Here is a 54,085-nt window from a genome sequence, read left to right as displayed (position 1 = left end):
GGTGTACGGGTTCGAGTTCGCGGACGGCACCGGCCACGCCGTCGTCCGGACCCGGCGCGGCGAGGTGGAGCGGGCACGCGCCGCGCTCGCCTGCGTCGACGCGATGAACGGCTACCCGCTCGGCGTCCGAGTGCGGGGCGTCTCGGGCACGGTGCGAGCCTGTGAGGAAAAGTATATACGAAGCCCGGAGGTACCGTCAGAGGAGAGAAACGTGGCCTTCGCGGACGCCGACCGCCGCGCCGTCGTTCGGTCTCCCCGCGTCGACGCGCGCGTCGGTGACGGCTACCTCGGGGGCACGGAACTCGACATATAACGATGCAGGGTCAATCGCAGCAGCAGGCCTACGACCGGGGAATCACCATCTTCTCCCCGGACGGTCGCCTCTATCAGGTCGAGTACGCACGCGAAGCCGTGAAGCGCGGCTCCGCCAGCATCGGCGTTCGAACGGCAGAGGGGGTGGTGCTCGTCGTCGACAAGCGCTCGCGCTCGCCGCTGATGGAGGCTTCGTCGGTCGAAAAGCTCCACAAAGCCGACGACCACGTCGGCATCGCCAGCGCCGGCCACGTCGCCGACGCCCGCCAGCTCATCGACTTCGCCCGCCGGCAGGCGCAGGTGAACCAGCTCCGGTACGGCGAACCGGTGGGCGTCGAGACGCTGACGAAGAACATCACCGACCACATCCAGCAGTACACGCAGGTCGGCGGCGCCCGCCCGTTCGGCGTCGCCCTCCTCGTGGGTGGCGTCGAGGACGGCGAGCCCCGCCTGTTCGAGACGGACCCCTCGGGGACCCCGTACGAGTGGCAGGCGCTCGCGGTCGGCGCGGACCGCGGCGAAATCGACGACTACCTCGAGGCCAACTACGACCCCGAGGCGAGCCTCGACGACGGCGTCGGCCTCGCGCTGGAGGCGCTCGCGTCGGTCAACGACGGCGAACTCTCGCCGGAGGGGGTCGGCGTCGCCGTCGTCCCGGTCGAGACCGCCGAGTACGAGGACCTCTCGGACGACGACGTCGCGGAGCGGCTCGCGGAGCGGGACCTGCTCGCCGAGGAGAGCGAGGAGTAACCCGCGTCCCGCCGCGAGTCGGGGACGCAAACACCTTTTAGGGTGGCTGTCGCGTAGCCGACCACATGATTTCACTCGACGAGGCGGTGACGGCCCGACTTGAGTCGCACGGCGAGCGGTTCGAGGTGCTCGTCGACCCCGACGCCGCGCTCGCGATCAAGCGCGGCGAGTTCGACGGCGACCTGGAGGAGGTCATCGCCGCCGAGGACGTGTTCGAGGACGCCGCCAGCGGCGACCGACCGCCCGAGTCCGCCCTCGAGGAAGTGTTTGACACGACCGACCCGCTCGAAATCATCCCCCAGGTCATCGAGCGCGGGGAGATACAGATAACCGCCGAACAGCGCCGCGAGATGCAGGAGCAGAAGCGCAAGCGGCTGGTCAACACCATCGCGCGCAACGCCATCAACCCCCAGCAGAACGACACTCCCCACCCGCCCGACCGCATCGAGCGCGCCCTCGAGGAGGCCGGCTTCACGGTCGACCCGATGGAACCGGTCGAGAGCCAAGTCGACGACGCCCTAGAGGCGCTCCGGCCGGTCATCCCCATCCGGTTCGAGGAGATGACCATCGCCGTCCAACTGCCGGCCGACTACGCCGGCTCCGGGCAGGCGAAGGTCCGCGAGTTCGGCGACCTCGAGCGCGAGGAGTGGCAGTCCGACGGCTCGTGGGTCGGCGTCGTCACCTTCCCCGCCGGCATGCAGAACGACTTCTACGACCTCGTGAACGAGGTGTCCTCGGGCGAGGCCGAGACCCGCGTCGTCAAGGACAAGGACGACATATCGACCCGCTGAAGCGTGGTCGAGGTCGTGACGGCCGTCGCGGCCGTGCTCGTGGCCGTCGCGCTCGGGAGCTACCTCTACGGATGGTCGTCGGCCGACAGGGATGCACGCGTCGGTGACGGCCTGTTTCTCGCCGGCGTCGTCGCCCTGCTGTTCGCGGACGAACTCCTGGCGGGTGTCGCAGTCGACGCGGCGCTGGTGGTCGGGGCGGTGCTGGTCGTCGCCGGACTCGGCGTCAAGGTCGTGCGGCCGTTCACGCCCGAAGGCGGGTGACTATCCCCGCTTGAAGCCGAGCAGGAAGCCGCCGGTGAACCCCGCGGAGACCGACAGCGTCGAGAGGATGGTCTGGAGCCACGAGGGGGGCGCGCCGGTGGCGGCGTCCTGGCTCGCGCCCACGATGCCGGCCGACAGCGCCTCCCAGTCGACGGTGATGATGCCGCGCGATTCGAGGAACTTGAACACCGCGAGTTCGATGCCGACGAGGATGGCGATTACCTTGGCGACCTTCTTCGCCGCGAAGCCGATGATGCCGCCGATGACCGCGCCGGAGCCGAACTCGAGACCCAGTTCCTGGAGGTTGAGTTCGAACGCCATGCGGGAGTACGCGCCCACCGCCGACAAGACTCTTGTGGCGGCGACCGGCCGCAGCCTGTCACCGACTCGCGTGGCGGCCCGGGGCTTAAATACTCGCTTCACGTACTCCCCCGTGAGTGACGGCGAACCCACAGGGTGGCACGGTGGTCGTTGCGAAGCGGGGCGACGCCGACCCGATAGAGACGGCGGAGATCCGCGAACTCGCAGGGGCTGCCGGCTACCACGTCGCGGCGGAGGTCACCCAGACCCGCACGGAGGACCCGGCGTACCATCTCGGGGAGGGGAAGGTAGGCGAACTCGCCGCCCGCGTCCGCGAGACGGACGCGACGGCGGTCGTGTTCGACAACCAACTCGGCCCCTACCAGACGTTCAACATCGGGAACGAACTGCCCGAGGGCGTCGAGGTCATCGACCGGTTCCGTCTCATCCTCGAGATATTCGGCCAGCGCGCCCAGACGAAGAAGGCGCAACTCCAGGTCGAACTCGCGGAGCTACGGTACGAACTGCCCCGCGCGGAGGCGAAGACCTCGCTCGCGAAACGCGACGAGCGCCCCGGGTTCATGGGGCTCGGCGAGTACGACGAGTCCCGCGAGCAGGACATCAAAAAGCAGATATCGAACATCCGGGACGAACTCGAGGCCATCGAGGACACCGAGGCCCACCGCCGGGCACAGCGCCGGGAGTCGGGGTTCGACCTCGTGGCACTGGCCGGCTACACGAACGCCGGGAAGTCGACGCTCCTCCGGCGGCTGGCGGCGGACCTCGACATCGACGAGAACGAGGACCGCCACCCGGACCTCGACACCACCGCCGAGAGCGAGGACCGCCTGTTCACGACGCTCGGGACGACGACCCGCCGCACGGAACTGGAGAAGCGGGACGTGCTCGTGACCGACACCGTCGGGTTCATCTCGGACCTCCCCCACTGGCTCGTCGAGTCGTTCAAGTCGACGCTGTCGGAGGTGTACCGCGCGGACCTCGTGCTTCTGGTCGTGGACGTCTCGGACCCCGTCGAGGAAATCCGGGAAAAACTGGTTACCTCCCACGACACGCTGTACGAGCGCAACGAGGCGCCCATCGTCACCGTGTTGAACAAGATAGACGAGGTGACCGACGAGGAACTCGTCGAGAAGCGGGAGGCCCTGTCGGCGCTCGCGCCCGCCCCGGTGGCGGTCAGCGCGAAGGAGGGGTTAGGGCTGGACCGCCTGCGCTCCCGCATCGACTCGGAGCTTCCCGACTACGAGCACGAACGGCTCGTCCTCCCGATGGCCGACGAGACGATGAGCCTCGTCTCGTGGCTCCACGACCACGCGTTCGTCGAGGACGTCGACTACGGCGACCAGGTCGTAGTCGAGTTCGAGGCCCGGCCCGCCGTCGTCGAGCAGTCGCGCGCGAAGGCGTCGGAGCTCCCGACCCCCGCCGAGTAGTCAAGCCGGGCCGAACGCGTACAGACCGTCCTGTGCGTACGCGTAGACGCCGCCATCGCCCACTGCTGGCTGTGCGGCCAGCCCCGACATGACCATGTCGCCCTCGACGGTCGTCTCGGGGAGCGTCCGGGTCCATCGCTCGCTTCCGTCCGCCCGGGACAGGGCGACGAACGAACGCGGATACCCCTCTTTCTGGAGGTAGACGGCGTCGCTCCCGACGGCGGGGACGCCGCCGTAGCCGTGTTCCAGTCCCTCGCCGACCGACCACTGCTCGCGCCCGTCGGCCGTGTCGACGGCGTACGCCGTCCCGCGGTCGACGAGGTAGGCGGTGTCGGCGCCCGCGGCGAGGCCGACGACGTTCGCCGTCTCTCCCTCGCGGTGCCAGCGTTCGGTGCCGTCCGCGACAGCGTAGGCGTACACGCCCTGGTCGTCGGGCGCGACGTAGACGGTGTCGCCGGCGACGATGGGGCCGTGCCCGAGACCGTTGCCGTCGATGTCGACCGACCACGTTACGCGGCCGTCCGAGAGCGCGCGGGCGGTGAGGACGCTCCGCTCCTGGAACGTCGAGGAGAGCGCGAACGCGGTGTCGCCGGCGGCCGCCAGGTCGGCCTGCTGTTCCGGCGAGGGGCGCTTCCAGCGGCGGGTACCGTCCTCCACGTCGTAGGCACGCACGTCGGGCTTGCGCGACCCCTCGCGGACGTACTCCGAGGCGACGAGCGCCGTGCCGTCGATGGCCGTCGAGACGGCCGCCTCCCGCTCACCGAGGTCGCGGCGCCACACCTCGGTGCCGTCCTCGATGCGGTAGGCGGCGACGAACCCCCCGCCGGCCGCGAGGACGTGCGCGCCCGCGACGGTCGGCCACCCGCTTCGGTAGTCGAGCGGTCGCGTCCACTGCAGACGGCCGGTGCTGGCGTCTCGGCAGAACAGCGCCTTCTCGCCGTCGAGCGGCTGTGAGGTACCCGTCGGGGGGGTCTGGGTCAGCGTCGGCGTGCCGGACTCGTCGACGGACGCGAGGCCGAAGTGGAGCAGTCGCCCGTCGGCGAACACCGGCGGGCCGCTCCGCACGCGGCGCAGGTGCCAGTACGCCTCGCCGTCGGTGGGGACGCCCGACGACGAGGTGACGCCCCCGTGACCGGGACCGCCGCCCTCCTGCGGCCACGCGCCACCGATGTCGAGTGGCGTGGGGTCGCGGGGCGTCTGTGTCGGACGGGCGTCGTCGTCCGGCGTCGGGACGTCGGTGTCGCTGGGCGAGTCCGACGGCGTCGGCGAGGAGCCGCGGTTCGTACAGCCGGCCAGCGCGGCGAGGGTGCCGGCGCTGGCGGCCAGGAATCGGCGTCTGGAGGGCATAGGACGCCCACCAATCCGGTCGCCACCGGTAAATGCTTTCAGTCCAGATTCCGCTTCTCCTTCGTGTCGACGCGCACGTCCGAGATGCGCGTGTCGGGGTACTGTCCGTCGGCGTCCTTCTCGACGGCCTTCACCATGTCCCAGACGACGTTCAGGCCGGTGGTGACGCCCTCCAGCGCCTCCATCTCACAGCCGGTCTTGCCGGTCGTCTCGACGGCCACCGTCGCCTCGACGCGGTCCTCGCCCACCGCGAACTCGGTGTCGACGTTCGTGATGGGTATCTGGTGGCACATCGGAATCGTCTCCCAGGTGTGTTTGACCGCCTGTATCGCTCCGACGCGCGCCACAGCCAGCACGTCGCCTTTCCCTACCTCGTCGTCCCGGATGGCGTCGACCGTCGAGGGCTGGAGGTGGATACTGCCCGACGCGACGGCCCGACGCTTCGTGTCCGGTTTCTCCCCCACGTCGACCATCTGGGCGTCGCCCGACTCGTCGACGTGAGTGAGGTCCGCCGCGTCGTCCGCGCTCTCGGCGTCGTCGGGGGCGTCGCCCGTCATTCGTCCCTCCGGAGCGCCGCGGGCAGTTCGTCGACGAGGTCCGTCGCCACCAGCCCGTACCCCTGTCGGTCGACCACGCGGTCGCCGGCGGTGCCGTTCGCGTAGGCGGCGACGGCGGCCGCCTCGACCGGGTCGAGCACGCACGCGAGCGCGCCCGCCGCCCCCGCGAGCACGTCGCCCGTCCCGCCGACGGTCATCCCGGGGTTGCCGGTTCGGTTGACCCGGGTGGTGTCGCCGTCAGATACCACGTCGTAGGCGCCCTTCACGAGCAGGGTGTGGCCGAGGTCGGCGGCGAACGTCTCGACGAGGTCCCGGCGCTCGCGCCAGTCGTCGCTCGTCTCGCCGCCCATCTTGCGGAGTTCGCCCTGATGGGGCGTACAGAGGAGCGTGGCGTCCGTCTCCACGTCGGGGACGACCTGGAGCGCGTCGGCGTCGACGACGGCGGTGCCGTCGTACGCGAACAGGAACTGCTCGACCGCATCGAGCGTCGCGTCGTCGCTCCCGAGCCCCGGCCCGAACACGCAGACGTCGTGGTCGGCCGCCAGCGCAGAGATGCGGTCGACCACGTCGGGTACGAGGCGGTCGGCGTCGAACGGGCGGAGGATGAGGTTCTCGCTGTATCCCTGTATCTCGCGGGCGACCGATTCGGGGCACGCGACCCGAACGAGGTCCGCGCCCGCCCGGAGCGCGGCCTGGGCGGCCAGCGCGGGCGCACCGGTGTAGGGACCGCCGCCGACGACCAGCACCTCGCCGTGGTCGCCCTTGTGACTCTGCGAATCGCGGCCGAGACGCTGGAGGTCGCCCCGCTCGACGAACAGTTCCGCCGTGTCGGGGATGCCGATGTCCGCGACGGTCACCTCGCAGTCGAGGGGCGCGAGCCCCGGCTTCTCGTCGTGGAAGGTGACCACGTGGTCGGCGTCGACGGCGACCCCCTCGCTGTCACCGGTGTCGGCGTCGACGCCCGAGGGAACGTCGACCGCGACGACCGGCGCGTCGGCGTCGTTGATGCGCTCGGCGACCGTCGCTTCGGGTTCGCGGAGCGCGCCGGTCACGCCGGTGCCGAGCATCGCGTCGACGACGAGGTCCGGGTCGTCGAGCCCGAAGTCGCGTGAGTCGCCCACCTCGCGGGCGTCGTACTCCGCTTGCGCGAGCGCGTCCCAGTTCTCCCGAGCGATGTCGGTCGAAATCGTCTCGCGGCGGCCCAGCAGGTGGACGGTCGCCTCGCGGTCGTCGAGGAAGCGGGCGGCGACGAACGCGTCGCCGCCGTTGTTGCCACGGCCACAGACCAGCGCCACGCTGTCGTCCGCGTCGGTGTGCTCGCGGACGACGCGCGCGACGGCGTTGCCGCTCGACTCCATCAACTGCTTGCGGGGGACGCCCAGCGCCTCGGCGTTGGCGTCGACGACGGCCATCTCCCGTGCGGATATCATGTCCGAGGGTTCGACCGGGGGCGGATTAAAGCCTCAGCACGCGGGTCACTCCGCGGCCGCGTCGTCGGCCGCCTCGCGCTGACGGTCGGCGACGGTGTAGGCGTCGTAGATGGCGTACAGCCACACCGCCGGGAACAGCACGATGCCGACGAGGAACACCATCGAGAACGCGGCGAGGATGCTGGCGACGATCACGACCAGTCCCTTCTCCAGTTCGCGGTTGTAAATCTGGCCGAGACCGGGGAACAGCGCCGACAGCAGGGCGGCGACGAACGGGTTGCCGCCCTCGAACAGTTCCTCGACCGTCTCGTCGATGGAGGATTTAGGCGGGTCGCGCTGGCGGACGCCACACTCCGGGCATATCTCGGCCTCCTCGCTGATGACCGCGCCGCAGTTGCGACAGAACACCTCGTCGGGGCCGCGCTCGTCGGAGGGTGAGGACTCGTCCGAAGTGGAGGGCTCGTCGGGGGACTCGCTCATAGTAAGACGGCCACGGCCACGCGGCTAAACCTTCCGGCCCGAAACCGGTATGTCCGTGGCCCGACAGCCTCCGAGGGTGCAGGAGTTCCCCGCGACGCCCGCCGTCGATGACGCCCCCGAGGTGATCGAGTCGGGTCACCTCTGGCTCCAGGAGTGGGTCGTCGGCGCCCCACTCCGATTCCGACTCGGGGACGCTGGGCTCGTCTTCGGCGACGGCGCGAGGACGTTCGACCCCTGGGAGGAGCCGGTCGGCTACCGGTTCGCCGCGAGGGCGGTACGGGAGACGTTCGACCGCGAGGCGTTCCGGGCGGCCGTGGACGCGCCCGGCGACTACACGTTCCTCGGCGTCGCCACCCGCTTCGAGGGCGTCGCCTACGACTGGGACCGCCTGCCCGCGTTCCTCGGCGTCGATGTCCACGCGCCGGACCGGGGGTTCCGGACGCCCGACGTGGCCGAACAGGCGTTCGAGCGACTGGGGTTGGCGCCGGTCAACGCCGTCAGCAAGGAGCTACCGGCGCGAGACTTCCGACCCGAGCGGTACGAGATGCCCGCGTCGGCGTACCGGAACGGCCCCGTCGCGGGTCTGCTCGTGCGGAACAAAAACGGCGGCCGGGCGCTCGTGGTGACCCCGGCGGTGGGCGCTGACCCGCCAACCGTCGACCCGGAGACGCTCGTCGAGGAAGCGGTTACACCCGAGCGCATCGACCGAGTGGCCGCGACGCTCGGCGACGGGACGACGGTCGACCGGGTGCTCGACCGACTGGTCGAGCGGCTCGTCCGCGAGCGGTACGCGGCCCTTCCGGAACCGGTCGACGCTGACGCCATCCGGTCGGCCGCGGCCGAGTCCGTCGCGCGGCGGCTCAGTACCTGACCTCGAACCCCGACGCGCCCTGGGGCTCGCCGTACTCGACGGCCACCTCCTCGACGTTCGCCCGCGGACTCCCCTCGTGACACCACTCGACCATCGACTCGACGGCGTCGCGCGGCCCCTCGAAGACTGCCTCGACGCGGCCGTCGTCGAGGTTCCGCACCCAGCCGTCGACGCCCCGCTCTCTGGCGGTGTCGCGGGTGTTCGCGCGGTAGTAGACCCCCTGGACGCGGCCGGAGACGTACACGTGTGCGCGCAGTGGGTCGCTCATGCTTGTCACGGCCGGCGTACGACGCGAACGAAGAAAAACCCGGGGCGCTACGCGAGTTCGTCGAACAAGTCGCGGACGCGCCGGCGCACCGCCTCGCGAATGCGGGCCACCTCCTCGGGTGACTTGCCGTCGGGGTCCTCGAGCGCCCAGTCGCGCACGTCCACGTCCGCATCGAGCGAGAGCGTCGAACAGCCCATCGTCGCAACCACGTCACAGGACTCCAGTTCCGCGGTCGACACCTCGCGGGGCGTCCGGTCCGAGAGGTCGAATCCCTCGTCGGCCATCGCCCGCACCACCTCCTCGTGGACTGACTCGGCGGGGTGAGTGCCGCCGGTCAGTATCTCCCAGTCGAGGCCGCGCGCGTCGCGTTCCCGTTCGGCGAACGCCGTCGCCATCTGCGAGCGGCCGGCGTTCTGGACGCAGACGAAGCCGAGTTTCATTCCGGCCCCCGCGTGCCGTCGAGCGCGACCAGAAGCGCCGTCGCGCGGTCGGTCGTCCGGTAGTACTTCCAGCGCCCCTCCTTGCGCGCGGTGACGAGGCCGGCCTCCCGGAGCGTCCGGAGCGCGTGGCTGACCGCGCTGTCGCTCACGTCGGTGACGGCGTCGAGTTCACAGACACAGAGCTCCTCGCCCGCGGCGTGCAACAGGCGGACGATGCCGTAGCGCGTGTCGTTGGCCAGCGCCGACAGCGCGTCGACGTCGGCCTCCTCGGTGCGCGTTCCCGCGTCGACGGCGACTTCCTCCAGTCGCCGTTCGCACTCCTCGACGGTGGTGCCACAGCAACTGGCTTCCTCGGTGACCAGTCGCTCCATCCGGTCGGTGGCCTTGACCATACCAACGATTGAAAGACTGTTCAGATAAATCTACCGTCAGGGCGTCGGGACCCACGCCGCGGTCGGGAACACGCCGGCCATCGCCAGCACCGCGACCACGAACGAGGTGACGACGATGCTGGCGGCCGGCGGGTCGAGGTGCGTGTCCGCGTGGGCGTACAGCGCCCGCTGGGCGAGTTCGCCGACGAGCGACCCGAGGAGGCCGAACCCGGCGCCGAGCGCCAGGGCGACCCACAGCGGCATCGCCGCCGCGATGGTCGCGGGCGTGAGCGACGCCAGCGGCCCCGGCACGACGGCGAGCACCGCCGTGCTCGCGGGGAGGGTGACGTGGTGGGTCACCGGGACGCGCTCGACGCCCGCGTTCAAGAACACGAGGACGGCGACGCTCAGCCCGAACGCGAGGAACGCGCTCCCGGTCCGGTAGGCGACGAACCCGCCGAGGACGCCCGCCACGAGACCGATGGCGGCCACGTCGGGCCACCGCGTCTGGTACGGGAGCCACGGCTCGACGCCCCGCTCGCCACCGTCGGTCCGGGCAGGGTTCATGTCGAACAGCGAACCGCGGGCGCCGACCACGTCGAAGCCGAACACGACGCGGTGGACGAGCGCGGAGGCGACGACGCCCGCGGCGACGGGGTCCCACGGGAGCGCGAGCGCCCCCGACGCCGTGGCGAACAGGTGGCCGAACGCGCCGAACGCACCGCCGACGGCCAGCACGTCCGGGCGCGTCCCGAGCCCCGTCGTGACTCGCTTCGCGGGACTGTACGAGAACCCCTCGACGGGCATCTCGCCGCGGGCGGCGAGATACGCGGCCGCGGCCGCCCCGCCGCCGAACGCGACGTGCGGCCCGAACACCACGCCGAACGCCAGCGAGTCGACCAGACCGACGTTGCCGATCGGGGCCGCGTCAGGAGCGAGGTTCTGCTGGGCGAGTCGGTACACCTCCCCGACGACGACGACGAACCCGGCGAACGTGAACGACGGCAACGCGCCGAGGGCCGCGCCGAACGCGCCGCCAGCGAACGCGGCGACGACCAGCGCCAGGGCATCGACGGCAGTCACGGAGCCACCTCGTGCATACTTTTGATTGAGAGAACTCTCAGATAAGTGCGTCGAAGCGGCGGGTGAGCGTCACTCGCCGCCGCGGCGGAGGTAGAGGAACACGTACGTCTGTGCGTAGCCGGCGTACTCGCCGCCGAACCGCTCGCGGATGGCCCGCGACGTCTCGGCGTAGGAGCCCCGGTCACACTCCGGGTAGTAGTCGGCGATAGCGGTGCGAATCCAGGTGTCGAGCGGCACCGCCTCGAGGAAGCCGAGCGAGAACAGACAGACGCAGTCGGCCACCTTGTCGCCGACGCCGACGAACTGCGTGAGATGCTCGCGGGCATCCTCGTACGCCATCTCGCGTGCGGCCTCCGGCGTCGTCTCCCCGGTGGCGACCATCTCGGCGGTCCGCTGGACGTACGGGGCCCGATACCCCAGCGAGAGGTCACGCAGGTCGGCTTCCGTCGCCTTGGCCAACTGCTCGGGCGTCGGGAACGCGTGGTAGGTGCGGCCGTCGAACGAGACGGGCGTCCCGTACTCGCGGGCCAGGCGGGTCTGCATCCCATGGATGCGCTCGACGCGCATCTGGGCCGAGCAGATGAACGAAATCAGACAGGGGAAGGGTGGGTCGCGGACGAGACGCATCCCGTGGTAGGCGTCGTACGCGCGCTCGACCATCGGGAGGTCGGGCGTCGCCGCACGGATGGCGTCGAGGTCGTCGTCAAGCCGGAGAAGCCCCGTGAGGAGGTCGGGTGCATCAGACGTGGAGGCGTGCCACTCGACGGCGGCGTCCGTCTGGCGGGCACGGAGCACCTCCGGGTCGTTCGAGGGCGTGAACGACGCGGGCAGGACCGTCTCGTACCACGCGCCGCCACCCCGCACGTCGTCGTCCTCGAACATGCGACCGTCCGCACGCTCCCAGAGGTACGTCTGGCCGGACTCTATGGTAGCCTGCAGGTCGAACCCGCCCGAAAGGTCCGCAAGCGGAATCTGCCCCTGGTGCATATCCGCCGGTCGGCGGCGGCGGGCTTCCGGCTTTCGACTCACCGTGTGGTGGGCGAACCATTATCATACTGGCTATCCAACTACTTGACATGGATTGTCGAGTCGTCGTCGAGGCCGCGGTCCCCGTCTACGACGTGGGAACCGCCGACGAGGCGGTGCGAATCGCCATCTCGAAGACGGGCGAGATGCTCAACCCCGACCTGAACTACGTCGAGATAAACATGGGGGAGCGGGCGTGTCCGCACTGCGGCGACGAACTCGAGCCCGCGTTCATCGCGGCCGACGAGGGGCTGGTCGCGCTGGAACTGGAGATGGACGTGTTCAACGTCGAACGGGAGGAGCACGCCTCCCGCATCGCGCGCAAGGAGATCGGCCAGCGACTCCACAACATCCCGCTGGAGGTAGTGACCGTCGAGGCGACCGAGGACGACGAGGCGGACGGCGCGGACGAGGAGGGCGACGGGGACGACGACGAGGACGGGGGGTCGGACGAAGGGTCGGACGAGGGGTTACCGGAGTTCGAGGACCTGCTCGACGACGAGTAACCGGCACCGGGGCGCGCCCGCACACGGGGCGGCGCGGCCGCTGGGACGGTTGCTATCCGGCGAGAACGCGCGTCGGGGCGTTCAGTCGGCGGCCGCGGAGACCGGCTCCTTGGCCTCCTCGGTCATCTCGTCGGTGATCCCGTCAGCGAGCGCAAAAACAGCGGCCTTGTGGTCGGTTTTCGATTTGTGGATGGATGTCGGTCGTACCCCGAGATCGGTGTACTCCTGGTGTTCGACGTCCGCACCTGCGAGCTCTTCGTAGTGGTTTCGTACCTCAGCAAGCAGGCCGTGGAGATGGATGAGCTCCTGCTTCTTCATGGTCAACACCGGCTTACCACCGGAGGGTTATATTATTATCCTGAGTCTCGTTAACATGCATCCCCGAGAAACGGCGTATGAGGGCCGATGGCACGCTTTTCGAGCCGGCCGGTGTTGCCGCATCTCGTCCCGAACGGCTTTTCCGGCCGCCGCCCCCAGGTTCGGGTATGAGCTACGACGAGCATCTCGACCGGGCGATGGAGGAGACGCCCGACGCGAAGGGAAGCGCCTCGCGGTTCTCGGTTCCGGACCCGGACGTGCGCACCGAGGGGAACGCGACGGTGTTCGAGAACTTCCAGGCGACGGTCGACCGGTTCGGCCGGGCGCCTACCCACGTCATGAAGTTCCTGCAGAACGAACTCGGCACGTCCGCGAACATCGACGACGCAGGGCGCCTGCGGCTCACCGGGTCGTTCAGAGAGAGCCGCATCGACGACGCGCTGGACGCGTACGCCGAGGCGTACGTGCTCTGCCCGGAGTGTGGCCTCCCGGACACGCAACTGGAGACGGTCGACGGCGTCGAACAGCGACGCTGTGAGGCCTGCGGCGCCCGCTCGCCGGTCGGCGAGTAGCGGCACCGAACCGTCGCCACCCACGGAGGGGCACGGCCCGAAGTGGTGCTACAGCGACTTCATGTTCTGGAGGTCGTGTTCCGTCCGGGCGAACTCGGAGAGACGGCGGCTCGCGTGGCAGTTCGGACAGTGGAAGGTGCGGGCCGGGTCCGGAAGGTTGCTCGGCGACTCCTCCCAGTGTTTGCCACATTCGGGACACAACAGTCGGACGTACGTCTCCTCCATGCCGCTGGAATGTAGGGGCAGGTATGAAAAGCTTTGTCACGGGTCGGCCGACGGGGACCGGAAAACCCCACGCGAGCGACGGGTCAGGCGGTGACGACGCCCTCCGCCTCCAGCAGTTCCTTGTACCGGTTGCGGATGGTGACCTCGGAGATGTTGGCGACCTCGCTCACGTCGCTCTGGGTGACCTTCTCGTTGCACAGCAACGCGGCGGCGTACACCGCGGCCGCGGCCAGTCCGACGGGGCTCTTGCCCGACAGCTGACCGTCCTCGCGGGCGGCCTCGATGAGCTTGCGGGCGCGGCCCTCGGCCTCGTCCGAGAGGTCGAGGTCGCTGGCGAACCGCGGGATGTAGCTCTCGGGGTCCGCAGGCGCGACCTCGAGGTTCAGTTCGCGGACGATGTAGCGGTACGTCCGGGTCAGTTCCATCTTGTCGATGCGCGAGACGTTGCGCACCTCGTCGAGCGAGCGGGGAACGCCCGCCTGTCGCGCGGCGGCGTACAGCGACGCCGTCGCCACGCCCTCGATGGAGCGGCCCGGTAGGAGGTCCTCGTTGAGAGCGCGCCGGTAGATGACCGACGCGGTCTCGCGGACGTTCTCCGGGAGCCCGAGCGCGCTCGCCATGCGGTCGATTTCGCCGAGCGCCTGCTTCAGATTGCGCTCCTTCGAGTCACGCGTGCGGAACCGCTCGTTCCAGGTCCGGAGCCGCTGCATCTTCTGGCGCTGACGGCTCGACAGCGACTTGCCGTAGGCGTCCTTGTCCTGCCAGCCGATGTTCGTCGAGAGCCCCTTGTCGTGCATCATCTTGGTCGTGGGGGCGCCGACGCGGGATTTGCTGTCGCGCTCGCTGGCGTCGAACGCGCGCCACTCGGGGCCGCGGTCGATGCTGTCCTCCTCGACGACGAGACCACAGTCCGCACAGACTGTCTCGCCGTGCTCGGTGTCCGTCTCGAGGCGGCCGCCACACTCGGGGCAGACGACCTCGTCGGTCGACTCCTCGGTCTCGCGGCGCTTCGACGCCTCCGATGCCTCTTCGGTGTAGGTTCGTATCTCGGTGTCGCTCATGGTGGGGAGTGGGATGCAACGGGCTACCGGTGGTGAGAACCGAAAGAACGCCGGTAGCTCGCTTGCTACCCCTACGTAAGTCCGTAAACCTTATAAATCTTTCGCAGGCTCGAGGCGCGAGGCGGCCGATTTCGGATGTTTGAGAGACCATACCACGGACGTGCATACCTCTGCACGGCCGCTGTCGATTAATGAAAGATAATAAAGGTTGTGTGCCGTGCCGGGCGCGCCGGCCGCGGCGTGTCGCGTCAGTCGCGCCGCAGTGCGAGCAGTGCCGCGGCGACCAGCGCCAGCATGGCGACCACGAGGCCGAACCCGGGCTGGCTGGTTCCGGTCGGCGACCCCTCGGCCATCTGACCGTCGTCCGTCTCGGAGGCCATGCTCAGCGTGACCTCGGCGTCGTCGAGCACGATGTCACCGCCCGACGTGGTGTACGGACCGTCATCGGTGCCCTCGCTGGAGACGAAGTCGTACTCCTCGTTGCCGTTCGTGTCGAGATGCGGCATCGCGATGAACGTGCCCGACTCCTCGACAGGCTCGTCCAGCGTGACCTCGACGTCCGAGTGCTCGCCGGCCTCGAGATACGCGCTCGTGCCGCGCACGGACTCGAACGTGTCGCCGTCGAGCAGACTCGCGTCGTGGATGGTCACGAATCCGCCCTTCGAGACGCTGACACTCTGGACCGTCAGCGAGGAGCCGGCCGTCGCCTGCGACTCCAGAGTCACCGACGCCTGCCCGGGGACGGTGACCGTCGCGGGCTCGAACACGATGTTGCCGCCGGCCGTGTACGGGCCGTCGGCCGCGCCTTCGCTCGTCACGAAGTCGTACTGCTGGTTGTCGTTCGTGTCGTAGTGGGGCATCGCGAACATCGCCCCGTCGGTGGTGGGCACGCTGTCGAGCGTCACCGTGACGTTCTCGTGGGTGCCCGGACCGAGGTACTCGCTGGTGCCCAGCACCGACGCGAGCGCCTCGCCGTCAGCCAGCGAGGGACCGTGGATGGTGACGAACCCACCGTCCTGCAGGGTGACGGAGTCGACCGTGACCGTGTTGCCGTCGACGCTCTGGTTGGTGAACGTCACCTGCGAGAGGACGCTGACCGACGCGCCCTCGAACACGATGTTGCCGTTCGCGGTGAAGGGAGCGTCCGTGCTCCCGCCGCTCGTCACGAAGTCGTACTCGGCGTCGCCGTCGGTGTCCTTGTGCGGCATCGCGTACACCGTCTGTGACGTGACGAGCGGGTCGTCGAGCGGGACGGTCACGCCCTCGTGGAGCCCCGCCTCGAGATACGTCGACCCCCGCACGGAGTCGAACGTCGCGCCCGCCGTCAGCGACGCGTCGTGGATGGTGACGAACCCGTCCTGGGAGAGGTCGGCTGTCGCCACGGTGACGGAGTTACCCGCCGAACCCTGGCCGTGGACGTGGACGCCGGCGCTCACCGTCACCTGTCCGGGGTCGAGCACGATGTTGCCGTTCCCGTCCGTGTAGGGACCGTCGTCCTGTCCCTCGGAGGTGACGAAGTCGTACGCGCGGTCGTCGTCGGTGTCCTTGTGCGGCATCGCGATGACCGTGTCGCTCTCGTTGAGCGGCTCGTCCAGCGTGATGGGGACGTGTTCGTGGTTGCCGGCCGTCAGGTACGCGGACGTGCCGCGCACGGACGCGAACGTGTCGCCGTCGAGCAGACTCGAGTCGTGGGCCGTCACGAACCCGCCGGACGGGAGGTACACCTCCTCGACGTAGACGAGGTGACCGCCGGACGACTGGTTGGCCATCGTCACGGACGCCGCGTTGTCGCCGGTGACCGCGACCGGCGAGGGCATCAGCACGATGTTGCCACCTGCGTCGGTGAACACGCCGTCGTCCGCACCGTCGGAGGTGACGAAGTCGTACTCACCGTCGTCGTCGGTGTCCTTGTGCGGCATCGCGATGAGCGTGTCGTTGCTCTCGAGCGGCTCGTCGAGCCGGAAGCTAACGTCCTCGTGGACGCCGGCCGACAGCTGTCCGGAGACGCCACGCACGGACGCGAACGTGTCGCCGTCGAGCAGACTCGAGTCGTGGATGGCGAGGAACCCGTTCTCGGACAGTTCGACCCGCTCGACCGTTATCGAGGAGCCGTTCGTCCGCGACTGGTCGTACGTCACCGACGCGGAGACGGTGACCGTCGCAGTGTCGATGACGATGTTCCCCATCGAGGTGTACGGGCCGTCGGCCTCGCCGTTCGAGGCGACGAACGAGTACGTGTGGTCCCCGTTCGTGTCCTTGTGGGGCATCGCCACGAGCGTCGAGGTGTTGTCGACCGGTTCGTCGAGCGTCACCGTGACGTTCTCGTGGGTGCCGGCCGACAGATAGCCGGAAGTACCCGAGACCGAGGAGAACGTTTTCGCGCCGCCCTCGGTGACCGCGGCGGTGTGGATAGTGACGAACCCGCCGTCGGGCACCGTCACCGACGCGACGGTAACCGTCGTCCCGCCGCTCGTCTGGTTGTTCAGCGTTACGCTCGGACCCTCGGCCTGGACCGTTCCGGCGGTCTGTGCCTGTGTGCCGTCGGTGGGGACGGCCGCTGCCGCACCGGCCGCCCCGAGGGCGACCAGCACGAGGGTCATGAAGATTGCACCTATGCTTCGATGCATGCTCTGTTGGAAGTCCGTTCTCCTAAAGGGGATTTGCCGAACTGGGTCCCCCCTCTTACCCCCCTCTCACCCAAATTCCGTTCGGGTGGGCGGCGACGCGGCGACGGCGCGGTGGCTATCGGTAGAGCGAACGGGGAGAACGGACCGGGCGTCAGTCCCAGGTCGTCCAGGTGAGGAACGCGAGGCCGCCGAACTCCAGCACCCGAAGCGACATCATCGCGCCCTGTGCGACGGGCGGAACCTGCTCGGGGTTCGTTATCCACGCGGTGAGCGTGGGGTCGACGAGGAAGAAGTAGGCGGCCATCAGGTTCTCGCCGAGCAGGAACGCGGCGAACAGCAGCAGACCCAGCGAGTGTTTCGACTTCAACTGTGCGTAGTTGCGGCCCCACACGTATGCGAGCCCCGTCAACAGGACGAGGTTCAGCACGATGAACACGCGAACGAGCGTCACGAGCAGGGCCATCTATCTACTCCCTCTCCCCCACGAACGGTTATACGCTTTCCCAAATTCAGCCATAGTCGGTGTTCGTACCATGCTCAGACCTGTTCAATTATCTCCTCGACCGTCTCCCAGTGGACCCGTGCCTCGTCGGTCGGCAGGTAGATGGCGCCGTAGTCGTCACCGCTGTCGCGGACGATGTTGTTCTCCTCGAGAACGTCCAGATGGTGACGGACGGTCTTGTAATCGAGGTCGAGGTCCTCCGCGAGCTGGTTCGCGTTTCGCGGGCGCTCGTCGAGCGCCTTCAGGATGCGCACGCGGTTCGTCCCGCCACGCGTCCCGGTCAACACGTACCAGAGGGACGCCTCCATCGGGTCGACTGTCTCCCGCCTCTCATGTAAGCACACCGACTCCGTCAGATGGCGGCCGTCGGCCCTCCACGGGTTCGAGCGTATCGCTCAGACGGTGAACAGGTGTCCCTCCTCGGGGACGTCGAACAGGCCCAGTCGAGCGCCCGCATCGAGCCAGGCGTGCCCGTAGGAGAACGCCGCCAGCGCGTTCACGAGGTCCTCGTTCTCGCGGAAGTGGCGGCCGTCCTCGAGATACGAGCGAGCCATCTCCTCGCACTCGGCGGCGCCGTCGTGCAACGGCGTCCCCTCGGGCGGGACGACCGTCGCCGCGTCGAGTGCCTCCGCGAGCAGTCGCTCGTAGCGGTCGGTCTTCTCGGCGAGGTCGGCGGGCATGGGCCGTCTTCGTCGCCCAGTTTTATGTGCGTTCCTCCCCGCCGGCCGACCGTGCCGTCGAAACTGACCGGGCCGGGCACGGTCCACGAAATCGGCCGCTTCGACGGAGGCGTCGGCTGGCTCGCCCACCCCGAGGAGACGATGCGGCGGGCGTCCCACGCGCTGGCGACGGAGGGGGGCGTGTTCGTCGTCGACCCCGTCGACGCCGACGGCCTCGACGACCTGCTGGCGGAGTTCGGAGAGGTGGCCGGCGTCGTCGTCCTGCTCGAGTATCACACGCGCCACGCCGAACGCATCGCCGCCCGCCACGACGTGCCGGTGTATCTGCCGGCCGGCCTCACGGGGGTCGACCTCGGCGTCCCTGTTCGGCGGTTCTCCGGGGCGCTCCCGGCCACGACGTACGACCTCCTGCCCGTGACTGTCAATCCCCTCTGGAAGGAGTGGGCGCTGTTCGACGGCGAGACGCTGGTCGTCGCAGAGGCCGTGGGTGCGACCGACTACTTCCTCGCGCCGGGCGAGACGGACCTGGGCGTCTCGTATCTCCGGCGGCCGTTCCCACCGGAGGCACTCGCGGGCCTGGACCCCGAGCGCGTGCTGGTGGGCCACGGCGCGGGCGTCCACGAGGACGCCGCCGGGGCGCTGGCGACGGCGCTCGATTCGGCGGACGACGACCTGCTCGACTTCTATCGGGCGAACGGTCGGACGATGCTCCGGAACCTCCGTGCGGCGGTTACCACCTGAGACGTGGTACCACCCCGGAGATGCACGCGTCGCGCATCGGGCGCAAGGTAATTACGCCACCGACGGGTATCCCGAGACATGACGGACGACGCCGAACACCGCCGGCTCATCGTGGCCGGGTCGGGCATCGCCGGGCTGACAGCGGCCATCTACGCGGCCCGCTCGAACAACGACCCCCTCGTGCTGGAAGGGGTCGAACCCGGCGGTCAACTCACGCTGACGACGGACGTGGCGAACTACCCGGGATTCCCGGACGGCATCTCCGGGCCGGACCTCGTGAACGACATGAAGGAGCAGGCGACGCAGTTCGGCGCCGAAATCGACCACGGCGTCGTCGTCGACCTGGAGCGGAAAGGCGACGGCCGGTTCCGCGTCGAACTGCGCGACGGCACCGTCTACACGGCCGACGCGTTCATCGCCGCTTCCGGCGCGTCCGCCCGGACGCTCGGCATCCCCGGCGAGGACGAACTGATGGGCTACGGCGTCTCGACGTGTGCGACCTGTGACGGGGCGTTCTTCCGGGGCGAGGAGATGCTGGTCGTCGGCGGTGGCGACGCCGCCATGGAAGAGGCGAACTTCCTGACCAAGTTCGCCTCGAAGGTGTACGTCGTCCACCGACGAGAGGAGTTCCGCGCGGAGGACTACTGGATCGACCGCACGATGGAGAAGGTCGAGGAGGGCGAAATCGAACTGCTCCGCAACACCGAACTCCTCGAAATCGAAGGGACGCCCGACGAGGGCGTGCGGACGGTGACGCTCGCGGAGAACCCCGAGGGGTATCCCTCGGAGAAACTCGACGACCCGGCGACCGAACAGTACGAGATGGACGTCGGCGCGGTGTTCATCGCCATCGGCCACACCCCGAACACGGACTACCTCGAGGGGATGGGCGTCGAGATGACCGACGACGGCTACCTCGTCACCGAGGCCGGCCGCGGGGCCGGTCAGACGAAGACCGGCGTACCCGGCCTGTTCGGCGCGGGCGACGTGGTCGACTTCCACTACCAGCAGGCCGTCACCGCCGCCGGTATGGGGTCGAAGGCCGCCATCGACGCCGACGAGTACCTCGAGGACCTGGAGCGCGACCAGCAGGCAGAGGCCGAAGCCGCCGCGGACGACTGACAGGGTCGGCGTCGTGACAATCGACGACGACCGACGACCTGACGACACGGGGACACGGAACCCACAGACATATCCCCCGCGCTCTCCTCCTGCGGCGTATGCCCGAAACGGTCGAACTCCACATCGACGGCGAGGACGGCGAAGACACGGTCACGCTCCCGACAGAACTGGTCGAGATGCTCCGCGAGGGCGAGGAGTCGGCCGCCGAAGTGGTCGGCGACCTGGCGATGTTCGGCTGTGCCCAGCGCATCCACGCCGCAGTCCACCACTCCGAAGGCGACACCGACGACCTCGAGTCCGTCGAGCAGTTGACGATGGACCTGTTCGAGAAGCGGTTCGGCGCGAGTTACGCCGAACTGACCGGCCACCAGCACTGAGCGACCCCGGCGTATCCTTTTGTACCATCCCGCGAGCAACCGCCCCGTGACCTGACTGTCAGCGCGGGGCGAACACGGCGGGAGTGCGGCGCACCGCCCCGCGGCTAGTCGTCACGTACGGCCACGCGGCACCCTGCGGTCGCTCGGCCACGCTCGCGCCGCCTGTCAGCCCTCGACACTCCACGTCAGCACCACGCCGTCGTCCAGTTCCTCGACCCCACGAAGCGAGAGTGCCGGGAACTCGTCGACGAACCCCTCCCCGTCCGCGAGCGTCGGCGCGTCCCGGCCGCCGACCACCATCCCGCCGACGAACGTCGTGAGTTCGTCGACCAGTCCGGCGTCGAACAGCGAGAAGATGAGTTCGCCGCCACCCTCGACCATCAACTCGGAGACACCGCGCTCATCGAGGCGCTCGAAGGCGGCCGCGAGGTCGACGCGCTCGTCCCCTGCCCGGACGACCTTGGCGCCAGCGTCGCGGAGCGCGTCGACGCGGTCGGCGGACGCGGCGTCGCTGACCAGCAGGTACGTCGTCGCCGCGCCCGCGAGGATGTCCGCGTCGAGCGGGGTCCGTGCCCGGGAGTCCGCGACCACCCGCGCGGGGTGACCCTCCTTGCCGACCGACGCGCGGTGCGTCTCGTCGTGTGACAACAGCGATGGGTCGTCGGCAAGCACCGTCCCGACGCCGACGACCACTGCGTCGGATTCGGCGCGCATCCGATAGACGCGCGCGAAGTCCTCCTCGCCCGAGATGGTTAGTCGTTCGCGCCGGCGCGTCGACAGTTTGCCGTCCGCGGAGACGGCGGCGTTCGCCCGGACGTGCATACCGGCGGGTGCGGCGCGGCCCGCTTACCCCTTCCGGTGGTGTTCTCCAGAAGCCGGAACGCATGAACGATACGTTCAAGCGTTCACGAACCGTAGTACGAGTAGTGAACAGTGCATGCCAGCAATCCAAGCGACCGGCCTGACGAAGTACTACGGCGACGTGCGAGGCGTCGAGGACCTCACGTTCAGCGTCGAGGAGGGTGAGGCGTTCGGCTATCTCGGCCCCAACGGCGCAGGCAAGACGACCACTATCCGAACCCTGCTCGGGTTCATCGCGCCGACCGACGGCACCGCGTCGGTGCTCGGTGCCGACGTGCGCGACGCCGCGGCGCTCCGAGCGGCCCGAAAACGCATCGGCTACCTTCCCGCCGAGCCGGGGCTCGACGAGTCCGCGACCGGCCGGGAGCTCATCCGCCTGCACGCCGGCCTGAAGGGCGACCGGCGAAGCGACGACCTCGCGGCGCTGTTCGACGCGCCGCTCGACCGCGCAGTCGGTGACTACTCGCGGGGGAACCGGCAGAAACTCGCCATCGTCCTCGCGTTCATGCACGAACCGGACCTCGTGTTGATGGACGAGCCCACGTCGGGGCTGGACCCGCTGATGCAGGAGCGGTTCTACGACTTCCTCGACGCCGAGCGTGAGCGGGGCGTGACGCTGTTCATCTCCTCGCACATCCTCGGGGAGGTGCGCCGCGTCTGCGAACGCGTCGGCATCGTCAGGGACGGCCGGTTCGTCACCGTCGAGTCGGTTTCGGACCTGCTGGACCGCGCTGGCAAGCACGTCAGCCTCCGCGTGAAGGGCGAGGTCGACCCCGACGACTTCGCCTTCGAGGGCGTCCACGACCTCTCGGTCGACACGACGACGACCTTCACGCTCACGGGCGGCTACGACGACCTGGTCGACGCGCTCGACGGCTACCACGTCGTCGACCTCGAAATCGAGGAGGCGCCGCTCGAAGAGGTGTTCATGCGGTTCTACGGCGAGGACGACACTGGCCGGGTCGAGGAGGTGGTCGCGTGAGTACCGCCCGCCGGTTCGCGCTCGCCGGCTACGAGTCGAAGGGGCGGCTCAAGGGGTCGCTGGCGCTGTCGGTCGGCATCAGCCTCCTCGGCCTGATGATGGTCGCGTTCTTCCCGTCGGTGAAGGCGTCGGGGGCGGACCTGCAGGCGTACGTCGACAGCCTCCCGCCCGCCTTCCAGCAGGCGTTCGGCATCGAGGCGTTCACGACGATGGGCGGGTTCCTCGCCGCCGAGTTGTACGTGTTCGGCTGGGTGCTGTTGCTGGGTCTCTACTTCGCGTACCGCGCGGGCGGGCTCATCGCCCGCGACATCGAGCGGGGGCGGATGGACACCTTGCTTGCGACGCCGCTGTCCCGCACCGACGTCGTGCTCCAGACGTTCGCCAGCCTGCTCGTGCCCGTCGTCGTCGTCAACACCGTCGCGTTCCTCGCCGTCTACGGCGGCATCCTCGCGGTCGGCGAGACCATCGACGTGGCGAACCTGGCCATGGTCCACCTGCTGTCGGTGCCGTATCTGCTCGCCTGTGCGGCTATCGGGCTACTGCTGTCGGTCGTGTTCCAGCGCGCGGACCTCGCGGAGCGGGGTGGTCTCGGCGCGGTGTTCGCGCTGTTCCTCGTGGAGACGGTCGCCGCCTCCACCGAGTTCGACGAACTCGCGCTCCTGTCGCCGACCCACTACTACGACCCGACCGCGGTGCTCGTCCACTCGGAGTACGACATCGTGGGGGCGGGCATCCTGCTGCTGGCGACGGCCGCGCTGGTCGCGGCGAGCGTACTCTGGTTCCGCCGGGCCGACGTGCGATGACGTTCAGCGACGCCGAACGGGAGCGCATCGAGCGCGACCTTCTCGCGGCCGGGCGCGAGCGGTTCACCAGATACGGGCTCTCGAAGACGACCGTCGCGGAGTTGACCGACGACGCCGGCATCGCCACCGGGACGTTCTACCGGTTCTTCGACTCGAAGGAGGCGCTGTACGTCGCCGTCCTCGAACGCGAGGGCGAACGTGTCGCCGCGGAGGTGCTCCCGCCGCTGTCGTGGGACGACCCCGAGGCCGGCCTCCGGGCGTTCCTCGGCCGGGTCTGCGACGAGATAGAGACGAACCCGCTGACGCGGCAACTGCTCGTCGGCGACGAGTACGACCGGCTTCGGGACGCGGTGGACGACTCGAACCTGACGGAGGCTCGACAGGCGGACCTCGCCCTCGTTCGCCCGTTCGTCGAGCGCTGGCAGGCGGCGGGACGGCTCCCGGACGCGGACCCCGACGTAGTGGCAGGCGCGGTCCGCGCGGCGACGTTCGTCACGCTCCACCGCGAGGAGGTGGGCGACGACTACCCCGCCGTCCGGGACCTGTTGCTCGACGCGGTCGCACGCGGACTGGTTCGCTGACGCCGGGCGACAAACCCTTTTACCGGGCGGGGCGAACGCCTCCCCGATGAGTCTGGAAGCAGAAGCCGAGGAGCTCGCCTCCGACCTCGGTGTTGATAAAGAGGAGGTCATGGACGACCTGGAGAAGCTCGTCAGCTACTCCGTCCCGATGGACGAAGCGAAGCAGTCCCTGCGCCGGAAGTACGGCGACGGCGCCTCCTCGGGCGGCGGTAGCGAACCGACCTCGAAGGATGTCGCGGACGTGACGCCCGACGACTCGAACGTCACCGTCACGGCCCGCGTGCTCACCGTCGGCCAGCGGTCCATCCGCTACCAGGGCGAGGACCAGGTCATCTTCGAGGGCGAACTCGCCGACGAGAGCGGCCACATCTCGTACACGGCGTGGCAGGATTTCGACCTCTCGCCGGGCGACACCGTCACGGCCGGCAACGCCGGCGTCCGGGAGTGGGAAGGAAACCCCGAACTCAACCTCGGGGAGTCGACGACCCTCGTGTTCGAGGACGAGACGCTCGACGTCCCGTATGACGTGGGCGGCGACCGGGAGTTGCAGACGCTCGCACCCGGCGACCGCGGCCGAAACGTCGTCGTCCGCGTGCTCGAGTGCGAACGCAAGACCATCGACGGTCGCGACGGCGAGACTGAAATCCTGTCGGGCGTGCTCGGCGACGAGTCCGGCCGCCTTCCGTTTACGGACTGGGACCCGCACGACGAAATCGAGGAGGGAGCCTCCGTCCGCATCGAGGACGTGTACGTCCGGGAGTTCCGCGGCGTCCCCTCGGTGAACGTCTCCGAGTTCTCGTCGGTCATCGCGCTGGGCGAAGCCGTCGAGGTCGCCGACGGTGCTCCCGAGATGACCGTCCGCGAGGCGGTCACCTCCGGCGGCGCGTTCGACGTGGCTGTCGTCGGCAACCTCATCGAGGTGCGCGACGGGAGCGGTCTCATCGAGCGATGTCCGGAGTGCGGTCGCGTCGTCCAGAACGGCCAGTGTCGCTCACACGGCGACGTCGACGGCGAGGACGACCTGCGGGTGAAGGCCATCCTCGACGACGGCACCGACACCGTCACAGTCGTCCTCGACGACGAGTTGACCGCGGAGGTGTACGGCGGCGACCTGAGCGACGCGCTCGACCACGCCCGCGACGAGATGGACAAGGGCGTCGTCGCCGACGAGATAGCCGAGAAGATAGTCGGCCGCGAGTACCGCGTCCGCGGGCAGTTGTCCGTCGACGAGTACGGCGCGAACCTCGACGCCAGCGAGTTCGACGCGACCGACGACGACCCCGCCGAGCGTGCGCGTGACCTGCTGGCGGAGGTGCGCGCATGAGCGCCGACGGGCCGGGTCGCCGCGAGGTGGCCCACCGGCTGTTCGCCGCGGAGTTCGACGACGCCGACTTCTCCTTCTCGGAGAGCGACGAGGAGCGGGCGCCCAACTACGTCGTCACGCCGACCGGCGCGCGCGTCAACCGCCTGTTCGTCGTCGGGGTCCTCACCGAGGTCGAACAGGTGAACGAGGAGATGCTCCGGGGTCGCGTCGTCGACCCGACCGGCGCGTTCGTCGTGTACGCCGGCCAGTACCAGCCGGACGCGCTGGCGTTTCTCGAACGGGCCGACCCGCCCGCGTTCATCGCGGTGACGGGGAAGGCCCGCACCTTCCAGCCGGACGACTCCGACCGGGTGTTCACGAGCATCCGCCCGGAGTCCATCAGCGAGGTGGACGCCGGGACGCGCGACCGCTGGGTCGTCCAGGCCGCCGAGCGCACGCTCGAACGGGTGGGAACGATGGCCGCCGCAATCGAGTCGGGGCTGGCGGGCGACGCCCTGCGCGAGGCGCTGGAAGCCGACGGCGTCGACCCCGCGCTCGCGCAGGGCATCCCGCTCGCGCTCGACCACTACGGGACGACGCCCGACTACCTCCGGGGCGTCCGTGACCTCTCGGAGCAGGCTCTCGAGACGGTCGCCGGCGACCGCGACGAGGTCGAAACGCTCGACATCGAACCGAGCGACGGCGACGGCGACGCCGGGGCGCTGGCGGACCGCGACCTCGACGCGCCGGCGGACGTGGAACGGGAGACCGACGAGACGGACGCCGGTGTCGACAGCGGCGAGACGACGGCCGACGCCGGAACGGACGAGTTCGACGCGGAGGAGGCCGAACCGGCAGGGACTGCCGACGAGACGGAGCCGTCGGCGGCCGACGACGGAGCGACGGGCGAGCCGGCTGACGAGCCCGTCGAACCGGGCGGGACGCCCGCGACCGCAGACGCCGCCGACTCGGTCGACGCGGAGCCGGAGACCGTGCCGAAACCGGACGACGACACGGAGCTGGGTGGCGAGGACGACGGCGTCGAAGACGAGATACCGTCCACGGAACTCGACGACGGGGACGACATCGGCGAGTTCGAGCCGGACGAGGAGTTCGACCCCGACGACGAGGTGCTGAGCGAGGAGGAGCGCGCCGAAGCGGAGGAACTCGGCGGGTTCTCGACCGGCAACGAGGTCGAAGAGCCCGACGAGGCGGACGCACCCGAGCCGGAGCCCGAACCGGCAGAGGACGCGGGTGAAGAACCCGAACGAGAGGACGCGTCCGACGAGGAACCCGAGCCGGAACCCGAACCCGAGCCGGCAGACGAAGACGCGGGCGACGTCGACCTCGACGAGGCGGTGATGGACGCGATGGAGGACCTGGACGACGGCGACGGCGCCGAACACGACGCCATCGTGGAGGCGGTCGTCGACCGGACCGGCGCGGAGCCCGAGGCCGTCGAGGAGGCCATCCAGGACGCGCTGATGAGCGGGCAGTGCTACGAGCCCGACGACGACGTGTTCAAGCCCATCTGATGGTCCAGCCGCTCCCGGGCGAGCCGGCCGCGACCGTCGATTACGGCACGGAGCGGGCGCTCGTCGCCGCCGACTACCACGCCGGCCTCGAGGTCGCGCTCCGGCGTGACGGCGTCGAACTCCGCTCGGCGGCCGACGAGCGCCGGGAGCGACTCGTTCGGCTCGTCGACCGCGAGCGGCCCGACCGGGTGGTCCTGCTCGGGGACGTGGCGAACGCCATCGGCGAGCCGGGTGACGAGGAGCGCGCGGAGCTCGACGCGCTGTTCGAGGCACTGACCGAGCGGGCACCGGTCACCGTCGCCAAGGGGAACCACGACGGCGCGCTCGGGGAGGTGGTCGCGGCGCTCGGCTACGAGGACGTGACCGTCTCCGACGGCCCGGGCGTCCGCATCGGGAGCGTCGGGTTCGCGCACGGCCACACCTGGCCCGCCCGGGACTGCATCGAAGCGTCGACGCTGTGTGTCGCCCACGAGCATCCGCAGGTCCGCCTGGAAGACGAGGTGGGCGGCGGCCGCGCCGAGCGGGTGTGGCTCAGGGGACAACTGAACCCCGGAGCGTTCGCCGACCGGTTCGACGACCTGGATGTGGACTGCGGCCTCGTCGTGTTCCCGGCGTTCAACGACCGCGTGGGCGGCACCTGGGTCAACGAGTCCGACGGGTTCCTCTCGCCGTTCCTGCCCGCGGGACTGAGCGGGGGCGAGGCGTACCTGCTCGACGGGACGCGACTCGGCGACTACCGCCGCGTTTAGAGGCCGAGCACCGCCGCGGCGAGTTCGAGCAGGAACGCGAACAGGACGATGGCGAACAGCAGATTCGGCTCCTCGGGGCCGCCGGCCCGCTCGGGGCGAGCGAGGCCGAACAGGCCGGCGGCGGCGAGGACGACCGCTCCGGCGACGGCGGCGAGTTCACCCAGGCCACGGCCACCCGCCAGCACCACGGGGAGATACCGGATGCCGAACAGGAGGCCGATGCCGACGAACAGCGCCCAGTAGATGCGGCGGTAGTCCATACGTCCCCTCCGGGAGCGGGCGAGAAATGGGTTGTGCCGACCGTCACCGAGCGGCTTAATCGCCCGGGGACCGAAGCGGGGCCGTGACCGACACGCAGGGGATGGACGCGTTCGCGCACCTCTCGGAACCGGTGCGCGAGGCGCTCTCCGAGCGGGGGTTCGACCGGCCCACGGAGCCACAGCGCCGGGCCATCCCGCCGCTCGCCGGCGGCGAGCACGCGCTCGTCGTCGCGCCCACGGGCACGGGAAAGACGGAGACGGCGATGTTGCCGGTGTTCTCCGCTATCGCGGAACGGGCGCCGACCCACGGCGTGCAGGCGCTGTACGTGACGCCGCTCCGGGCGCTCAATCGTGACATGCGCGAGCGACTGGAGTGGTGGGGCGAGACGCTCGGCGTCGAGGTGGACGTGCGCCACGGCGACACCACCGACTACCAGCGCCAACAACAGGCTGACGACCCGCCGGACGTGCTCGTGACGACGCCCGAGACGCTCCAGGCGATGTTCACCGGCGAGAAACTCCGGGCCGCGCTCGCCGACGTGGAGCACGTCGTCGTCGACGAGGTGCACGAACTCGCCGCCTCGAAGCGGGGCGCACAGCTGACGGTGGGGCTCGAACACCTGCGGGAGCACGCCGGCGCGTTCCAGCGGGTCGGTCTCTCCGCGACCGTCGGCGACCCCGCCGAAGTGGGTCGCTTTCTCACCGGCGACCGGGGCTGTGCCATCGTGGAGGTCGACGCCGGTAGCGACATCGACGTACGCGTCGAACGGCCCGAGGTCCGGGAAGGCGACGAACGGCTCGCGTCCGAACTCGTGACGGACGTGGAGGTTGCCGCGCGGGTCCGCCGCATCGACGAACTCGTCGCCGCCAACGAGTCGACGCTCGTGTTCGTCAACACCCGCCAGACGGCGGAGGGGCTCGGCTCCCGGCTGAAGGAGTACGGCACCGACATCGGCATCCACCACGGCTCGCTGTCGAAGGAGGCCCGCATCGACGTGGAGGACCGCTTCAAGGCGGGCGAACTCGACGCGCTCATGTGTACCTCCTCGATGGAACTCGGCATCGACGTGGGGCGCATCGACCACGTGATACAGTATCAGTCGCCCCGCGAGGTGCGGCGGTTGCTCCAGCGGGTGGGTCGCGCCGGCCACCAGTCGGGCGAAGTGTCGCGGGGGACCGTGCTGACGACGCGACCGGACGACACGTTCGAGGCCCTGGCCATCGCGCGGATGGCCAGCGAGGGCGAGGTGGAGGACGCGAACATCCACGAGGGGTCGCTCGACGTGGTGGCCAACCAGATAGCCGGCGTGCTGATGGGGTTCGGGGAGGTGTCCGCGCGCGGCTGTTTCGAGATACTCCGCCGCGCGTACCCGTTCCGGGGCCTCGACGAGGAGACGTTCAAGTCGGTGGTCCGGGAACTCTCGGAGAACCACGTCGTCTGGCTCGACGAGGAGGCGGACCGCATCGAGAAGTCGCGGGGAACCTGGCAGTACTTCTACCGCAACCTCTCGATGATACCGGACGAGGCGAACTTCCGGGTCGTCGACATGGCCTCCGGACGCACCGTCGGCACGCTCGCCGAGCGGTTCGTCGTCAACTTCGCGTCGCCCGGCGAGGTGTTCGTCCAGGGCGGCGAGATGTGGCGCATCACCGAGGTCGAGGAGGACGAGGAGGAGGTGAAGGTCACCCCCGTCGAGGACCCCGCCGGAGAAGTGCCGTCGTGGGTCGGCGCCGAGATACCGGTGCCGTACGCGGTAGCCCAGCGGGTCGGCCGCCTCCGCGGGGAGACGCGCGAGGCCTTCGATTCGGGGGCGAGTCGCGACACGGTGGCCGGCGGCCTCGCGGCCGACCACCCGACGGACGCCCACACCGCCAGCGAGGCGCTCGACCCCATCGAGCGCCACGAGGCGCCGATGCCGACCGACGACACGATACTGGTCGAGGGGTACGCCCGGCAGGTGGTGCTAAACTGCGCGTTCGGCCACAAGACCAACGAGACGCTGGGCCGCCTGCTGTCCGCACTCGTCGGCCAGCGGACCGGCTCCTCGGTCGGGATGGAGGTCGACCCCTACCGGGTCGAACTGGAGGTGCCGTCGGGCACCCACATGGGCGACGTGGTGGAGTTGCTGTTCGAGACGGACCCCGACCACGTCGAGGGGCTCATCGAGCTGTCACTGAAGAACGCCGACGCCCTGAAGTTCAAACTCGCGCAGGTCGCCGCGAAGTTCGGCACCCTGAAGAACTGGAAGAAGGGCCGCGGGTTCGGCCGCGACCGCCTGCTAGAGGCGCTCCGTGATACACCCGTCTACGACGAGGCGCTCCGCGAGTTGCTCCGCGAGGACCTCGACGTGGAGGGCGCGGCGGACGTGCTCCGCCGTATCCGCCGCCGGGACCTCGCAGTCGAGCAGGTCGGCGAGCGCACGCCGGTCGGGACGGGCGGGCGCTCGTCGGGCCAGGAACTGCTCGCACCGGAGAACGCGGACGCGTCCGTCATCGAGACGGTCCGCGAGCGCATCGAGACCGACGAGATGCGGCTGTTCTGTCTCCACTGCCGCGACTGGGACCGCACGAAAGAGGTGCGGCGCATCGACGACCAACCGTCGTGCCCGCTCTGTGATTCGACGCGGGTAGCGGCCATCAGTCCGTACGCCGACGAGGTGGTGCGGGCGGTCACCTCCGGCGACAAGGACGACGAACAGGAGAAGATGACACGCCGGGCCTACCGGGCGGCCTCGCTGGTGCAGGCCCACGGCAAGCAGGCGGTGCGGGCGCTCGCGGCCCGCGGCGTCGGGCCGCACAACGCCGCCCGCGTCATCAACAACCTCCGCGAGGACGAGGACGACTTCTACCGGGACCTGCTCGCGAGAGAGCGGGAGTACGCACGGACGAAGGCGTTCTGGGATTAGTCGTGGAGGTGACAGGCCGCCGGATGCCCCGCTCCGGTCTCCTGTAGTTCGGGCGTCCGTTCCTCGCAGGGCGAGGCGAACGTCTCCGCGAGCAGGTCGCGGGCCCGCTCGTCGTCGCCGTCGGCAAAGGCCGCCAGCCCCTCCGCGAGCGCCTGCTCTGCGGTCTCGTCCGAGAGGTCCGCGGGCACGTCGTACTCCTCGCGGGCCATCGCGGCCACCTGCTGTGGGTCGACCGCGCTCGCGTCGTCCGCCTGTCCCTCCGCGACACACTCCGTCCGGAGCCCCTCGCGGTCGAGCGTCCCCTCGCGGAGCGCGACCCGGAGGTCGGTGACCGCGCGGAACGTCTCCTGGGGGAGGTCGAGCCGGTCGGGGGCGATGACCTCGGGACAGCGCGTGTGGAACCGACAGCCGTCTGGCGGGTCCTGCGGGTCGGGCACGTCGCCACCGAGTTCGACCCCTTCGCCGCGCCGGTCGGGGTCCGGCGTCGGCACCGACGACAGAAGCGCCCGCGTGTACGGGTGCTGTGGCTCCGCGAACAGTTCCTCGGTGGGCGCGACCTCGACGATTTCGCCGAGGTACATCACCGCGACGCGGTCACACACCTGCCTGACGACGCCCATGTCGTGGCTGATGAACAGGACGGAGAGGTCGAACTCCGCCTGCAGGTCGTCCACGAGACCGAGAATCTCGGCCTGTATCGACACGTCGAGCGCGCTGACGGGTTCGTCTGCGACCAGCAGGTCGGGGTTCGTCACCAGCGCGCGGGCCAGCGCCAGCCGCTGTTTCTGCCCGCCGGAGAACTCGTGGGGGTAGCGGTCGGTGTCGGACGGCGAGAGGCCGACCCGCTCGACGAGGTCCGCGACGATCTCCCGGCGCCGGTCGGCGTCACGCATCCCGTGGATGCGGAGCGGTTCGGCGATTGCCTCGCCGACGGTCATCCGGGGGTCGAACGCGCCGTCGGGGTCCTGAAACACCATCGACGCGCGGCGCCGGAACTGCTTGCGCGCGTCGTCGTCGTGCTCGCCGACGCGCTCGTCGTCGAACCGTACCTCGCCGCCGGTCGGCTCGTCCAGGTGGAGGATGGCCTCCGCCGCGGTCGACTTTCCGCATCCGGACTCGCCGACGAGTCCGACCGTCTCGCCCGGATGCAACTCGAGGTCGATGCCGTCGACGGCCCGCACCGCGCCGACTTGTCGGCCGAGCAGGCCGCCGCGCACGGGGTAGTGCTTCTCCAGGTCACGCACCGACAAGAGCGGCGACTCAGTCATCGCTTCGTCCCTCCGCGACCTCCGCTGGTGCGTCCAGTTCGCCCTCGTCGTACTCGTCGCCGTAGTAGACGCACGACGCCTCGTGACCGTTGTCGACGGGGTGGAACGCGGGTTGTTCGCCGGTCCGGCAGTCCCCGACCGCGTGGGGACACCGCTCGTGGAACCGACAGCCGTCGGGTGGGTCCGTCGCGGGCGGGAGCGTCCCGCCGATGGTCTCCATCGCCTCCCCGCGGCCGGGGAGACAGCGAAGCAGGGCACGGGTGTACGGGTGGGCAGGGTCGTCGAACACTGCGTGGACGCCACCCCGCTCCATCACCTTCCCGGCGTACATGACCACCACGCGGTCGGCGATTTCGGCGACGACGCCCAGGTCGTGAGTGACGAACAGGACCCCGAGGTCGAACTCCTCCACCAGTTCGCGCAACAGCCTGAGGACGCTCGCTTGGATGGTGACGTCGAGCGCCGTCGTCGGCTCGTCGGCGACCAGCAGGTCCGGGTCCGGCGCCAGCGCCATGGCGATGACCGCTCGCTGGCGCATCCCGCCGGAGAACTCGTGGGGGTAGTCGTCGACCCGCGTGCCGGGTTCGGGGATGCCGACGCGGTCGAGCAGGTCGATGGCCCGCTCGCGGGCCTCGGCCTTCGAGTCGTCGCGGTGGAGCCGTATCGCTTCGATTATCTGCTCGCCGACCGTGTAGACCGGGTCGAGCGACCCCTGCGGGTTCTGGAACACGTGGGCGATGCGGCCGCCCCGCACGTCGCGGAGCCGCGAGGCCGATAGTTCCGTCAGGTCGGCGCCGTCGAACAGCACGGAGCCGCCGGCGATGCGGCCGGGCGGGACGGAGAGCTTCGTCAGCGACTCACAGGCGACGGTCTTGCCGGAGCCGCTCTCCCCGACGAGACAGACGACTTCGCCCCGGTCGACGTCGAACGAGACGCCGTCGACGGCGCGGACGGTTCCTTCGTCGGTGTCGAACTGCGTCTTCAGGTTGCGGACTTCGAGCAGACTCATGAGTTACCTCTCGGGTCGAGGACGTCGCGGAGCGCGTCCCCCAGGACGTTGAACGACAGCACCGTCGCGGCCAGGAAGACGGCCGGAACGGCGGCTATCCACCACGCGCCGGGGAAGTTGAAGCTCTGGCTGACCGAGCGCATCCCCAGCGCGATGAGGTTGCCAAACGACTCGGAGTAGCGCTCGCCCAACTGGAGATACGCGAGCGCCGCCTCCGCCAGGATGAGGACGGGAATCTGTAACGACAGGGCGGTGAACACCGCGTTCGACGTGTTCGGCAGGACGTGCCGGCGCACGATCCACCAGTCGGACGCGCCGTAGCTTTTCGCGGCGGTCACGTACGTCGCCTCGCTCCGCTGGAGCACCTCGCCACGGACGACGCGGGCGACGCCGCCCCACGACAGCAGGCCGAACACCACGACAATGAGGAACAGCGACCGGCCGAACGGGAGTACGAGCACGAGGTAGATGAGGATGGCCGGGATGGTCTGCTGGATGTCGACGTAGCGCATCAGCAGGTCGTCGACGCGGCCGCCGATGTAGCCGGCGGCGGTGCCGACGGCCGTCGCCAGCGGGACGATGAGCATCGACGTGACGAGCCCGACGGTCATCGACACCTTGAGCGCGACGACGACGCGGGCCCCCATGCCTCGGCCGAGTTGGTCGGTGCCCAGCGGCGCCCAGAGGCTCCCGTGACAGATGCCGTCGGTGACGGCGCCGGCACACCGCAACAGCGGGTAGTGGTGGGGGACGGTGCCGAACAGCGGCGGCTGGTAGCTGAACTTGGTGTGTATCTCCGGACCGCCCAACAGCAGGGGCGCGAGAAAGCCGGCGAGCGTGCCGACGACGAGGTAGCCCAGCGCCAGCGTCGCCAGCCGATTCTCGCGGAGTCGCCGCCAGTAGCGGGCCGCGAGCGCCCGGTTGGTCGCCAGCGGCACCACGACGGTGAACACCAGAAGCAGTACCGACAGCGCCACGAGCCACGTCATGCCGGTCGGGTCGAAGTTGACGGCGAACAGGAACTCGCCGTCGTGGACGAGTCCCCACGCTATCAGGTCGTCGTTCTTCCCCCCCAGCACCGCGAAGTCGTAGACGAACACGACCGCAAGCGCCGCGAGGGCGGCCACGAACGCCCGCCCGGCGCGGCCGAGTCGTCGCTCGTCGCCGAGTGACTCCCACTCCACCGTCTCGAACCGGGCTGGCGCGTCGCTCACGCCGGCACCACGCGTCGAGCCACGCCCCGACACATAGACGCCGGGTTGCCGGCGCTCGGTATAAATTCACGTCATGGTGAAATCCGAGTTTCAGTAACCGTTATCCGCTCGCTCGCCGGATGCCGGCGCATGCGTGGGACGACGGCGGGTGGACCGTCGTGGTGAGCCCGGCGTGGCTGACGCGCCGTGCGCTGTTCGGGACGGCGGCCGTCCTCGTGCTGGCGACGGTGACGTTCCTGATGACGACGCTGTCGGCCGACCCGAACATCGCTCGCCTCGAGTACGTCGCCTCGCGGAACCCGAGTCTCAACGTCACTGAGGTCATCGCCGACTACCGCGCCCGGCGGGGACTCGGGAAGCCGCTTCCGGTCCGCTACGTCGACTGGGTGGTGTCGACGGTGACGCTCGACTGGGGCCGCTCGTTCCGGTTCGGCGAGCCCGTGACCCAACTGGTCCGCGATGCCGGCCTGCGGACCGCGGCGTACGTCCTGCCGGCGGTCGGACTGGCGACGCTTCTCGGCCTGTTGTCGGGCGTCTACCGTGCCCTGCTACCGGATTCGTGGCTCGGACGCGGGGCCGTCGCCGTCGCGTACGTCGGCTTCAGCCTCCCGAACTTCCTTCTGGGAGAACTGCTCGTCTACTACACGACGGGGACGCTCGTGCGGGAGCCGTCGGGGATGCAGGACGTCGCTATCGCGGGGTTCCAGGGGGCGAACCCGGCCGCCCCGCTGGGACCGCTCGTCGCTACGGTCGTCCTGCCGGCGTCGATTCTCGCCACCAGCATCTACGTCAGCCAACTGCGGTTCACCCGCGCGCAGTCGCTGGAGTACGCCGGCTCCGAGTTCGTGAAACTGCTTCGCGCGAAGGGCGCCGGGCCGCTCAAGGTGGGCCGTCACGTGCTCCGCAACGCCGCGGTTCCCCTCGTGTCGGTGGCGTTCACCGAACTGCTGGCGGTGATGGTCGTCGCCACGCTCGTCATCGAGACGGTGTTCAACATCCCCGGCCTCGGCTACCTCGTCGTGGTCGCGGTCAGCGCCCAGGACATGCCCCTGCTCCTGGGTGCGACGACCGCCATCGGGCTGGTCGGCATCGGCGCGAACCTCGCACAGGACATCGCGTACGGCTATCTCGACCCGCGCGTGGGGGACGAGTAGCGGTGGACGCTACCCACGCGGGTCGAGCACGTCCCGGAGCGCGTCGCCCAGCACGTTGAACGACAGCACCGCACCGGCAAGCAAGAGTGCAGGCAGGGTGAACGTCCACCACGTCTCCATGAAGCCGATGCGGCCGAACGCGTCCGCGATGATACGCCCGAACGAGTAGCGGTCCACGTCGCCCAACTGCAGGAACGACACCGACGCCTCCGCGATGATGAGCGTCGGAATCTGGACGGTGACCGCGGTGACGACGCTGTTGGAGACGTTGGGGACGACGTGGCGGACGAGCACGCGGAGATGCGAGGCACCGTCGGAGCGGGCGGCGGTGACGAACGGCGCCTCCTTCCGCTGGATGGTCTCCGCGCGGACCACGCGGGCGACGCCGCCCCACCCCAGCAGGCCGAACACGATGACGATGAGATACAGCGTCTTCAGGAAGTAGAAGGCGAGGATGACGTACACGAGGAACGCGGGCACCGTCTGCTGTATCTCGACGTAGCGCATCAGCAGGTCGTCGGCCCACCCGCCGACGTAGCCGGCGACGGTGCCGACGGCGGTGGCGATGGGGACGATGATGGCCGTCGTCACGACGGCGACGACGAGCGCGACCCGCATCGCGTACACCGACAGCCAGAACACGCTCTTGCCGTCGCCGTTCGTCCCCAGCGGGTACGCGAGCGTCCCCTGACACCGCCCGTCGACGACGGGGCCGACGCACTGTCTGGCGGTGTACTGGTCGACGGAGAAGCCGACGGGCGGGTTGAACGCCAGCAGGACGTCTATCTCCGGGCTGGGGTGGACGAGCGGCCCCACCAGTCCGAGCCCGAAAAACAGCGTCAGGTAGCCGACGGCGACCACCGCCGCGCGGCTCTCCGCGAGTTCGGCCAGCCGCTCGCGGGTGCGGGCCGGCCGCTTCAGCATCGGGAACACACCCCCGACGACGAGCGTGACGCTCCCGAGCAGGAACAGCCACTCCAGCGCCCGAGGGTCCCAGGTCCCGACGAGCGGGCGGACCTGCGTGACGAAGACGTAGTCGTAGCAGAACGCCGCCGCGAGCAGGAGATACAGTCCGAGACCCGCCAGCGTCCACCGGGAGGGGCGGGGGACGCCTCGCCGCCCCTGTCGGTCCCAGTCGACCTGCTCGAAGCGGGCCCGCTCGGTGCCGTCGCTCACCGGAACCACCGCCGACGCCGCGCCCGTTCCCGCATCGGCCGTCGGTGGGAGACGACCCCTCAAAAATCCACCACACGGTGAAATCAGGATTTTAGTAAGCGTTTAGCCCCCGCCACCGCTCGACTCGCGGCATGGAACGGAGCGGGTGGCGACGGTGAGCCGTGCGGCGTTCCTCCTCCGGCGTGTCGGGTTCGCGGTCGTGGCGGTGTATCTCGTCGTCTCCGTGGCGTTTCTGTTCGTCGCGGTGCCGCCGGACCCCGGCGAGGCGTCGGTGGCATGGGAGGCCGCACGACAGAGCGGCGGCGACGAGGCGCAGGTGCAGGCGGCCGTCGAGGCGTACCGCGAGGCGCGGAACCTCGACGACCCGCTCCACGAGCGATACCTCCGGTGGCTCGTCGACGTGACCACGCTCGACTGGGGCACCTCCTTCCGGTCGGACCAGCCGGTGCTCGGGATACTGGGGTCGGCACTCCCGTACACCGCGCTGTACGTCGTGCCCGCGATGGTGTTGTCGGTGCTGGTCGGACTCGGCGTCGGCGTGTTCGCGGCCATCAACCACGGCTCCTGGAAGGACCGCGTCGCCGCGACGAGCGCGTACGTCGGGATGAGCTTCCCGAACTTCTGGTTCGGCCAGATAGCGTTCTTCTTCCTCGTCTACGAACTGTCGGTCATCGGGAGCGCGCCCGGCCTCGCGTCCAGCGGCGAACCGTTGCCGGGCGGGACCGACCCGCTGTCGCCGTACGTGCTCCTGCACATGGTGCCGGCGGCGCTGGTGCTGGCGACGAGTCTGCTGGCCGGGCAGGCCCGCTACGCCCGCGCGCAGTCGCTGGAGTACGTCGGCTCGGAGTTCGTGAAACTGCTTCGCGCGAAGGGGTCGAGCAACCTCCGGGTCGCGGGCCACGTCCTCCGGAACGCCGCCATCCCGATGGTGTCGCTGTTCTTCACCGAGATGCTCGCCGTCCTGGTGTTGAACATCTACGTCATCGAGGCGGTGTTCAACATCCGGGGGCTCGGCACCGTCACGCTCCAGGCCATCCAGTCGCGCGACCTGCCAGTGGTGCTCGGCGCGACGATGGTCGTCGTCCTCGTCGGCATCGCCGGTAACCTCCTGCAGGACGTGGCGTACGCCTCGCTCGACCCGCGGGTCGGCGGGGAGAGCTAATCCCGGCCCAACTCGGCCATCGCCGTCTCGAAGTGGGCCGCCCGCACGACCACGTCGTCGGCCCGCTCGTTGGCCTCGTCGGGGTTGACACCCTCCGCCACGTCGCGGATGGCCCGCATCGACGCCGCCCGGACCAGCGCCGCGACGTCGGCCCCCGAGTAGCCCACCGTCTCGTGGGCCAGCGCCTCCAGGTCCACGTCCTCGCCCAGCGGCTTCCCCTCGGTGTGGACCCGGAGGATGGCCCGTCGCCCCTCGGCGTCGGGGTCGGGCACCTCGACGTGGGTCTCCAGCCGCCCCGGCCGGAGCAGAGCGGGGTCGAGTGCGTCCTTTCGATTGGTCGCGGCCAGCACCACCACGTTGGGATTGTCGGCGGCGTTGTCCATCTCGGTCAGCAGTTGGGAGACGACCCGTTCGGTCACCTCCTCGCCGTCGCCCCGTTTCGCGGCGATGGCGTCTATCTCGTCGAAGAAGACGATGGCGGGCGCGGCCTGTCGCGCCCGGTCGAACACCTCACGCACCGACTTCTCGGACTCGCCGACGTAGCGGTCCAGCAGTTCCGGGCCGGCGACGTGGATGAAGTTGACGCCCGTCTCGCCCGCCAGCGCCCGCGCCAGCAGGGTCTTGCCCGTGCCGGGGGGCCCGTGCAGGAGGATGCCCGACGGCGGCTCGGTCTTTGCGGCCTCGAACAGCGGGCCGTACAGCAGGGGCCACTCGACCGTCTCGCGGAGTTGCTCCTTGGCTCGCGAGAGTCCGCCCACGTCCGCGAACGTGACCGCCGGCGCCTCGGCGACGTACTCGCGCATCGCGCTCGGGTCGACGGCCGCCAACGCCGCCTCGAAGTCCGCCCACCGCACTTCCAGCGGGTCGCGGTCCGCCCGCTCGCGGAGCGCCGCCATCGCCGCCTCCTGGGTCAGCGTCTTCACGTCCGCGCCGACGAACCCGTGGGTGCGCCCGGCCAGTCGGTCGAGGTCCACGTCCTCGCCGAGCGGCATCCCGCGGGTCTGTACCTCCAGTATCTCGCGGCGACCCCGCTCGTCGGGCGCGCCTATCTCTATCTCGCGGTCGAAGCGCCCGCCGCGACGGAGCGCGGGGTCGACGCTGTCGACGCGGTTCGTCGCCCCGATGACGATGACCTGTCCCCGGTCCTCGAGTCCGTCAAGCAGGGTGAGCAGTTGCGCGACGAGGCGGTTCTCCATGTCGGCGTCCTCGTCGCGCTCGCCCGCGATGGCGTCGAGTTCGTCGATGAACACGATGGCCGGCTGGTTCGCCGTCGCCTCGTCGAACACCTCGCGGAGCCGCTGTTCGCTGTCGCCCTTGTACTTCGAGACGATCTCGGGGCCGTTGATGACGAGGAACTGCGCGTCGACCTCGTTGGCGACGGCCCGCGCGATGAGCGTCTTCCCCGTGCCGGGGGGCCCGTACAGCAGGACGCCCTTCGGCGGGTCGACGCCGACCTGCCGGAACAGCTCCGGCTCCGTCAGCGGGAGTTCGATCATCTCGCGCACGAGGTCGAGTTCGTCGTCGAGACCGCCGATGTCCTCGTAGGCGACGCCGCCCGCCCGGGGCCGGGAGCCGGCCGAGTCGTCCCCGCCGGACGGCTCGCTCGTCGTGGTGCCGCCCTGGGGCGTCTGCCCGGCGTCGTTCCCACGCACGTCGAGATGGGTGCGCTCGGTTACCTTCACCACGCCGTCGGGGTCGGTCGAGCGGACCGTCGCCTGCAGGTCCGCGGTCTCGACGTGGACCCGGTCGCCGGCACGGAGCGGCCGGTCGAGCAGTGCCCGCGTCAGCAGGTCGTCTGCGTCGTCGGGCAGTTCCTCGCTCACGTCGAGCGTCACGCGGCGGGCGTCCCGGACCGAGACGCGCCGGACCCACACCTCGTCGCCGACGGTGACGCCGGCGTTCGCGCGGGTGTCGGCGTCGATACGGACCACCCCCTCGTCGACGCCGGGCCAGACCTTCGCGACGGCCTGCCGACTCCCCTCGACGACGACGGTGTCGCCCGAGAGGACGCCCAACTGCTGGCGGGCCGACTCGGGGAGGCGTGCCACGCCGCGGCCGGCGTCGCGCTTCTCGGCGGCTTTCACGGGGAGACGGACCCCCTCGTCGCTCATGCACGAAGCCACGGGCGGCGCGCGCTTCAACCCACCGGCGGGGACCCAGTCTCGCCCGCTGACGGGGAGAGGCGGCAGTCGGCGGCGGCCGCCGAAGATGCCCCGGAACGGTATCCCACGGGCTCGCCCGCTCACCGCCGGGCCGCTGACCGGAGAAACGCCTTTAGCCGATGCTGGTCGATACCCCCACATGGTGAAGCAGACCCAGCGGGACGGGACGACGTGGTACGTCTGCGAGGGCTGTGGAATGATGTTCGACCTCGAAGCCGATGCGAAGGACCACGAACGGGGTTGCGACCACGAGGAACCAGCCTACATCCAGTAATCAGAGGCGGTCGCGGTGCTCCGCCGCCAGCCGCGTTGCGTGCTCGCGGTCCTGGGCCGTCTCCCAGCGAACCTGCTCGTGGTCGCCGTACGCGACGGCCTCCTTCAGCACGTCGCGGACCATCCCGGCCTCGACGGCCCGCACCGTGCCGTCGGCACCGAACTCGACGACGCCGTAGCGGTTCGGCGCGGCGTCGACCGCCGAGCGGTCCAGCGCGCGCCAGCGCTTCGAGAGCGGCACGGGACTACTCGCCGCCCTCGGACGCGTCGACCCCGACGATTTCGTAGCTCTGCTCGCCGAGTTCGTCCTCGACGAACACGAACACGCGGCCGCGCGCCGCCTCGGGGTCGGCGCTCACCTCGATGCGGTAGCCGTGGTTCGTCACGTCGACGCCGGGAAACAGCGACTCGGTCGTCTCGCGGTCGACGACGACGCGGCCGACGCCGGACGACTCGAGGATGTCGTCGTGGGTCTTCCGGTCGTTGACGTACACCATCACGCCCTCCTCCTCGGTCGGGTCGGTGACGAGGACGTGGACGTCCTTGCCGGGGCCGGACATGACCGAGCCCTCGACCCGCTCGGGGACCCCGTGGTAGAAGACGCTCCGGCCGTCCGTGTACGTCACCTCGACGCCCTCCGGTTCCAGCGAGAGAGGGAGGGTGTCCGGGGCGATGTCGTTCCGCAGGCTCATACCACCTCCTTTGCGGGGCGGTCGGAAAAGCGCCTCGCAAGCGCGGCCCCGACCGCCATCGCTTTAGGTGCCCGTGGCAGACTGTCGCGTGATGCACGGCCGCGCCGAGGCACCGGCGGCGGGCACCGTCCTCAACGCGCTGGCGACGGGGTACGGCTCCGCGTTCGCCATCGACGAGTGGACCCGCGCCGAGGTGACGCTCGACGACTCCGGCGAGGTGACCGGCGACATAGCCGGCGCGCCCGACGCGGACACGACGCTCGTGGAGACGTGTTTCGCACGGGTCGTCGACCGGTTCGGCGACGGCGAGGGGGGCCACGTCCGCACGGAGAGCGACGTGCCGATGGCCGCCGGCCTCAAGTCCTCGTCGGCGGCCGCGAACGCGACGGTGCTGGCGACGCTCGACGCGCTCGACGCGGAGCTCTCGCGGGTGGAAGCGTGCCGCATCGGCGTCGACGCCGCCCGCGAGGCCGGCGTCACGGTGACGGGCGCGTTCGACGACGCCTCCGCCTCCATGCTCGGGGGCGTAACCGTGACGGACAACACCGCCGACGAACTGCTCGCGCACGACCCGTTCGAGACCAGCGTGCTCGTGTACGCGCCAGACGAGCAGGCGTTCTCGGCGGACGCCGACGCCGCCCGCTGTGAGCGGGTCGCGCCGATGGCCGACCTGGTGAAGGAGCTCGCACTCGACGGCCGGTACGCGACCGCGATGACGGTCAACGGCTTCGCGTTCTGTGCCGCCCTGGAGTTCCCGACGACCCCGATGGTCGCGGCCCTGCCGGACGCGGCGGGCGTCTCGCTGTCGGGGACGGGACCGAGCTTCACGGCCGTCGGCGACCGGGCGACGCTCGAACGGGTCGAAGACCGCTGGCGCGACTACGAGGGAACCACATGGCTGACACGGACACAGACGGACGGCGCACGGAGGAGATGAGCCTCGACGAACTCCGCGAGGAGATACGGAACATCGACCGCGAGATCGTCGAACTCATCGCACAGCGCACCTACGTCGCGGAGAGCGTGGCGGAGGTGAAACGCGAGCGGGACATCCCCACGACCGACGAGTCACAGGAGGAGGCGGTGATGGAACGCGCCGGCGAGAACGCCGAGCGGTTCGACGTGGACTCCAACCTCGTGAAGGCGGTGTTCCGACTGCTCATCGAGTTGAACAAGGTCGAACAGCGGGAGTCCCGCTAGAGCTCTTTCAGACCGAGGCTGTATTCGAGTGCATCATCGACGTCCTCCATGCGGGCGTCGGGGATCGAACCGACGGTGTCCGCGATGCGATGCTCGATAGAGACGGTGCGAATCTGACTGCAGAGGGCGACGGCGTCCTCCTGCAGGGAGCACTCGTCGGCCGAGACGAGAACCTCGAAGGGGTACAGCTGGTCTCCCCGTGACGTCGTGAACGGGACGACGATCGTCGTCGGAGCGTTCTCGTTCCCGACGTCGTTTTGCACGACGAGACACGGCCGAGTTCCCCGCTGCTCCGAGCCTTCCGTCGGGTCGAGGTCGACGACAACGATGTCCCCGCGTCGAACGTTCATCGCTCACCAGTCCGGCGCATCGCCGAGATACCGATCGCTCTCGCGGGACACGCCGGCCATCTCCTCTTCGAGGGCTTCCGACTCCGCCGCGTACCGACGATAGCCTTCAGCAAGGGTCTCTCGGCTCACCGGCTTCTCGATGGTGATTTTCCCGTTCTCCTCGTGGACGAGTACGTCGTCGCCCCCGTGAATGTCGAACTTCTCCCGGAGTTCCTTCGGGAGGGTGACCTGCCCCCGTTCGCCGACCTTGCGCTCCTCGCTACGGCGCATACATACTCATATCATATTCATACTGAAAGCGCTTTCGGCGCCCCGCCGCGTGCGAATAGTTGAAATCCATCCGAACGAGGTCGAACAGCGGAGAGCAGGTAGCCGGGGAGCGTTCACCGCCGGACGGTCGTCGGCGCACGCGCCGTCAACACGGTCTCGCCTGACTCCGAATCGCTGAGGACGAAGGTCCCGTCGTCGCACCGTTCCCCGTGGAACGTCGGCGCCTCGGGGACGTCGTAGTCGGCGGGCGTCCGGTAGTTGGCGGCGATGGTCCACGTCCGCGCGAGCATCCGTCCCCCGTCCGCCGAGTGGTCGCCGGTCATGCTACTCGTCGGTGGGTTCGCGGCGCTCGTGGATGGGGCCGGCGCGCCGCGACAGGTGCTCCGGCGTCCGGTCGTTGGCGACTGCGAGCAGTTCCGAGACGATGCTGAACGCGATCTGGTACGGGGTGTCGCCGCCGAGACTCAACCCGATAGGGGTGAAGATTCGGCCCCGGTCGGCCTCGGAGACGGCGACCCCCTCCGCGTCGAACTCCTCGAGCATCTCCTCGAACCGCTTGTCCGGCCCCATCAGGCCGACGTACGGCACCGGCGTCTCCAGCAGTTCCACCAGCGCCAGCCGGTCGTCGACGAAGTTGTGGCTCATCACGACGGCGTAGGTGTCCTCGTCCCACGCGCGGAGACCACCGACGTCGCGGGGCGACGCGGAGACGACGGCGTCGGCGCCGGGAAACCGCTCGGCGTCGGCCTGCGCGCCGCGGAACGAGACGACCGTCACCCGGAAGTCGACGAGCTTCGCCAGCTCGACGACCGGCCCCACGTCGTGGCCGGAGCCGAACACGACCAGTTCGGGCGGCGCGCGCACGCCGTCCACGAACAGCTCCACGGAGCCGTCCGCGTGGTCGACCTTGAGCGTATCGCTCGATCCGTCCGCGACGAACTCACCGACGGTGTCGTCGAGTTCGTCCCGGAGCCACGCCGGCAGGCAGTCCCCGTCGAACCCCCGCTCGGGGGCGTAGACCGCCCGCGTTCCGGTCGGCAGGTCGCCGTCGAGGACGGTGACGACGCCGACGTCCTCGCCGCTCTCGCGGGCGGTCGCGACCGGCCGGAACCCCTCCGTCAGCGGCTCCAGCAGGACGGTGATGACGCCGTTGCAGCCGACGCCCATCCCCCAGACGTCGTCGTCGCCGGTGAGGTCCCACGTCTCGACGCGGGGCTCGCCCGCCGCGAGCACGTCGACCGCGAGCGCCCGCACCTCGTCTTCGAGGCAGCCGGCGGTGATGCTGCCGGCGCCGCCGCCCTCGGGGTCGAGCAGCATCTTCGCCCCCGGTCGCCGGTACGCGCTCCCCTCGACGTCGACGACGGTGGCGAGCACCGCCTCGGCGTCGGCGTCGAGAGCCGCTCGTATCCGCGCGAACAGTTCCGTCTCGGGAACGCTCCACTCGTCCGATCTCGTACTCATGGGTTGGATATCCTCCGTCGGGGGTCGTACTCGTAGCCGATGCGTCCGCCCGCGCCGTGGCGCCGCAGTTGCCGGCCCAGCTCTTCGAGGTCCGCCGGGCCGCCGAACGCGAACAGCCCGTCGACGAACGGGCGCGCCGCGGCCATCCCGGCGGCCGTCGGCTCGTAGGTTGGAGCCGTCGCCAGCGGGTTGAGCCACAGCACGCTCGCGGCGCGCCGCGAGAGCCACGCCATCTCCCGTTCGAGGGCGTCGACGTCGCCCGTCTCCAGCCCGTCGCTGACGACGAACACGACGGTCCGGCCGTCGACAGCGTCGGGGTCGCGCTCGCGGAGCGACGCGAGCGACCCGCCGATGCGGGTCCCGCCGCCCCACTCCCTCTCGGCCCGTTCGAGCGCGTCCAGCGCCGCGGCCGCGGTCGGCTCGTCGAACGCCGTCGACACGTCCCGGCAGTCCTCGTCGAAGAAGACGACCCGACAGTCCGACCACTCGGCGCGTGCGCGCCGCAGCGTCGCCAGCAGGAACGACCGGTCGACGGTGTCGAGCACCGACCGGCTCACGTCGACCAGCCACAGCGCACGGTAGCGCGTCGGCGGCCGGCTCCGCCGGGGCACCGAGACCACGGTGCCGCCGGTGGCGACGCTCTCGCGGAGCGCCCGCCGTACGTCGGCCCGGTCGTCGCCGCCCGGGCGCCAGCGCCGGCCACGGAGCGTGGCGAGCGCGGTGCCGACCGACTCGAACGCGGCGGCGAGCGACGACGGCTCGCCGGCCGTGCCCCCGACGGTCGTCGCGTCGCCGGTCGGGCTGTACCACGCCGCCTCCGTCGCGGCCCGCTCCGCCGCGTCGGCGGTCCCAGTCGCAACGGCGCCGAGCGCCGTCGTCACCGGGTCCGGGTCGGTCCCCCCGTCGCCGTCGGCGTCGGCACCGTCCGGCTCCTCGCCCGCGGCGGGGTCGCCCCCGACCGGCGCGAGCGTCCCCTCGGGGCCGTCGTCGCGCCGCGGGGCCGGCTCGCCGTCGAGGCCGGCCCTGAGCCGCCGCCAGAACTCGGGGAACTGGCGGTCGAACGTCGCCACGTCGTCGGCGTCGGTGACGAGCACGGCCCGTAGCGCGGCGCGCGCGGCGCGCTCGTCGTCGAACCCCACCTCGACGAGCGCGCGCGCCGCCGTCGGGCCGGCGTTGGCGGGCACGCCGACCCCCGCGCGTCGGAGCGCCCGCTGGAACCGCACGAGCTCCTCGCGGACGTGGTCGCGGGCGGCCACGAAGTCCGGCGGCTCGCTCACGCGTCCACCCCCTCGCTCGCCTCGCGGGCGGCGTCCAGCAGCGTCCGGAGCAGGTCGTCGTCGACCCGCTCGATGTCCTCGACCTCCTTCAGCAGACAGCCGAGCGTCGTCCGCAGTTCCGTCGCGGACAGCGAGCCGTTGTCGCCGTCGGTCCGGAGCGACGCGACGGCCCGCGCCCAGTCGATGGTCTCGGCGGCGCCCGGCGGCTTCCGCAGCGGTTCCTCGCGGAGGCGCTCGGCGACGCCACACAGCTGTGCGGCGACGGCGCCGTCGAGCTCGGGGACGCGCCGTTCGATGATGGCCCGCTCCTTCTCGAAGGAGGGCGGGCTGACGTGCAGGTAGAGACAGCGCCGCTTCAGCGCGTCGCTCAGCGCCCGCGTCCGGTTGGAGGTGATGACGACCACCGGCGGCGTCGCGGCGCCGACGGTGCCGAGCTCCGGCACCGTCACCTGGAACTCGCTGAGCAGTTCCAGCAGGAGCGCCTCGAACTCCTCGTCGGCGCGGTCCACCTCGTCGACGAGCAGCACCTTCGAGTCGTCGCCACGGAGCGCCGTCAGCAACGGCCGCTCCAGCAGGTACTCCTCGGAGAACACCGAGGCGTCGTCCTCGCCCGACTGTACCGCGAGCAGTTGCTTCGTGTAGTTCCACTCGTACAGCGCGTTCTCGGCGGTCAGCCCCTCGTAACACTGGAGCCGCACAAGCTCCGTGTCGAATCCGGCGGCCAGCACCTTCGCCAGTTCGGTCTTGCCGGCGCCGGGTTCGCCCTCGACGAGCAGCGGCTTCCCCAGCCGGAACGCCAGCAACACGGTCGTCACGATGTCGTCGTCCGCCACGTACGACTGCTCGTCGAACACCTCGCGCAGTCGCTCGGCGGAGACGTCGGCGAGCGTCGTCGTCGGTCGCTCTGTCATAGCATGAGTGATAGCGTCGCGTGACGGTGACCCCCGGCCCGCGATGCCCACGGGAGCGGACCGGGGTGTGCCACGTCAGTCGGCGGCCGCGGGCGGGTCGGCCCGGCCAGTCGTCTCCTGCAGGGCGCGCTTCGTGTACACCTCGAGCAGTCGCTCGCGGAACTCCGCGGACGCCTGGAGATCCGACAGCATCATCCCGCTGTCGAGCCCCTCGCTCGCGCGGGAGGCGGCCGCCTCGACGGTGTCGGCGTCGAGGGTCGCGCCCGCGAGTTCGTCCTCGACGCCCTTCAGGCGCACGCCGTGGTCGAGCACGCCGTTCGCCCCGACGCTGGCCGACCGCACGGTGTCGCCGTCAGTCTCGACGAGCGCCGCGACGCCGACCATCGCGTACCCCGACGACGGCGAGGCCTTCTTCGCGTACGTCCCGACCGCGTCGGCCGCCGACGGCACCTCGACGCGGACGAGCAGTTCGTCGGGGTCAAGCGCCGTCGCGTACATCCCGAAGAAGAACTCGTCGACCGGGATCTCGCGCTCGCCGGTCGGCCCGGCCGCGACGAGCGTCGCGTCCGAGGCCAGCGCCGCGCCCGGCAGGTCCGAGGCCGGGTCCGCGTGCGCGAGGTTGCCGCCGACGGTGCCGCGGTTGCGGACCTGCGTGTCGCCCACCTCCGCGACGGCCGCCGTCAGCGCCGGCGCGTGCTCGCGGGCGGCGTCCGACGCCAGGAGGTCGCTGTACCGCGTCATCGCGCCGATGGAGAGACCGTCGCCGTCGACGCTCACGCCGTGCATCGCGTCGATGTTCCCGATGTCGATGAGCACGTCCGGGCTCGAGAGCCCGCTCTTCATCGCCGGCAGGAGGCTGTGGCCGCCGGCGAGCAGTTCCGTCTCCTGCATCGAGTGTTCGTCCAGCAACTCGAGCGCCTCGTCGACCGTCGACGCCTCGTAGTAGTCGAGTTCGTCGGGGAACATCACTCCTCACCCCCGTCGGCCGCGGCCTCGGTTCCGCCGTCGGCGGCTCTCGCCTCCTCGACGGCCTCCCAGACGCGCTCGGCGGTCATCGGCATCTCGACGCCGTCGACGCCGAACGGTTCGAGCGCGTCCGCGACGGCGTTGACGACCGCCTGCGGCGCGGCGATGGTGCCGGCCTCGCCGACACCCTTCACGCCGAGCGGGTTGTGGGGGCTGGGCGTCACCGTCGAGGCCGTCTCCATCTCCGGGACGTGTTCGGCCTTCGGGACGGTGTAGTCCTGCATCGACCCCGTGACGAGCGTCCCGTTGTCGTCGTACTCGGCGCCCTCGTACAGCGCCTGCCCGACGCCCTGTGCGACGCCGCCGTGGACCTGCCCCTCGACGATCTTGGGGTTTATCTGGTTGCCCACGTCGTCGACGGCGACGTACTGCTCGAACTCGATCTCGCCGGACTCGGGGTCGACCTCGACGACCGCCGCGTGGGTGCCGAACGGGAACACGAAGTTGTCGGGGTCGTAGAAGGAGGTCGCCTCCAGCCCCGGCTCCACGCCGTCGGGCATGTCGTGGGCGAGATACGCCTGCTGGGCGACCGCCTTGATGCCGATGGAGCGGTCGGGCGCGCCCGCGACCCTGAACTCGCCGTCCTCGAACGCCACGTCGTCGGGGTCCGCTTCCAGCTGGTGGGCGGCTATCTCCGCGGCCTTGTCGACGACCTTCTCGGCGCTCTTGACGAGCGAACTGCCGCCGACCGCGGCCGACCGCGAGCCGTAGGTGCCCATCCCCTGTGGTATCTCGTCGGTGTCGCCCTCGACGACCTCGACGTCCTCGTACGGGATGCCGAGCTCGTTGGCGACGATCTGTGCGTACGTCGTCTCGTGGCCCTGTCCGTGTCCGGAGGTGCCACAGTACGCCGTCACCGACCCCGAGGGGTGGACGCGGACGAGACTCGACTCCCAGAGGCCGGCTTGCGCACCGAGCTGGCCGGCGAGTTCCGAGGGGGCGAGCCCGCAGGCCTCGATGTACGACGAGAAGCCGATGCCGATGTACCGGCCCTCCTCGCGGGCCTGCCGCTGGCGCTCGCGGAACGAGTCGTAGTCGACGAGCTCCAGCGCCTCGTCCAGCGGCTTCTCGTAGTCGCCGCTGTCGTAGACGACGGCCACCTGCGTCTCGTAGGGGAACGCGTCGTCGGGGACGAAGTTCTGTCTGCGGAACTCCGCGGGGTCCATGTCGAGCTTCTTCGCGCCGAGATGGACCAGCCGCTCGACGAGGAACGACGCCTCCGGCCGGCCCGCGCCGCGGTAGGCGTCGACCGGCGGGACGTTCGTGAACGCGCCGGTGACGTGGCCGTAGATGGCGGGGATGTCGTACTGACCGGACAGCAATGTGCCGTACAGGTACGTCGGCACCGCGGGCGCGAACGTCGAGAGGTACGCCCCGAGGTTCGCCTCCGTGTCGACCCGGAGGCCGACGATGGTGCCGTCGTCGTCCATCGCCAGTTCCGCGGTCGTCTCGTGACCGCGGCCCGGGGCGTCGGTGAGGTACGTCTCCGAGCGGGTGGCGACCCACTTCACCGGGCGTTCGAGCAGTTTCGCACACCACGCGACCAGCGCCTCGTCGGCGTAGTGGTGGATCTTCGAGCCGAACCCGCCGCCCACGTCCGGCGCCTCGATGGTGAGCTTGTGTTCGGGGTGGCCGATGACCCCCGACATGAGCAGCCGGTGGAGATGCGGGTTCTGCGTCGTCATGTAGACGTCGAGCTCGTCGTTGCCGGCGTTGTAGGTGGCGACGGCGGCCCGCGGCTCCATCGCGTTCGGGATGACGAGCTGGTTGGAGATCTCCGTCTCGACGGTGTGGCTCGCCGACTCGAACGCGTCGGCGGTCTTCGCCTCGTCGCCGATCTCCCAGTCGAGCGCGACGTTGCCCTCGGCGTCCTCGCCGTGGAGCGAGGGGGCGTCATCGCCCAGCGCGTCGCTCGGGTTCGTCACCGCGTCGAGCCGCTCGTAGTCGACGTCGACCGCCTCGGCGGCGTCGGCGGCCAGATACCGGTCCTCCGCGACGACGACCGCGATGGCGTCGCCCTGGTAGCGCACCCGGTCGTCGGCGAGGACGGGATGGGAGACGTTGTTGAGGCTCGGCAGCAGCCAGCCGACCGGCAGCTCGAAGGAGCCGCCGCCGGGCGTGTCGTCGCGGTGCAGGTCGTCGTGGGTGTAGACGCCGACGACGCCGTCCATCGCCTCGGCGTCGCTGGTGTCGACCCCCTCGATGCGTGCGTGACCGTAGCGGCTGCGGACGACCGCCAGATGCGCCGTGTTCCGGAGCTGGATGTCGTCGGTGTACTCGGCGTCGCCGGTGAGCAGCGCCGGGTCCTCGCGGCGCTCGATGGCCGACCCGAGGATGTCCGCCGCGGACACGTCCTCGGGGTCGAGCGATTCGATGCTCATTCGGTCTCACCCCCGTCCACCGTCCCGCCGTCCGCGACCGCGCCGCCGTCCTCCATCGCGTCGGCGGCGTGCTCGACGGCGTTGACGATGTTCTGGTAGCCGGTGCATCGACAGAGGTTCCCCTCCAGCCCCTCGCGTATCTCCTCGCGGGTGGGGTCGGGGTTCTCCTCCAGCAGGTCGACCGCCGTCAGCATCATCCCCGGCGTGCAGTAGCCACACTGGAGACCGTGTTCCTCCTGGAACCCCTCCTGGATGGGGTGGAACTCGCCGCCCTCGTCTAACCCCTCGACCGTCTCGATGTCGGCGCCGTCGGCCTGTACCGCGAGTGCCGTGCAGGACTTCACCGCGTCGCCGTCGATACGGACCGTGCACGCGCCACACAGGCTGCTCTCGCAGCCGATGTTCGCGCCCGTGTAGCCGAGTTCGTCCCGGAGGGCATGGACGAGGAGGGTCCGTGCTTCGACCGTGAGGTCGTGTTCGGTGCCGTTGACCGTCAGCGTGATGTCGTGTGTCGTCATGTCGGTTAGTTGTCTCCCGAGCGACCGAGCAGTCGGTCGACGAGACCAGCGTCCTCAGTCGATTGGTCGGTCGATTCGTCCTCCATCTCGGCGAGGGTGAGGTCGTGGAGCCGCGTCTGGACCGACGAGAAGAACCGCTTGACGAGCCGGTTGGCGACGGGGTCGATGACCCGCTGGCCGACCCCCGCCACCTTCCCGAACACGTCGGCGTCGGTCTCCCACTGCACTTCGACGCCGGCGTCGGTCTCGGCCAGCTCCATCCCCGACGACATCTCGAAGGAGCTGTCGCCGGAACTCCCCTCCCCCTCGGCCCGCATCCGTGGCCGGTCGCGCTCGGCGATCTCGACGACCGTCTCGAACGTCGGGTTCACCGGGCCGACGCTGACCTGCATCAGGGCAGCGTACTGGTGGCCCTCCTTGAACGCTCGCCGAGCGATGACCTCCGGGTCGCCGGTCAGCTCCCGGTCGGTCTCGCCGGCCCGCTCCGCGAGCGCTTCGAAGTCGGGGTCGCCGTCCACCTCGAGCAGGAACTCACAGCCGGGAAGCGACTCCGAGATCAACACCGGGTCCGAGAGCGCGAGCCACACTTCGTCGACCGTCGTCTCCTCCAGTTCGAACGTTCCGCTGAATTCCATGTGGTAGTACTCCTCACGGTAGTTCCTGACACACCGTGAAACCAGTATGCGACCATGTTACCAAAAGAGTTTGCAATATTTGGGTAAAAATCGGGATAGTAACTACTGATAGTTACTCTTGGCGCGTAGCGTAACTGGTCACAGGCGGGCCGGGCGAAGGCATTTCCCGCTGGTCCGGCGTGTGGGCGTATGGAGTCCCGTGACCTCCTCGACCGGTCGACCGCCGCGGCTCGGCTGTCGGACGGATGGCAACGGCCGTCCGAGACGGTGACGGTCGGCCGCGAGGCCATCGCGGGCCGGACGGTCGCGGCGCCCGTCACCGCGACCGCCGACGTGCCGGCCGCCGACTTCGCCACTATGGACGGGTTCGCGTTCCGGGCCGAGGACCCGTACCCCCTGACGGTCGTGGCAGCGGTCGCGCCGGCCGACGACGCACCCCCGCTCGGCGAGCGCGAGGCCGTCCGCGTCGCCACCGGTGCTCCCCTCCCCGAGCGGGCCGATGCCGTCCTCCCCGTCGAGGAGGCGACGGTCACGGACGGCACACTCACCGGACCGGCGCTCCAGTCGGGGACGAACCGCTATCCGGCGGGCGCGACAGCGAGCGACGGCGAGGTGCTGTTCGGCGTCGGGACCCGGCTCGCGCCCCGACACGCCGCCCTGCTGGCGGACGTGGGCATCGACACCGTCACCGTCCGGCGCCGGCTCTCCGTCGGCGTGCTCGCCACCGGCACCGAGATAGCGACCGGCGAGCAGCCGGACCGCGACTCGGAGTTGCTGGCGAACCTCGTCCGCGAGTGGGGTCACGAGCCGGCGCTGCTGGAGCCGGTTGCCGACGACGACGACGCCGTCCGGGCAGCCATCGAAGCGGCGGCGGCCGACCACGACGCCGTGTTCACCTCCGGCGGCACGAGCGCCGGTGCGGCCGATTTCGTACGCGGGGTGCTCGCCGACCACGACACCCTGTTCTCGGGGGTCGCGCTCCGCCCGGGCCGACCGACGACGGCCGCGCTCGTCGACGGGACGCTCGTCTGTGCGCTCCCCGGGAAACCGCTCGCCGCCCACGCCGCCGCGACGCTCGTCGCCCGCCCGGCACTCGCCGGAACCGACCGCCTTCCGACGGTCAGCGCCGACCCCACCTGCCGCGTCGAACTGCCCGACGCCCCCGTCGAGTACGCCGTCCCCGTCCGCCTCGACGACGGGCGGGCGACCCCGCTCGGGCACGAGGACTCGCCGTTCCCGCTGTACGGCACGCGGTTCGCCCCGGGGCGGGTGGCATCGAGCACGCGCCTGACGCTGACCGACAGCGTCGTCGTCACGACCGACCCGCTCGTCCCCGGCACGGCCGTCGACGTGGTGCCGTACGAGGTGGTCGAATGACCGACGACGGCCTCCCCGTCGTCGACGCGCCCGCCGGGAGGCCCGACACGTCGGGCGTCCTCGGTGTGGTGCTCGCCGCCGGCACGAGTTCCCGGTTCGGCGACGCGAACAAGCTCCTGGCGACGGTCGGCGGCGAGCCGCTGGTCCGCCGGGCGGCGACCACCCTGCTCGACGCCGGGCTGGAGGTGGTCGTCGTCGTGGGCCACGAGGCGACCGCCGTGCGCGACGCGCTCGCCGGCTTGGACGTGTCGTTCGCGTCGAACCCCGCCTACCAGACGGGACAGTCGGCGTCCGTTCGGGCGGGCGTCGACGCCGCGACCGAGCGCGGAGTCGAGGCGGTCGTGTTCCTGCCCGGCGACATGCCGTTCGTCTCGCCCGGGACCGTGGAGGTGCTGGTGGCCGCGTACCGGGCCGACGCGGGCGCGGCGCTGGCCGTCGCTCACGAGGGGTCGCGGGGGAACCCGGTGCTGTTCGACCGTGACTGTTTCGACGCGCTCCGCGGGGTCGAGGGCGACGTGGGGGGCCGCTCGGTGCTGCTCGGCCACGACGACGCCGCGCTGGTCGCGGTCGACGACCCGGGCATCAGGACGGACATCGACACGCGGGAGGCGCTGGAATCGCGGCGACGGGACGGCTGACCCGCCGGGGCGCGGCGCGGCTACCGCAACGAGAGGTTGATGGTCTTCGTCTGCCGGTAGTGGTCGAGCGTCTCGGCGCTCAACTCGCGGCCGATGCCCGACTGCTTGTAGCCGCCGAACGGGAGCCCCGGCACGAGGTCGTGGTAGCTGTTGACCCAGATGTAGCCCGCTTCGATGTCGCGGGCGGCCCGGTTCGCCTTCGTGATGTCGTCCGTGATGACGCCGCCGGCCAGCCCGTAGTCGACGTCGTTGGCGAGCTCCATCATCTCGTCGTAGTCGTCCCAGCGGAACACCGTGAGCACGGGACCGAATATCTCCTCCTGTGCGGGCGTCGAATCGTGGTCCAGCCCCTCGACCAGCGTCGGCTCGACGTAACAGCCCTCCGCGAGCGCCTCGTCGTCCGGCTGACCGCCGCCGGCGAGGAACTCGCCGCCCTCCTCGCGTGCGGCGTCGAGGTACTCCATCGTGCGGTCGACCTGCTCGCGGGACACCTTCGGCCCGAGGTCGGTGTCCTCGTCCAGCGGGTCGCCGATAGTCATGTCGTCGACGGCCGCGACGAGTCCCTCCAGCAGGTCGTCGGCCACGTCGTCGTGGACGAACAGCCGGGACCCCGCCTCACAGCACTCGCCAGTATTGTAAAAGATGGCCGACGACACCAACCGCACCGCCGTCGAGACATCCACGTCGGGGAACACGACGACGGGGCTCTTCCCGCCGAGTTCGAGCGTCACGTCCGTCACCGTGTCGGCGGCGCTTTTCATCACCTGCTTGCCGACCGCCGTCGAGCCGGTGAACGCCACCTTGCGCACGTCGGGGTGGCCGGTGACCGCGGCGCCCGCCTCCTCGCCGTAGCCGGGGACGACGTTGACGACGCCGTCGGGGACGGTGTCGCCGACGAGTTCCGCCAGTCGGAGCGCGGACAGCGGCGTCTGCTCGGCCGGCTTCAGCACCGTGCAGTTGCCCGCGGCGAGCGCGGGCGCGAGCTTCCAGGAGGCCATCAACAGCGGGAAGTTCCACGGGATGACCTGCCCGACGACGCCGTACGGCTCGGTGATGACCTGACCGTACCGGGAGCCGGCGTTCATCGTCTCGCCGGGGTTTTCGCGGACGACGCCCGCGAAGTAGCGGAACTGCTCGGCGGCGCCGCGGACGTCGATTTTCGCCTCGGAGACCGGCTTGCCGTTGTCGAGCGACTCCAGGCGCGCCAGTTCGTCGGTGTGCTCCTCGATGGTGTCGGCGATGGCCGTCAGCACGCGCTGGCGACGCCCCGCGGAGTAGTCGGACCACGTCTCCTCGAACGCCGTCCACGCGGCCTCGACGGCGCGGTCGACGTCGGCCTCGCGGCCGCGAGCGACCGACGCGAGCACCTCGCCCGTCGTCGGGTCGACCGTGTCGAACGTTTCGCCGCCCGCCGCGGCGCCGAACTCGCCGTCGATGAACAGCCCCGTCTGCTCGGGGACCACCTCGTCGGCCGCGTCGCGGTGG

The 54,085-nt window shown here is 70.2% G+C and carries 62 protein-coding genes (2 of these 62 cut by a window edge); 25 read left to right on the top strand and 37 right to left on the bottom strand.

The window, feature by feature from the left end:
• The 4 genes from NL112_RS13475 to NL112_RS13460 form a co-directional block, all read left to right on the top strand.
• Positions 1-313, top strand: partial view of an Rpp14/Pop5 family protein gene (locus tag NL112_RS13475; RefSeq protein WP_255149362.1) — the 3' portion only. Its footprint begins 164 nt before the window's first position; only the last 313 of its 477 coding nucleotides appear in the window; its start codon lies beyond the left edge, outside the window; its stop codon occupies positions 311-313.
• 2 nt (positions 314-315) lie between these two features.
• Positions 316-1,062 carry an archaeal proteasome endopeptidase complex subunit alpha gene (psmA, locus tag NL112_RS13470; RefSeq protein ID WP_255149361.1) on the top strand — a complete coding sequence of 249 codons (747 nt, stop codon included), beginning with the start codon at positions 316-318 and terminating at the stop codon, positions 1,060-1,062.
• Positions 1,063-1,127: 65 nt separating this feature from the next.
• Positions 1,128-1,853, top strand: a complete 726-nt coding sequence (locus NL112_RS13465) for a ribosome assembly factor SBDS (protein ID WP_255149360.1) — start codon at positions 1,128-1,130, stop codon at positions 1,851-1,853.
• 3 nt (positions 1,854-1,856) lie between these two features.
• On the top strand, positions 1,857-2,114 hold the full coding sequence (locus tag NL112_RS13460; RefSeq protein ID WP_255149359.1) for a hypothetical protein: 258 nt from the start codon (positions 1,857-1,859) through the stop codon (positions 2,112-2,114).
• Here the strand turns inward: NL112_RS13460 and NL112_RS13455 are convergent, their stop codons facing one another.
• Positions 2,115-2,435, bottom strand: coding sequence for an FUN14 domain-containing protein (locus NL112_RS13455; protein WP_255149358.1), 321 nt, complete (start codon positions 2,433-2,435; stop codon positions 2,115-2,117).
• Positions 2,436-2,551: 116 nt separating this feature from the next.
• On the opposite strand from NL112_RS13455, the gene hflX reads away from it, so the two are divergent.
• Entirely contained in the window at positions 2,552-3,862 is a 1,311-nt protein-coding gene (gene hflX, locus NL112_RS13450; RefSeq protein ID WP_255149357.1) for a GTPase HflX, read from the top strand.
• Here the strand turns inward: hflX and NL112_RS13445 are convergent, their stop codons facing one another.
• From NL112_RS13445 to NL112_RS13430, 4 genes are read right to left on the bottom strand one after another with little or no spacing between them, the layout of a single operon-like run.
• Positions 3,863-5,209 carry an outer membrane protein assembly factor BamB family protein gene (locus NL112_RS13445; RefSeq protein ID WP_255149356.1) on the bottom strand — a complete coding sequence of 449 codons (1,347 nt, stop codon included), beginning with the start codon at positions 5,207-5,209 and terminating at the stop codon, positions 3,863-3,865.
• Positions 5,210-5,247: 38 nt separating this feature from the next.
• Positions 5,248-5,766 carry a cyclic pyranopterin monophosphate synthase MoaC gene (gene moaC / locus NL112_RS13440; protein ID WP_255149355.1) on the bottom strand — a complete coding sequence of 173 codons (519 nt, stop codon included), beginning with the start codon at positions 5,764-5,766 and terminating at the stop codon, positions 5,248-5,250.
• A complete protein-coding gene (locus NL112_RS13435) occupies positions 5,763-7,196 on the bottom strand; it encodes an NAD(P)H-hydrate dehydratase (protein ID WP_255149354.1) in 1,434 nt (477 codons plus the stop codon). Before NL112_RS13435 ends, moaC begins: the two co-directional genes overlap by 4 nt.
• Before the next feature lie 45 nt (positions 7,197-7,241).
• Positions 7,242-7,676 (bottom strand): zinc ribbon domain-containing protein, encoded by a 435-nt coding sequence (locus NL112_RS13430; protein WP_255149353.1) that lies wholly within the window; start codon positions 7,674-7,676, stop codon positions 7,242-7,244.
• A gap of 76 nt (positions 7,677-7,752) precedes the next feature.
• Between NL112_RS13430 and NL112_RS13425 the strand changes: the two genes are divergently transcribed.
• Positions 7,753-8,547 carry a hypothetical protein gene (locus NL112_RS13425; protein ID WP_255149352.1) on the top strand — a complete coding sequence of 265 codons (795 nt, stop codon included), beginning with the start codon at positions 7,753-7,755 and terminating at the stop codon, positions 8,545-8,547.
• Here NL112_RS13425 and NL112_RS13420 read toward each other — a convergent pair.
• The 5 genes from NL112_RS13420 to NL112_RS13400 form a co-directional block, all read right to left on the bottom strand.
• Positions 8,537-8,815, bottom strand: a complete 279-nt coding sequence (locus tag NL112_RS13420) for an acylphosphatase (protein ID WP_255149351.1) — start codon at positions 8,813-8,815, stop codon at positions 8,537-8,539. The genes NL112_RS13425 and NL112_RS13420 overlap by 11 nt on opposite strands.
• 47 nt (positions 8,816-8,862) lie before the next feature.
• Positions 8,863-9,255 carry an arsenate-mycothiol transferase ArsC gene (locus NL112_RS13415; protein ID WP_255149350.1) on the bottom strand — a complete coding sequence of 131 codons (393 nt, stop codon included), beginning with the start codon at positions 9,253-9,255 and terminating at the stop codon, positions 8,863-8,865.
• Positions 9,252-9,647: an ArsR/SmtB family transcription factor gene (locus NL112_RS13410; RefSeq protein ID WP_255149349.1), complete on the bottom strand. Its 396-nt coding sequence runs from the start codon at positions 9,645-9,647 to the stop codon at positions 9,252-9,254. Before NL112_RS13410 ends, NL112_RS13415 begins: the two co-directional genes overlap by 4 nt.
• A gap of 36 nt (positions 9,648-9,683) precedes the next feature.
• Positions 9,684-10,709: a DUF7973 family transport facilitator gene (locus NL112_RS13405; RefSeq protein ID WP_255149348.1), complete on the bottom strand. Its 1,026-nt coding sequence runs from the start codon at positions 10,707-10,709 to the stop codon at positions 9,684-9,686.
• Positions 10,710-10,778: 69 nt separating this feature from the next.
• Positions 10,779-11,696 carry a DNA-3-methyladenine glycosylase family protein gene (locus NL112_RS13400; RefSeq protein ID WP_255149347.1) on the bottom strand — a complete coding sequence of 306 codons (918 nt, stop codon included), beginning with the start codon at positions 11,694-11,696 and terminating at the stop codon, positions 10,779-10,781.
• Between the two features lie 89 nt (positions 11,697-11,785).
• Between NL112_RS13400 and NL112_RS13395 the strand changes: the two genes are divergently transcribed.
• On the top strand, positions 11,786-12,241 hold the full coding sequence (locus NL112_RS13395; RefSeq protein ID WP_255149346.1) for a DUF555 domain-containing protein: 456 nt from the start codon (positions 11,786-11,788) through the stop codon (positions 12,239-12,241).
• Positions 12,242-12,322: 81 nt separating this feature from the next.
• Here the strand turns inward: NL112_RS13395 and NL112_RS13390 are convergent, their stop codons facing one another.
• A complete protein-coding gene (locus NL112_RS13390; RefSeq protein ID WP_255149345.1) occupies positions 12,323-12,559 on the bottom strand; it encodes a UPF0058 family protein in 237 nt (78 codons plus the stop codon).
• Positions 12,560-12,726: 167 nt separating this feature from the next.
• Here NL112_RS13390 and NL112_RS13385 point away from each other — a divergent pair, with 167 nt between their 5' ends.
• On the top strand, positions 12,727-13,131 hold the full coding sequence (locus tag NL112_RS13385) for a translation initiation factor IF-2 subunit beta (protein ID WP_255149344.1): 405 nt from the start codon (positions 12,727-12,729) through the stop codon (positions 13,129-13,131).
• 48 nt (positions 13,132-13,179) lie between these two features.
• Here NL112_RS13385 and NL112_RS13380 read toward each other — a convergent pair whose 3' ends face one another.
• The 6 genes from NL112_RS13380 to NL112_RS13355 form a co-directional block, all read right to left on the bottom strand.
• Positions 13,180-13,356: a DUF7836 family putative zinc-binding protein gene (locus NL112_RS13380; RefSeq protein WP_255149343.1), complete on the bottom strand. Its 177-nt coding sequence runs from the start codon at positions 13,354-13,356 to the stop codon at positions 13,180-13,182.
• A gap of 83 nt (positions 13,357-13,439) precedes the next feature.
• Positions 13,440-14,417 (bottom strand): transcription initiation factor IIB, encoded by a 978-nt coding sequence (locus NL112_RS13375; RefSeq protein ID WP_255149342.1) that lies wholly within the window; start codon positions 14,415-14,417, stop codon positions 13,440-13,442.
• A 248-nt stretch (positions 14,418-14,665) separates the two neighbouring features.
• Entirely contained in the window at positions 14,666-17,044 is a 2,379-nt protein-coding gene (locus NL112_RS13370) for a DUF7282 domain-containing protein (RefSeq protein ID WP_255149341.1), read from the bottom strand.
• Between the two features lie 151 nt (positions 17,045-17,195).
• Positions 17,196-17,507 (bottom strand): DUF8036 family membrane protein, encoded by a 312-nt coding sequence (locus NL112_RS13365; protein WP_255149340.1) that lies wholly within the window; start codon positions 17,505-17,507, stop codon positions 17,196-17,198.
• A gap of 74 nt (positions 17,508-17,581) precedes the next feature.
• Complete coding sequence (locus tag NL112_RS13360) at positions 17,582-17,854, bottom strand: ArsR/SmtB family transcription factor (protein ID WP_255149339.1); 273 nt, start codon at positions 17,852-17,854, stop codon at positions 17,582-17,584.
• Positions 17,855-17,941: 87 nt separating this feature from the next.
• Positions 17,942-18,226, bottom strand: a complete 285-nt coding sequence (locus NL112_RS13355) for a DUF357 domain-containing protein (RefSeq protein ID WP_255149338.1) — start codon at positions 18,224-18,226, stop codon at positions 17,942-17,944.
• A 51-nt stretch (positions 18,227-18,277) separates the two neighbouring features.
• Between NL112_RS13355 and NL112_RS13350 the strand changes: the two genes are divergently transcribed.
• The 3 genes from NL112_RS13350 to NL112_RS13340 all read left to right on the top strand — a co-directional run bounded on the left by NL112_RS13350 (position 18,278) and on the right by NL112_RS13340 (position 20,466).
• Positions 18,278-18,967, top strand: coding sequence for a hypothetical protein (locus tag NL112_RS13350; RefSeq protein ID WP_255149337.1), 690 nt, complete (start codon positions 18,278-18,280; stop codon positions 18,965-18,967).
• A 78-nt stretch (positions 18,968-19,045) separates the two neighbouring features.
• Positions 19,046-20,089, top strand: coding sequence for an NAD(P)/FAD-dependent oxidoreductase (locus NL112_RS13345; protein WP_255149336.1), 1,044 nt, complete (start codon positions 19,046-19,048; stop codon positions 20,087-20,089).
• Positions 20,090-20,187: 98 nt separating this feature from the next.
• On the top strand, positions 20,188-20,466 hold the full coding sequence (locus tag NL112_RS13340) for a DUF7545 family protein (protein ID WP_255149335.1): 279 nt from the start codon (positions 20,188-20,190) through the stop codon (positions 20,464-20,466).
• Between the two features lie 165 nt (positions 20,467-20,631).
• On the opposite strand, the gene NL112_RS13335 is transcribed toward NL112_RS13340, so the two are convergent.
• The gene (locus tag NL112_RS13335; RefSeq protein WP_255149334.1) at positions 20,632-21,288 is read right to left on the bottom strand and encodes a 2,5-diamino-6-(ribosylamino)-4(3H)-pyrimidinone 5'-phosphate reductase; all 657 of its coding nucleotides are present in this window, start codon (positions 21,286-21,288) and stop codon (positions 20,632-20,634) included.
• A gap of 115 nt (positions 21,289-21,403) precedes the next feature.
• Here NL112_RS13335 and NL112_RS13330 point away from each other — a divergent pair, with 115 nt between their 5' ends.
• Genes NL112_RS13330 through NL112_RS13305 form a run of 6 tightly spaced genes read left to right on the top strand, consistent with a single transcriptional unit; the run spans position 21,404 to position 27,280 of the window.
• Positions 21,404-22,309, top strand: a complete 906-nt coding sequence (locus NL112_RS13330) for an ABC transporter ATP-binding protein (protein ID WP_255149333.1) — start codon at positions 21,404-21,406, stop codon at positions 22,307-22,309.
• Positions 22,306-23,112, top strand: coding sequence for an ABC transporter permease subunit (locus NL112_RS13325; protein WP_255149332.1), 807 nt, complete (start codon positions 22,306-22,308; stop codon positions 23,110-23,112). The genes NL112_RS13330 and NL112_RS13325 overlap by 4 nt, the downstream gene beginning before the upstream one ends.
• Positions 23,109-23,693 carry a TetR/AcrR family transcriptional regulator gene (locus NL112_RS13320; RefSeq protein ID WP_255149331.1) on the top strand — a complete coding sequence of 195 codons (585 nt, stop codon included), beginning with the start codon at positions 23,109-23,111 and terminating at the stop codon, positions 23,691-23,693. Before NL112_RS13325 ends, NL112_RS13320 begins: the two co-directional genes overlap by 4 nt.
• A 46-nt stretch (positions 23,694-23,739) precedes the next feature.
• Positions 23,740-25,017: a Single-stranded DNA binding protein gene (locus NL112_RS13315; RefSeq protein WP_255149330.1), complete on the top strand. Its 1,278-nt coding sequence runs from the start codon at positions 23,740-23,742 to the stop codon at positions 25,015-25,017.
• Positions 25,014-26,531: a hypothetical protein gene (locus NL112_RS13310; protein WP_255149329.1), complete on the top strand. Its 1,518-nt coding sequence runs from the start codon at positions 25,014-25,016 to the stop codon at positions 26,529-26,531. Before NL112_RS13315 ends, NL112_RS13310 begins: the two co-directional genes overlap by 4 nt.
• A complete protein-coding gene (locus tag NL112_RS13305) occupies positions 26,528-27,280 on the top strand; it encodes a metallophosphoesterase (RefSeq protein ID WP_255152606.1) in 753 nt (250 codons plus the stop codon). The genes NL112_RS13310 and NL112_RS13305 overlap by 4 nt, the downstream gene beginning before the upstream one ends.
• Here NL112_RS13305 and NL112_RS13300 read toward each other — a convergent pair.
• The gene (locus tag NL112_RS13300; protein ID WP_255149328.1) at positions 27,277-27,540 is read right to left on the bottom strand and encodes a hypothetical protein; all 264 of its coding nucleotides are present in this window, start codon (positions 27,538-27,540) and stop codon (positions 27,277-27,279) included. The two genes, NL112_RS13305 and NL112_RS13300, sit on opposite strands and share 4 nt — an antisense overlap.
• An 83-nt stretch (positions 27,541-27,623) precedes the next feature.
• Between NL112_RS13300 and NL112_RS13295 the strand changes: the two genes are divergently transcribed.
• Positions 27,624-30,446, top strand: a complete 2,823-nt coding sequence (locus NL112_RS13295; RefSeq protein WP_255149327.1) for a DEAD/DEAH box helicase — start codon at positions 27,624-27,626, stop codon at positions 30,444-30,446.
• Here NL112_RS13295 and NL112_RS13290 read toward each other — a convergent pair.
• The 3 genes from NL112_RS13290 to NL112_RS13280 are packed head-to-tail and all read right to left on the bottom strand — an operon-like array spanning position 30,443 to position 33,937.
• On the bottom strand, positions 30,443-31,714 hold the full coding sequence (locus NL112_RS13290) for an ABC transporter ATP-binding protein (RefSeq protein WP_255149326.1): 1,272 nt from the start codon (positions 31,712-31,714) through the stop codon (positions 30,443-30,445). The two genes, NL112_RS13295 and NL112_RS13290, sit on opposite strands and share 4 nt — an antisense overlap.
• A complete protein-coding gene (locus NL112_RS13285; protein WP_255149325.1) occupies positions 31,707-32,723 on the bottom strand; it encodes an ABC transporter ATP-binding protein in 1,017 nt (338 codons plus the stop codon). Before NL112_RS13285 ends, NL112_RS13290 begins: the two co-directional genes overlap by 8 nt.
• Positions 32,720-33,937: an ABC transporter permease gene (locus NL112_RS13280; protein ID WP_255149324.1), complete on the bottom strand. Its 1,218-nt coding sequence runs from the start codon at positions 33,935-33,937 to the stop codon at positions 32,720-32,722. Before NL112_RS13280 ends, NL112_RS13285 begins: the two co-directional genes overlap by 4 nt.
• 119 nt (positions 33,938-34,056) lie before the next feature.
• On the opposite strand from NL112_RS13280, the gene NL112_RS13275 reads away from it, so the two are divergent.
• Complete coding sequence (locus NL112_RS13275) at positions 34,057-35,091, top strand: ABC transporter permease (RefSeq protein WP_255149323.1); 1,035 nt, start codon at positions 34,057-34,059, stop codon at positions 35,089-35,091.
• A gap of 9 nt (positions 35,092-35,100) precedes the next feature.
• On the opposite strand, the gene NL112_RS13270 is transcribed toward NL112_RS13275, so the two are convergent.
• Positions 35,101-36,267 (bottom strand): ABC transporter permease, encoded by a 1,167-nt coding sequence (locus NL112_RS13270; protein WP_255149322.1) that lies wholly within the window; start codon positions 36,265-36,267, stop codon positions 35,101-35,103.
• Between the two features lie 154 nt (positions 36,268-36,421).
• On the opposite strand from NL112_RS13270, the gene NL112_RS13265 reads away from it, so the two are divergent.
• The gene (locus NL112_RS13265; protein WP_255149321.1) at positions 36,422-37,429 is read left to right on the top strand and encodes an ABC transporter permease; all 1,008 of its coding nucleotides are present in this window, start codon (positions 36,422-36,424) and stop codon (positions 37,427-37,429) included.
• On the opposite strand, the gene NL112_RS13260 is transcribed toward NL112_RS13265, so the two are convergent.
• Positions 37,426-39,540, bottom strand: coding sequence for an AAA family ATPase (locus NL112_RS13260; RefSeq protein ID WP_255149320.1), 2,115 nt, complete (start codon positions 39,538-39,540; stop codon positions 37,426-37,428). The two genes, NL112_RS13265 and NL112_RS13260, sit on opposite strands and share 4 nt — an antisense overlap.
• Positions 39,541-39,730: 190 nt before the next feature.
• On the opposite strand from NL112_RS13260, the gene NL112_RS13255 reads away from it, so the two are divergent.
• Positions 39,731-39,865, top strand: a complete 135-nt coding sequence (locus tag NL112_RS13255; protein ID WP_255149319.1) for a DUF7128 family protein — start codon at positions 39,731-39,733, stop codon at positions 39,863-39,865.
• Here the strand turns inward: NL112_RS13255 and NL112_RS13250 are convergent, their stop codons facing one another.
• Together NL112_RS13250 and NL112_RS13245 are read right to left on the bottom strand one after the other, a co-directional pair.
• The gene (locus NL112_RS13250) at positions 39,866-40,105 is read right to left on the bottom strand and encodes a DUF7508 domain-containing protein (protein WP_255149318.1); all 240 of its coding nucleotides are present in this window, start codon (positions 40,103-40,105) and stop codon (positions 39,866-39,868) included.
• Between the two features lie 4 nt (positions 40,106-40,109).
• The gene (locus NL112_RS13245) at positions 40,110-40,556 is read right to left on the bottom strand and encodes a DUF5796 family protein (RefSeq protein ID WP_255149317.1); all 447 of its coding nucleotides are present in this window, start codon (positions 40,554-40,556) and stop codon (positions 40,110-40,112) included.
• 91 nt (positions 40,557-40,647) lie between these two features.
• On the opposite strand from NL112_RS13245, the gene NL112_RS13240 reads away from it, so the two are divergent.
• A complete protein-coding gene (locus NL112_RS13240) occupies positions 40,648-41,493 on the top strand; it encodes a shikimate kinase (protein WP_255149316.1) in 846 nt (281 codons plus the stop codon).
• Complete coding sequence (locus NL112_RS13235) at positions 41,451-41,756, top strand: chorismate mutase (protein ID WP_255149315.1); 306 nt, start codon at positions 41,451-41,453, stop codon at positions 41,754-41,756. The genes NL112_RS13240 and NL112_RS13235 overlap by 43 nt, the downstream gene beginning before the upstream one ends.
• Here the strand turns inward: NL112_RS13235 and NL112_RS13230 are convergent.
• The 10 genes from NL112_RS13230 to NL112_RS13185 all read right to left on the bottom strand — a co-directional run bounded on the left by NL112_RS13230 (position 41,753) and on the right by NL112_RS13185 (position 50,585).
• Positions 41,753-42,106 (bottom strand): type II toxin-antitoxin system PemK/MazF family toxin, encoded by a 354-nt coding sequence (locus NL112_RS13230; RefSeq protein WP_255149314.1) that lies wholly within the window; start codon positions 42,104-42,106, stop codon positions 41,753-41,755. The two genes, NL112_RS13235 and NL112_RS13230, sit on opposite strands and share 4 nt — an antisense overlap.
• Before the next feature lie 3 nt (positions 42,107-42,109).
• Positions 42,110-42,376, bottom strand: coding sequence for an AbrB/MazE/SpoVT family DNA-binding domain-containing protein (locus tag NL112_RS13225; RefSeq protein WP_255149313.1), 267 nt, complete (start codon positions 42,374-42,376; stop codon positions 42,110-42,112).
• 113 nt (positions 42,377-42,489) lie between these two features.
• Complete coding sequence (locus NL112_RS13220; RefSeq protein ID WP_255149312.1) at positions 42,490-42,699, bottom strand: hypothetical protein; 210 nt, start codon at positions 42,697-42,699, stop codon at positions 42,490-42,492.
• Between the two features lies 1 nt (position 42,700).
• Positions 42,701-43,837 carry an XdhC family protein gene (locus NL112_RS13215; protein ID WP_255149311.1) on the bottom strand — a complete coding sequence of 379 codons (1,137 nt, stop codon included), beginning with the start codon at positions 43,835-43,837 and terminating at the stop codon, positions 42,701-42,703.
• Positions 43,834-45,114, bottom strand: coding sequence for a VWA domain-containing protein (locus NL112_RS13210; RefSeq protein ID WP_255149310.1), 1,281 nt, complete (start codon positions 45,112-45,114; stop codon positions 43,834-43,836). Before NL112_RS13210 ends, NL112_RS13215 begins: the two co-directional genes overlap by 4 nt.
• Positions 45,111-46,025, bottom strand: coding sequence for an AAA family ATPase (locus NL112_RS13205; protein WP_255149309.1), 915 nt, complete (start codon positions 46,023-46,025; stop codon positions 45,111-45,113). The genes NL112_RS13210 and NL112_RS13205 overlap by 4 nt, the downstream gene beginning before the upstream one ends.
• A gap of 75 nt (positions 46,026-46,100) precedes the next feature.
• Complete coding sequence (locus NL112_RS13200; protein WP_255149308.1) at positions 46,101-46,991, bottom strand: FAD binding domain-containing protein; 891 nt, start codon at positions 46,989-46,991, stop codon at positions 46,101-46,103.
• On the bottom strand, positions 46,991-49,432 hold the full coding sequence (locus NL112_RS13195; protein WP_255149307.1) for a xanthine dehydrogenase family protein molybdopterin-binding subunit: 2,442 nt from the start codon (positions 49,430-49,432) through the stop codon (positions 46,991-46,993). Before NL112_RS13195 ends, NL112_RS13200 begins: the two co-directional genes overlap by 1 nt.
• Positions 49,429-49,950, bottom strand: coding sequence for a (2Fe-2S)-binding protein (locus NL112_RS13190; protein WP_255149306.1), 522 nt, complete (start codon positions 49,948-49,950; stop codon positions 49,429-49,431). The genes NL112_RS13195 and NL112_RS13190 overlap by 4 nt, the downstream gene beginning before the upstream one ends.
• Before the next feature lie 5 nt (positions 49,951-49,955).
• Complete coding sequence (locus NL112_RS13185) at positions 49,956-50,585, bottom strand: SRPBCC family protein (RefSeq protein ID WP_255149305.1); 630 nt, start codon at positions 50,583-50,585, stop codon at positions 49,956-49,958.
• 189 nt (positions 50,586-50,774) lie between these two features.
• Between NL112_RS13185 and NL112_RS13180 the strand changes: the two genes are divergently transcribed.
• Both NL112_RS13180 and NL112_RS13175 read left to right on the top strand, forming a co-directional pair.
• On the top strand, positions 50,775-51,962 hold the full coding sequence (locus NL112_RS13180; protein WP_255149304.1) for a molybdopterin-binding protein: 1,188 nt from the start codon (positions 50,775-50,777) through the stop codon (positions 51,960-51,962).
• Positions 51,959-52,600, top strand: a complete 642-nt coding sequence (locus tag NL112_RS13175) for a nucleotidyltransferase family protein (protein ID WP_255149303.1) — start codon at positions 51,959-51,961, stop codon at positions 52,598-52,600. The genes NL112_RS13180 and NL112_RS13175 overlap by 4 nt, the downstream gene beginning before the upstream one ends.
• A 20-nt stretch (positions 52,601-52,620) precedes the next feature.
• Here NL112_RS13175 and NL112_RS13170 read toward each other — a convergent pair whose 3' ends face one another.
• Positions 52,621-54,085, bottom strand: the 3' portion of a protein-coding gene (locus NL112_RS13170; protein ID WP_255149302.1) for an aldehyde dehydrogenase family protein. The gene runs 53 nt beyond the window's last position; only the last 1,465 of its 1,518 coding nucleotides appear in the window; the start codon falls outside the window, past its right edge; it ends in the stop codon at positions 52,621-52,623.

The sequence above is a fragment of the Halorarius halobius genome, from assembly GCF_024298865.1.
GTDB lineage: Archaea > Halobacteriota > Halobacteria > Halobacteriales > Haloarculaceae > Halorarius > Halorarius halobius.
Note: the sequence above shows the minus strand (reverse complement) of the source record. Positions and strands in the feature narration are given on the sequence as shown.

What these genes read in the sequence shown, in the direction of transcription:
- psmA (WP_255149361.1), top strand. Translation starts at nt 316, where the DNA reads ATGCAGGGTCAATCGCAGCAGCAGGCCTACGACCGGGGAATCACCATC.
- NL112_RS13465 (WP_255149360.1), top strand. Translation starts at nt 1,128, where the DNA reads ATGATTTCACTCGACGAGGCGGTGACGGCCCGACTTGAGTCGCACGGC.
- NL112_RS13455 (WP_255149358.1), bottom strand. Translation starts at nt 2,435, where the DNA reads ATGGCGTTCGAACTCAACCTCCAGGAACTGGGTCTCGAGTTCGGCTCC.
- NL112_RS13445 (WP_255149356.1), bottom strand. Translation starts at nt 5,209, where the DNA reads ATGCCCTCCAGACGCCGATTCCTGGCCGCCAGCGCCGGCACCCTCGCC.
- moaC (WP_255149355.1), bottom strand. Translation starts at nt 5,766, where the DNA reads ATGACGGGCGACGCCCCCGACGACGCCGAGAGCGCGGACGACGCGGCG.
- NL112_RS13435 (WP_255149354.1), bottom strand. Translation starts at nt 7,196, where the DNA reads ATGATATCCGCACGGGAGATGGCCGTCGTCGACGCCAACGCCGAGGCG.
- NL112_RS13430 (WP_255149353.1), bottom strand. Translation starts at nt 7,676, where the DNA reads ATGAGCGAGTCCCCCGACGAGCCCTCCACTTCGGACGAGTCCTCACCC.
- NL112_RS13420 (WP_255149351.1), bottom strand. Translation starts at nt 8,815, where the DNA reads ATGAGCGACCCACTGCGCGCACACGTGTACGTCTCCGGCCGCGTCCAG.
- NL112_RS13415 (WP_255149350.1), bottom strand. Translation starts at nt 9,255, where the DNA reads ATGAAACTCGGCTTCGTCTGCGTCCAGAACGCCGGCCGCTCGCAGATG.
- NL112_RS13410 (WP_255149349.1), bottom strand. Translation starts at nt 9,647, where the DNA reads ATGGTCAAGGCCACCGACCGGATGGAGCGACTGGTCACCGAGGAAGCC.
- NL112_RS13400 (WP_255149347.1), bottom strand. Translation starts at nt 11,696, where the DNA reads ATGCACCAGGGGCAGATTCCGCTTGCGGACCTTTCGGGCGGGTTCGAC.
- NL112_RS13395 (WP_255149346.1), top strand. Translation starts at nt 11,786, where the DNA reads ATGGATTGTCGAGTCGTCGTCGAGGCCGCGGTCCCCGTCTACGACGTG.
- NL112_RS13390 (WP_255149345.1), bottom strand. Translation starts at nt 12,559, where the DNA reads ATGAAGAAGCAGGAGCTCATCCATCTCCACGGCCTGCTTGCTGAGGTA.
- NL112_RS13385 (WP_255149344.1), top strand. Translation starts at nt 12,727, where the DNA reads ATGAGCTACGACGAGCATCTCGACCGGGCGATGGAGGAGACGCCCGAC.
- NL112_RS13380 (WP_255149343.1), bottom strand. Translation starts at nt 13,356, where the DNA reads ATGGAGGAGACGTACGTCCGACTGTTGTGTCCCGAATGTGGCAAACAC.
- NL112_RS13375 (WP_255149342.1), bottom strand. Translation starts at nt 14,417, where the DNA reads ATGAGCGACACCGAGATACGAACCTACACCGAAGAGGCATCGGAGGCG.
- NL112_RS13370 (WP_255149341.1), bottom strand. Translation starts at nt 17,044, where the DNA reads ATGCATCGAAGCATAGGTGCAATCTTCATGACCCTCGTGCTGGTCGCC.
- NL112_RS13365 (WP_255149340.1), bottom strand. Translation starts at nt 17,507, where the DNA reads ATGGCCCTGCTCGTGACGCTCGTTCGCGTGTTCATCGTGCTGAACCTC.
- NL112_RS13360 (WP_255149339.1), bottom strand. Translation starts at nt 17,854, where the DNA reads ATGGAGGCGTCCCTCTGGTACGTGTTGACCGGGACGCGTGGCGGGACG.
- NL112_RS13355 (WP_255149338.1), bottom strand. Translation starts at nt 18,226, where the DNA reads ATGCCCGCCGACCTCGCCGAGAAGACCGACCGCTACGAGCGACTGCTC.
- NL112_RS13345 (WP_255149336.1), top strand. Translation starts at nt 19,046, where the DNA reads ATGACGGACGACGCCGAACACCGCCGGCTCATCGTGGCCGGGTCGGGC.
- NL112_RS13340 (WP_255149335.1), top strand. Translation starts at nt 20,188, where the DNA reads ATGCCCGAAACGGTCGAACTCCACATCGACGGCGAGGACGGCGAAGAC.
- NL112_RS13335 (WP_255149334.1), bottom strand. Translation starts at nt 21,288, where the DNA reads ATGCACGTCCGGGCGAACGCCGCCGTCTCCGCGGACGGCAAACTGTCG.
- NL112_RS13330 (WP_255149333.1), top strand. Translation starts at nt 21,404, where the DNA reads ATGCCAGCAATCCAAGCGACCGGCCTGACGAAGTACTACGGCGACGTG.
- NL112_RS13320 (WP_255149331.1), top strand. Translation starts at nt 23,109, where the DNA reads ATGACGTTCAGCGACGCCGAACGGGAGCGCATCGAGCGCGACCTTCTC.
- NL112_RS13315 (WP_255149330.1), top strand. Translation starts at nt 23,740, where the DNA reads ATGAGTCTGGAAGCAGAAGCCGAGGAGCTCGCCTCCGACCTCGGTGTT.
- NL112_RS13310 (WP_255149329.1), top strand. Translation starts at nt 25,014, where the DNA reads ATGAGCGCCGACGGGCCGGGTCGCCGCGAGGTGGCCCACCGGCTGTTC.
- NL112_RS13300 (WP_255149328.1), bottom strand. Translation starts at nt 27,540, where the DNA reads ATGGACTACCGCCGCATCTACTGGGCGCTGTTCGTCGGCATCGGCCTC.
- NL112_RS13290 (WP_255149326.1), bottom strand. Translation starts at nt 31,714, where the DNA reads ATGACTGAGTCGCCGCTCTTGTCGGTGCGTGACCTGGAGAAGCACTAC.
- NL112_RS13285 (WP_255149325.1), bottom strand. Translation starts at nt 32,723, where the DNA reads ATGAGTCTGCTCGAAGTCCGCAACCTGAAGACGCAGTTCGACACCGAC.
- NL112_RS13275 (WP_255149323.1), top strand. Translation starts at nt 34,057, where the DNA reads ATGCCGGCGCATGCGTGGGACGACGGCGGGTGGACCGTCGTGGTGAGC.
- NL112_RS13260 (WP_255149320.1), bottom strand. Translation starts at nt 39,540, where the DNA reads ATGAGCGACGAGGGGGTCCGTCTCCCCGTGAAAGCCGCCGAGAAGCGC.
- NL112_RS13255 (WP_255149319.1), top strand. Translation starts at nt 39,731, where the DNA reads ATGGTGAAGCAGACCCAGCGGGACGGGACGACGTGGTACGTCTGCGAG.
- NL112_RS13245 (WP_255149317.1), bottom strand. Translation starts at nt 40,556, where the DNA reads ATGAGCCTGCGGAACGACATCGCCCCGGACACCCTCCCTCTCTCGCTG.
- NL112_RS13240 (WP_255149316.1), top strand. Translation starts at nt 40,648, where the DNA reads ATGCACGGCCGCGCCGAGGCACCGGCGGCGGGCACCGTCCTCAACGCG.
- NL112_RS13235 (WP_255149315.1), top strand. Translation starts at nt 41,451, where the DNA reads ATGGCTGACACGGACACAGACGGACGGCGCACGGAGGAGATGAGCCTC.
- NL112_RS13230 (WP_255149314.1), bottom strand. Translation starts at nt 42,106, where the DNA reads ATGAACGTTCGACGCGGGGACATCGTTGTCGTCGACCTCGACCCGACG.
- NL112_RS13225 (WP_255149313.1), bottom strand. Translation starts at nt 42,376, where the DNA reads ATGCGCCGTAGCGAGGAGCGCAAGGTCGGCGAACGGGGGCAGGTCACC.
- NL112_RS13220 (WP_255149312.1), bottom strand. Translation starts at nt 42,699, where the DNA reads ATGACCGGCGACCACTCGGCGGACGGGGGACGGATGCTCGCGCGGACG.
- NL112_RS13215 (WP_255149311.1), bottom strand. Translation starts at nt 43,837, where the DNA reads ATGAGTACGAGATCGGACGAGTGGAGCGTTCCCGAGACGGAACTGTTC.
- NL112_RS13205 (WP_255149309.1), bottom strand. Translation starts at nt 46,025, where the DNA reads ATGACAGAGCGACCGACGACGACGCTCGCCGACGTCTCCGCCGAGCGA.
- NL112_RS13200 (WP_255149308.1), bottom strand. Translation starts at nt 46,991, where the DNA reads ATGTTCCCCGACGAACTCGACTACTACGAGGCGTCGACGGTCGACGAG.
- NL112_RS13195 (WP_255149307.1), bottom strand. Translation starts at nt 49,432, where the DNA reads ATGAGCATCGAATCGCTCGACCCCGAGGACGTGTCCGCGGCGGACATC.
- NL112_RS13190 (WP_255149306.1), bottom strand. Translation starts at nt 49,950, where the DNA reads ATGACGACACACGACATCACGCTGACGGTCAACGGCACCGAACACGAC.
- NL112_RS13185 (WP_255149305.1), bottom strand. Translation starts at nt 50,585, where the DNA reads ATGGAATTCAGCGGAACGTTCGAACTGGAGGAGACGACGGTCGACGAA.
- NL112_RS13180 (WP_255149304.1), top strand. Translation starts at nt 50,775, where the DNA reads ATGGAGTCCCGTGACCTCCTCGACCGGTCGACCGCCGCGGCTCGGCTG.
- NL112_RS13175 (WP_255149303.1), top strand. Translation starts at nt 51,959, where the DNA reads ATGACCGACGACGGCCTCCCCGTCGTCGACGCGCCCGCCGGGAGGCCC.